General features: G+C 72.1%; 50 protein-coding genes and 1 other RNA gene (1 of these 51 running past the window's edge). 27 read left to right on the forward strand and 24 right to left on the reverse strand.

Annotation, left to right across the window (positions count from 1 at the left end; all coding sequences use genetic code 11):
• Window positions 1-544 precede the first annotated feature (544 nt).
• Complete coding sequence (locus ACIODU_RS22575) at window positions 545-733, reverse strand: hypothetical protein (protein WP_401769647.1); 189 nt, start codon at window positions 731-733, stop codon at window positions 545-547.
• A gap of 499 nt (window positions 734-1232) precedes the next feature.
• On the opposite strand from ACIODU_RS22575, the gene ACIODU_RS22580 reads away from it, so the two are divergent.
• Window positions 1233-2153, forward strand: coding sequence for a PhzF family phenazine biosynthesis protein (locus ACIODU_RS22580; protein WP_401769648.1), 921 nt, complete (start codon window positions 1233-1235; stop codon window positions 2151-2153).
• A gap of 2 nt (window positions 2154-2155) precedes the next feature.
• Here ACIODU_RS22580 and ACIODU_RS22585 read toward each other — a convergent pair whose 3' ends face one another.
• From ACIODU_RS22585 to ACIODU_RS22595, 3 genes are all read right to left on the reverse strand, one after another.
• Window positions 2156-3154, reverse strand: a complete 999-nt coding sequence (locus tag ACIODU_RS22585; protein WP_401769649.1) for an aldo/keto reductase — start codon at window positions 3152-3154, stop codon at window positions 2156-2158.
• 182 nt (window positions 3155-3336) lie between these two features.
• Window positions 3337-3783, reverse strand: a complete 447-nt coding sequence (locus ACIODU_RS22590; protein ID WP_356422711.1) for an SRPBCC family protein — start codon at window positions 3781-3783, stop codon at window positions 3337-3339.
• A gap of 318 nt (window positions 3784-4101) precedes the next feature.
• Window positions 4102-6000: an FHA domain-containing protein gene (locus ACIODU_RS22595; RefSeq protein WP_401769650.1), complete on the reverse strand. Its 1899-nt coding sequence runs from the start codon at window positions 5998-6000 to the stop codon at window positions 4102-4104.
• 626 nt (window positions 6001-6626) lie between these two features.
• Between ACIODU_RS22595 and ACIODU_RS22600 the strand changes: the two genes are divergently transcribed.
• Together ACIODU_RS22600 and ACIODU_RS22605 are read left to right on the forward strand one after the other, a co-directional pair.
• Window positions 6627-7298, forward strand: a complete 672-nt coding sequence (locus ACIODU_RS22600) for a FadR/GntR family transcriptional regulator (RefSeq protein WP_401769651.1) — start codon at window positions 6627-6629, stop codon at window positions 7296-7298.
• Window positions 7295-8167, forward strand: a complete 873-nt coding sequence (locus ACIODU_RS22605; protein WP_401769652.1) for an ABC transporter ATP-binding protein — start codon at window positions 7295-7297, stop codon at window positions 8165-8167. Before ACIODU_RS22600 ends, ACIODU_RS22605 begins: the two co-directional genes overlap by 4 nt.
• Here ACIODU_RS22605 and ACIODU_RS22610 read toward each other — a convergent pair.
• The gene (locus ACIODU_RS22610; RefSeq protein ID WP_401769653.1) at window positions 8106-8549 is read right to left on the reverse strand and encodes a MarR family winged helix-turn-helix transcriptional regulator; all 444 of its coding nucleotides are present in this window, start codon (window positions 8547-8549) and stop codon (window positions 8106-8108) included. The genes ACIODU_RS22605 and ACIODU_RS22610 overlap by 62 nt on opposite strands.
• Window positions 8550-8621: 72 nt before the next feature.
• Between ACIODU_RS22610 and ACIODU_RS22615 the strand changes: the two genes are divergently transcribed.
• Entirely contained in the window at window positions 8622-8996 is a 375-nt protein-coding gene (locus ACIODU_RS22615) for a cupin domain-containing protein (RefSeq protein ID WP_356422698.1), read from the forward strand.
• Window positions 8997-9036: 40 nt separating this feature from the next.
• Here the strand turns inward: ACIODU_RS22615 and ACIODU_RS22620 are convergent, their stop codons facing one another.
• The 3 genes from ACIODU_RS22620 to ACIODU_RS22630 all read right to left on the reverse strand — a co-directional run bounded on the left by ACIODU_RS22620 (window position 9037) and on the right by ACIODU_RS22630 (window position 12898).
• A complete protein-coding gene (locus tag ACIODU_RS22620; protein WP_401769654.1) occupies window positions 9037-9654 on the reverse strand; it encodes a TOPRIM nucleotidyl transferase/hydrolase domain-containing protein in 618 nt (205 codons plus the stop codon).
• A gap of 1514 nt (window positions 9655-11168) precedes the next feature.
• Window positions 11169-11555, reverse strand: a complete 387-nt coding sequence (locus ACIODU_RS22625) for a hypothetical protein (protein ID WP_401769655.1) — start codon at window positions 11553-11555, stop codon at window positions 11169-11171.
• Between the two features lie 1223 nt (window positions 11556-12778).
• On the reverse strand, window positions 12779-12898 hold the full coding sequence (locus tag ACIODU_RS22630; protein ID WP_401769656.1) for a Kazal-type serine protease inhibitor domain-containing protein: 120 nt from the start codon (window positions 12896-12898) through the stop codon (window positions 12779-12781).
• 541 nt (window positions 12899-13439) lie between these two features.
• Between ACIODU_RS22630 and ACIODU_RS22635 the strand changes: the two genes are divergently transcribed.
• Complete coding sequence (locus ACIODU_RS22635) at window positions 13440-13925, forward strand: hypothetical protein (protein ID WP_401769657.1); 486 nt, start codon at window positions 13440-13442, stop codon at window positions 13923-13925.
• 110 nt (window positions 13926-14035) lie between these two features.
• Window positions 14036-14299: a hypothetical protein gene (locus ACIODU_RS22640; protein WP_401769658.1), complete on the forward strand. Its 264-nt coding sequence runs from the start codon at window positions 14036-14038 to the stop codon at window positions 14297-14299.
• 233 nt (window positions 14300-14532) lie between these two features.
• Here the strand turns inward: ACIODU_RS22640 and rnpB are convergent.
• An RNA gene (gene rnpB, locus ACIODU_RS22645) (RNase P RNA component class A) lies at window positions 14533-14936 on the reverse strand.
• A gap of 193 nt (window positions 14937-15129) precedes the next feature.
• On the opposite strand from rnpB, the gene yaaA reads away from it, so the two are divergent.
• The gene (gene yaaA / locus ACIODU_RS22650; RefSeq protein ID WP_401769659.1) at window positions 15130-15936 is read left to right on the forward strand and encodes a peroxide stress protein YaaA; all 807 of its coding nucleotides are present in this window, start codon (window positions 15130-15132) and stop codon (window positions 15934-15936) included.
• Window positions 15937-16050: 114 nt separating this feature from the next.
• The gene (eda, locus tag ACIODU_RS22655; protein ID WP_356422686.1) at window positions 16051-16680 is read left to right on the forward strand and encodes a bifunctional 4-hydroxy-2-oxoglutarate aldolase/2-dehydro-3-deoxy-phosphogluconate aldolase; all 630 of its coding nucleotides are present in this window, start codon (window positions 16051-16053) and stop codon (window positions 16678-16680) included.
• A gap of 109 nt (window positions 16681-16789) precedes the next feature.
• On the opposite strand, the gene ACIODU_RS22660 is transcribed toward eda, so the two are convergent.
• The 6 genes from ACIODU_RS22660 to ACIODU_RS22685 all read right to left on the reverse strand — a co-directional run bounded on the left by ACIODU_RS22660 (window position 16790) and on the right by ACIODU_RS22685 (window position 22748).
• The gene (locus tag ACIODU_RS22660) at window positions 16790-17647 is read right to left on the reverse strand and encodes a GNAT family N-acetyltransferase (protein WP_401769660.1); all 858 of its coding nucleotides are present in this window, start codon (window positions 17645-17647) and stop codon (window positions 16790-16792) included.
• Window positions 17648-17736: 89 nt separating this feature from the next.
• On the reverse strand, window positions 17737-18477 hold the full coding sequence (locus ACIODU_RS22665) for an SDR family NAD(P)-dependent oxidoreductase (protein ID WP_401769661.1): 741 nt from the start codon (window positions 18475-18477) through the stop codon (window positions 17737-17739).
• A 91-nt stretch (window positions 18478-18568) separates the two neighbouring features.
• Entirely contained in the window at window positions 18569-19885 is a 1317-nt protein-coding gene (locus tag ACIODU_RS22670) for a bifunctional RNase H/acid phosphatase (protein ID WP_401769662.1), read from the reverse strand.
• Between the two features lie 3 nt (window positions 19886-19888).
• Window positions 19889-20632: a C4-type zinc ribbon domain-containing protein gene (locus ACIODU_RS22675; RefSeq protein ID WP_356422771.1), complete on the reverse strand. Its 744-nt coding sequence runs from the start codon at window positions 20630-20632 to the stop codon at window positions 19889-19891.
• Entirely contained in the window at window positions 20629-21465 is an 837-nt protein-coding gene (locus tag ACIODU_RS22680; protein ID WP_356422674.1) for a Nif3-like dinuclear metal center hexameric protein, read from the reverse strand. Before ACIODU_RS22680 ends, ACIODU_RS22675 begins: the two co-directional genes overlap by 4 nt.
• 212 nt (window positions 21466-21677) lie before the next feature.
• A complete protein-coding gene (locus tag ACIODU_RS22685) occupies window positions 21678-22748 on the reverse strand; it encodes an ABC transporter substrate-binding protein (protein ID WP_401769760.1) in 1071 nt (356 codons plus the stop codon).
• Between the two features lie 207 nt (window positions 22749-22955).
• On the opposite strand from ACIODU_RS22685, the gene ACIODU_RS22690 reads away from it, so the two are divergent.
• From ACIODU_RS22690 to ACIODU_RS22715, 6 genes are all read left to right on the forward strand, one after another.
• A complete protein-coding gene (locus tag ACIODU_RS22690) occupies window positions 22956-24227 on the forward strand; it encodes a hypothetical protein (RefSeq protein WP_401769761.1) in 1272 nt (423 codons plus the stop codon).
• Window positions 24228-24446: 219 nt separating this feature from the next.
• Window positions 24447-24626, forward strand: coding sequence for a hypothetical protein (locus ACIODU_RS22695; protein WP_356422671.1), 180 nt, complete (start codon window positions 24447-24449; stop codon window positions 24624-24626).
• A gap of 220 nt (window positions 24627-24846) precedes the next feature.
• A complete protein-coding gene (locus tag ACIODU_RS22700) occupies window positions 24847-25860 on the forward strand; it encodes an ATP-binding cassette domain-containing protein (protein ID WP_401769663.1) in 1014 nt (337 codons plus the stop codon).
• Entirely contained in the window at window positions 25860-26588 is a 729-nt protein-coding gene (locus ACIODU_RS22705; RefSeq protein ID WP_401769664.1) for an ABC transporter permease, read from the forward strand. Before ACIODU_RS22700 ends, ACIODU_RS22705 begins: the two co-directional genes overlap by 1 nt.
• Window positions 26585-28033, forward strand: coding sequence for a sensor histidine kinase (locus tag ACIODU_RS22710; RefSeq protein ID WP_401769665.1), 1449 nt, complete (start codon window positions 26585-26587; stop codon window positions 28031-28033). The genes ACIODU_RS22705 and ACIODU_RS22710 overlap by 4 nt, the downstream gene beginning before the upstream one ends.
• Before the next feature lie 63 nt (window positions 28034-28096).
• Entirely contained in the window at window positions 28097-28729 is a 633-nt protein-coding gene (locus tag ACIODU_RS22715) for a response regulator (protein ID WP_401769762.1), read from the forward strand.
• 13 nt (window positions 28730-28742) lie between these two features.
• Here ACIODU_RS22715 and ACIODU_RS22720 read toward each other — a convergent pair whose 3' ends face one another.
• Complete coding sequence (locus tag ACIODU_RS22720; RefSeq protein ID WP_401769666.1) at window positions 28743-30182, reverse strand: MFS transporter; 1440 nt, start codon at window positions 30180-30182, stop codon at window positions 28743-28745.
• Window positions 30183-30434: 252 nt separating this feature from the next.
• On the opposite strand from ACIODU_RS22720, the gene ACIODU_RS22725 reads away from it, so the two are divergent.
• The 5 genes from ACIODU_RS22725 (at window position 30435) to ACIODU_RS22745 (ending at window position 35484) form a co-directional block, all read left to right on the forward strand.
• Window positions 30435-32207: an MFS transporter gene (locus ACIODU_RS22725; protein WP_401769667.1), complete on the forward strand. Its 1773-nt coding sequence runs from the start codon at window positions 30435-30437 to the stop codon at window positions 32205-32207.
• A gap of 150 nt (window positions 32208-32357) precedes the next feature.
• A complete protein-coding gene (locus ACIODU_RS22730) occupies window positions 32358-33017 on the forward strand; it encodes a class I SAM-dependent methyltransferase (RefSeq protein WP_401769668.1) in 660 nt (219 codons plus the stop codon).
• 23 nt (window positions 33018-33040) lie between these two features.
• Complete coding sequence (locus ACIODU_RS22735) at window positions 33041-33973, forward strand: N-acetylmuramoyl-L-alanine amidase (RefSeq protein WP_401769669.1); 933 nt, start codon at window positions 33041-33043, stop codon at window positions 33971-33973.
• Window positions 33974-34155: 182 nt separating this feature from the next.
• Window positions 34156-35058 carry a hypothetical protein gene (locus tag ACIODU_RS22740; RefSeq protein WP_401769670.1) on the forward strand — a complete coding sequence of 301 codons (903 nt, stop codon included), beginning with the start codon at window positions 34156-34158 and terminating at the stop codon, window positions 35056-35058.
• Window positions 35059-35190: 132 nt separating this feature from the next.
• Window positions 35191-35484, forward strand: coding sequence for a hypothetical protein (locus ACIODU_RS22745; protein ID WP_356422651.1), 294 nt, complete (start codon window positions 35191-35193; stop codon window positions 35482-35484).
• Window positions 35485-35570: 86 nt separating this feature from the next.
• On the opposite strand, the gene ACIODU_RS22750 is transcribed toward ACIODU_RS22745, so the two are convergent.
• Genes ACIODU_RS22750 through ACIODU_RS22760 form a run of 3 tightly spaced genes read right to left on the reverse strand, consistent with a single transcriptional unit; the run spans window position 35571 to window position 38813 of the window.
• Window positions 35571-36659 carry a prenyltransferase/squalene oxidase repeat-containing protein gene (locus tag ACIODU_RS22750; protein ID WP_401769763.1) on the reverse strand — a complete coding sequence of 363 codons (1089 nt, stop codon included), beginning with the start codon at window positions 36657-36659 and terminating at the stop codon, window positions 35571-35573.
• Window positions 36660-36661: 2 nt separating this feature from the next.
• Complete coding sequence (locus ACIODU_RS22755) at window positions 36662-37411, reverse strand: class I SAM-dependent methyltransferase (RefSeq protein ID WP_401769671.1); 750 nt, start codon at window positions 37409-37411, stop codon at window positions 36662-36664.
• Between the two features lie 58 nt (window positions 37412-37469).
• Window positions 37470-38813, reverse strand: a complete 1344-nt coding sequence (locus ACIODU_RS22760) for a glycosyltransferase family 4 protein (protein WP_401769672.1) — start codon at window positions 38811-38813, stop codon at window positions 37470-37472.
• Window positions 38814-39173: 360 nt separating this feature from the next.
• Between ACIODU_RS22760 and ACIODU_RS22765 the strand changes: the two genes are divergently transcribed.
• On the forward strand, window positions 39174-39611 hold the full coding sequence (locus ACIODU_RS22765) for a carboxymuconolactone decarboxylase family protein (protein ID WP_356422640.1): 438 nt from the start codon (window positions 39174-39176) through the stop codon (window positions 39609-39611).
• A 496-nt stretch (window positions 39612-40107) separates the two neighbouring features.
• Here ACIODU_RS22765 and ACIODU_RS22770 read toward each other — a convergent pair whose 3' ends face one another.
• A complete protein-coding gene (locus tag ACIODU_RS22770; protein ID WP_401769764.1) occupies window positions 40108-42522 on the reverse strand; it encodes an endonuclease/exonuclease/phosphatase family protein in 2415 nt (804 codons plus the stop codon).
• A gap of 484 nt (window positions 42523-43006) precedes the next feature.
• Here ACIODU_RS22770 and ACIODU_RS22775 point away from each other — a divergent pair, with 484 nt between their 5' ends.
• Window positions 43007-44443, forward strand: a complete 1437-nt coding sequence (locus tag ACIODU_RS22775; protein ID WP_401769673.1) for a prenyltransferase/squalene oxidase repeat-containing protein — start codon at window positions 43007-43009, stop codon at window positions 44441-44443.
• Between the two features lie 47 nt (window positions 44444-44490).
• Here the strand turns inward: ACIODU_RS22775 and ACIODU_RS22780 are convergent, their stop codons facing one another.
• The 3 genes from ACIODU_RS22780 to ACIODU_RS22790 all read right to left on the reverse strand — a co-directional run bounded on the left by ACIODU_RS22780 (window position 44491) and on the right by ACIODU_RS22790 (window position 48342).
• Window positions 44491-46548: a bifunctional glycosyltransferase 87/phosphatase PAP2 family protein gene (locus ACIODU_RS22780; protein WP_401769765.1), complete on the reverse strand. Its 2058-nt coding sequence runs from the start codon at window positions 46546-46548 to the stop codon at window positions 44491-44493.
• A 418-nt stretch (window positions 46549-46966) separates the two neighbouring features.
• Window positions 46967-47722, reverse strand: coding sequence for a hypothetical protein (locus tag ACIODU_RS22785; RefSeq protein WP_401769674.1), 756 nt, complete (start codon window positions 47720-47722; stop codon window positions 46967-46969).
• A complete protein-coding gene (locus ACIODU_RS22790) occupies window positions 47722-48342 on the reverse strand; it encodes a hypothetical protein (RefSeq protein WP_356422631.1) in 621 nt (206 codons plus the stop codon). The genes ACIODU_RS22785 and ACIODU_RS22790 overlap by 1 nt, the downstream gene beginning before the upstream one ends.
• 120 nt (window positions 48343-48462) lie before the next feature.
• Between ACIODU_RS22790 and ACIODU_RS22795 the strand changes: the two genes are divergently transcribed.
• Window positions 48463-48960 carry a GNAT family N-acetyltransferase gene (locus ACIODU_RS22795; protein WP_401769675.1) on the forward strand — a complete coding sequence of 166 codons (498 nt, stop codon included), beginning with the start codon at window positions 48463-48465 and terminating at the stop codon, window positions 48958-48960.
• Between the two features lie 30 nt (window positions 48961-48990).
• On the opposite strand, the gene ACIODU_RS22800 is transcribed toward ACIODU_RS22795, so the two are convergent.
• On the reverse strand, window positions 48991-51042 hold the full coding sequence (locus tag ACIODU_RS22800) for a DHA2 family efflux MFS transporter permease subunit (protein WP_401769676.1): 2052 nt from the start codon (window positions 51040-51042) through the stop codon (window positions 48991-48993).
• 896 nt (window positions 51043-51938) lie between these two features.
• Between ACIODU_RS22800 and ACIODU_RS22805 the strand changes: the two genes are divergently transcribed.
• The 5 genes from ACIODU_RS22805 to ACIODU_RS22825 form a co-directional block, all read left to right on the forward strand.
• Window positions 51939-52907: a peptidoglycan-binding protein gene (locus tag ACIODU_RS22805; protein ID WP_401769677.1), complete on the forward strand. Its 969-nt coding sequence runs from the start codon at window positions 51939-51941 to the stop codon at window positions 52905-52907.
• Window positions 52908-53005: 98 nt separating this feature from the next.
• Window positions 53006-53686 carry an HAD-IA family hydrolase gene (locus tag ACIODU_RS22810; protein WP_401769678.1) on the forward strand — a complete coding sequence of 227 codons (681 nt, stop codon included), beginning with the start codon at window positions 53006-53008 and terminating at the stop codon, window positions 53684-53686.
• 346 nt (window positions 53687-54032) lie between these two features.
• Window positions 54033-54686 carry an HNH endonuclease family protein gene (locus ACIODU_RS22815; protein WP_327236822.1) on the forward strand — a complete coding sequence of 218 codons (654 nt, stop codon included), beginning with the start codon at window positions 54033-54035 and terminating at the stop codon, window positions 54684-54686.
• Window positions 54687-54850: 164 nt separating this feature from the next.
• Window positions 54851-56617 carry an alkaline phosphatase D family protein gene (locus ACIODU_RS22820; protein WP_401769679.1) on the forward strand — a complete coding sequence of 589 codons (1767 nt, stop codon included), beginning with the start codon at window positions 54851-54853 and terminating at the stop codon, window positions 56615-56617.
• A 174-nt stretch (window positions 56618-56791) separates the two neighbouring features.
• Window positions 56792-56951, forward strand: the beginning of a protein-coding gene (locus ACIODU_RS22825; protein WP_401769680.1) for an FAD/NAD(P)-binding protein. The gene runs 1946 nt beyond the window's last position; 160 of the gene's 2106 nt are visible here — the first part of the coding sequence; the start codon lies at window positions 56792-56794; its stop codon lies beyond the right edge, outside the window.

Here is a 56951-nt window from a genome sequence, read left to right on the forward strand (position 1 = left end):
TGTTTTGTGTCGCATGGCGAACGTCAATCAATACGACCGGTCGCACGCGACGTAAAACATGCAGTGCAGGACACGACCCCTGACCGGCCCCCGGCAACCGGCCCGCGGCAGAAAACGCGGCCCGCAGCGGGCACCACCAAGCCCGTCCGGCGATTGAGGACGCAGTAAGCCGCACCCGACACCGGGCGCACGGGCAAAATCAAGCCCGTCCGGCGATTGAGGACATCAGTAAGCCGCGCCCACCACATGGGCGCAGACGCCCGTCCGGCGCGAGGACATGCAAAGAGCCGCCCCGCCACCGCGCCGTCCTCCGCGCGATCGGCGCACTCCAAGGAACGCGTCGTGCCTCGCGCGCCGAGAGTTCACGCCCTCCGGCGGCAAAGGAATTGACGGACCATCAGAGATAACTCTCCGTGACCGCCGAACCGGCGGAACGCCGGCGTTCGTCGCCGGTACCCAGCCCGGCAGGGCGTCCGCGGATCCCGACCGTCCCCTCCGGCCCGGAAGGTGCCACGTGATCACGCCGCCCCAGTCCCGTACCCCCCTAGAACCCGAACGCATTCCCGCCGCCGTCGAAACGCTCCTCCACGAGTTCCTCGACGCGCAGATCGACAACGCCGCCGACCTCCCCGAACTGGACCTGTTCGCGCAGACGTTGCGAGACATGATCGCCGCCGGAGGCAAACGCATCCGGCCCGTCCTGTGCGTCGTCGGCTGGCAGGCGGTGAGCCACTGGCAGCCCCCTCCGAGGTCTGGGCGGGTGGCGGCCCCGCGCCCTCGCCGTACCGGCGGAACGAACGCTCTGCCTCCCCGGCCAGGAGACCACTCAGGACCGCGATGATCCTTCTCGCGCGGCGGCCGCTCCCCGTGGACAACTCCCCAAGCTCGACCCCAGCACCACACCCGGACCGTGGAGAGGTCCGGCACGGACCCGATCCGTGTACGACAGACCCGATCCGTGTACGACAGGCCGTCGACAGGCACCCGCACGAGGTGCAACCTCTCCCCCGCCGGTGACGATCACCCCTTTCCGGCGGGGCGCACGGCGTCACACAGGGCGTGCGCGAAGGCGCGGGGGGGAGTGGCTGCCGGAGGCGCGGTGTCGCGGTGTCGCGGTGTCGCGGTGGGAAGGTGGAACAGGTCGCGGTGGGGAGGTGGAGCAAGAGGGTGAGCGCAACGGACACCACCGGGACACCCGGAATGCCCGGACACCGCCACCGCGTTGAAGTGGCATGCCCGACCACACCACCGCCCCGCTCCGGTACACCGCCTTCTCCGCCGACCCCGCCGGAGGCAACCCCGCCGGCGTCGTCCTCGACGCCACCCGTCTCACCGACAGCGACATGCTCGCCCTCGCGAAAGACCTCGGCCACAGCGAGACCGCGTTCCTGACCGCCCCGCCCGAAGGCCTCGGCGAGGCCGGACGCGCCTACACCGTCCGGTACTTCAGCCCCCGCGCGGAAGTGCCGTTCTGCGGCCACGCCACCATCGCCACCGCCGTGGCCCTCGCCGACCGCGTCGGCCCCGGGGACCTCGTGTTCGCGACCCGGGCCGGCACCGTGCCGGTCACGGTCGCCCGCACCCCGGACGGGACGCTGCGCGCCACCCTGACCAGCGTCGAACCGTACGTCACGGACGTGGCCGACGCCGACGTCACGGAGGCCCTCGCCGCGCTCGACTGGCCGGCGGCCGACCTCGACCCCGCCCTGCCGCCCCGTATCGCCTTCGCCGGCGCCCGCCACCTCGTGCTCGCCGCCGCGACCCGTGCCCGTCTCGCGAATCTGGCGTACGACTTCGACCGCCTCGAAGCGTTCATGCGGCGCCTTGACCTAACGACCGTTCAGCTGGTCTGGCGCGAGTCGGCGGACGTGTTCCACGTGAGGGACCCGTTCCCCGTCGGCGGCGTCGTCGAGGACCCGGCGACCGGCGCGGCGGCGGCCGCGTTCGGCGCGTACGCCCGGGAGTTGGGCCTCGTACCGGACGCGGCGACCCTCACCCTGCACCAGGGCGCCGACATGGGCCGGCCCGGCGTGCTGACGGTGGAGCTGCGGGCGGGGGACGCGCGCGTACGGGTGGGCGGCACGGGCGCCCGCATCCCCGACGAAACCGGAGCCGACGACGGGAACGGGGGCGGAGGCGGGGACGCGCGGTAGCCCTACGCCGCCAGCAGCCGCGCGATCTCCGTCAACTGCCCCTCCTTCAGCGGGCCGTACGCCAGCGCCCCCGCGTTCTCCTCCGCCTGGGCCACCGACCGGAAGCCCGGAATCGGTACGGTGCGCGGGCTGCGCGCCCAGAGCCAGGCGAGCGCGCCCTGCGCGAGCGTGCGGCCCTCGCTGGTGAGGATCTCCCGTACGGCCTCCACCCGTGCCGACCACTCCGGCACCGGCACCCCGCCCGCGCCGAACCACTGGAGCCACGCCGGCGGCACCGCGCGGACGTCACCGGCGTCACCGCGGCCGCCGGTGCGGTACTTCTCGGTGAGCAGCCCCATCGCGAGGGGGCTGCGGTTGACGCTCGCGAGGCCGCGCTCCTCGCAGAGGGCGAGCATCGCGGGCGCGTCCAGGAGGACGTTGCACGCGTGCTGCACGGCCGCGCAGTGCTCCCCGTCCGCGAAGAGCGCGGCGCGCCCGGGATCGTCGGTGCTCCACGCGTACGCGCGGATCAGCCCTTCCCGTACGAACTCCTCGCAGGCGTCCCGCAGTTCGGCTGCCTCCGCCAACGGGACGTCGGACAGGTGCAGTTGGAACAGGTCGACGTGGTCCGTGCCGAGCCGCCGCAGCGAGGCGGTCAAGGCCTGGCGCGCGAAGACGGGTGAAGTGTCCGTGCCGGTCAGAGACTTGGTGGACTCGTCGAAGACGTTGCCCCACTTGGTCGCGATCACGACCTCGTCGCGCCGGCCCCGCAGCGCCCGGCCGAGGACACGTTCGCTGTGCCCGGCGCCGTACACGTCCGCGGTGTCGAAGAAGGTGATGCCGAGGTCGAGCGCCCGGTGGACCGCGGCGACGGACTCGTCGTCGTCCACCGCGCCCCAGCCGAGCGGATCGCCCCGGCCGTCCTGCCACTCCCCGCCGATGGCCCAGCAGCCGAAACCGAGTGCGCTGACGGTGATGCCGCCGCGCCCGAGTGGCCTGGTCCGTATCGCTGTCGCTTCCATGAGGGGGAGCGTACGAGTGTGAGCGCGGGCGAAGTCCAGTGCGTGGCGTGTACGGGGCGAGGCCCGGGTCGCCCGGCTGCCCACACGCACCGGGCCGAGGGCCGTCCGTTCGCGGCAGAAGCCTCGGCGGGGGTCTCGGCGGGCGTCTCGGCGCGCGCGTACCCGCCCCCCGCCGTCGCGGGTCAGGCCGCCTCGACCGCCGCCTTGATCCGCTGGGCGAAGGCCGGCGCGTCCTTGCGGGCGGCGCTCAGCGCGACACCGACGAGGAGCTTGCCGATGCCGTGGCCCTCCAGCACGTTGTAGATCCGCACCCGCGTCCTGCCGCCGTCGATGGACTCCAGGTCGTAGCCGCCCTCGGTGGCCGTGACGGTGTTCTTGGAGGTCTCCGTCCAGCGGATCCGGGTCGGCGCCACCAGCTCACTGATGCGGAATTCCCGCTTCGTCGTCATCCCTGCGTCCTTGACCGTGCTGAGGAAGACCGTGTCGACCCCGGTGGCGCCCTCCGGGGACTTCACGATCTGCTGCACCCGGGGGCTGAACTTCGGGTCGTTCGTACCGTCGGCAAGGAACGCGAAGACCTCCTCGATGGGGCGGTCGATCTCCGTGGTCGCCTCGAACTGTCCAGCCATGATCACTCCTAGTTCGCTCAAGCAACGTGGGGCGGAAAAGACCCCTGGCCCGGCGTGAACGGCAGCCCGCGGGAGCGGGCCGGTGCCGTACCCCCCATTCTCGCGGGTCCACACCCTCCCCCACCACCCGAAACGGCCGACACGCCGTCCGGGCCCCTTCCCGCAAGGGATCTCGGAGCCCGTACGGTACGGCCCGGCTGGGTGAACCGGGCCCCGTGCTTCCGTTTCTCGCTTCCGTCCCTTGCTCGCGCCCCTGCTTCCGTTCCCTGCTTCCGTCCCTTGCGTCCGCCTTTTAGCTTCCGTCCCGCCTTCCGCCCTCTACGGCAGGGTCTTCTTCGCCGCGACCGGGGAGTCCTCCCGGTAGAAGATGTCGATGTCGACCTCTTCGCCCCCGACGATCATCGTGTCCCAGGCCCCGCTCTCCAGCAGGGTCCGCAGCGTCGCGCTCTTCATCGTGCGCAGATGATCGCGCAGGACCGTGTCGTCGGGCATGCCGGGAATGCGCGGCGCCAAGCGGTCGCGGATCGCCCGCAGTTGGTCCATCAGCGCCTCGATGTCGGCCTCCTTGTCCAGGCCGTCCGCCGCTTCCGCGCTCTCCGCCGCCGCGATGCTCTGCGCGATCTTGTCCTTGATCGCGGAGGTGACCCCGTCCTCGTCGGTGGTCACCATCGCCTTCCAGGCACGGCTCTTGTGCCGGTACTGGAGCATCGACATCGCCGCTTCGTGGCGTACGAAGTCGGCGTCGCGGAAGGGCCTCCCCTTCCAGCTGTTCTTGAGCGAACGCGCCAGCGAAATGGCCGACGCCAGACCGCTGTTGAGCCCCCGCCCCGGCCAGAAGTGGATCGCGTTGGCCGCGTCGCCGAGGAGGAATCCGTACGTTCCCGGGGTGGTCGACGTCGCCGAGTACAGGTGGGCGGTGAAGCGCGGCCGCTGCACCATGTCCAGCCGGAACGCGGTGACGGCGCTGAGGTTCCCCTCGGAGATGCCGAAGAACGCCAGCCCCTCCGTCACCCGCTTCCACAGCGCCGAGCCCCTGACCAGCGCGGGCAGGAACAGCGTGCCGTGGGTGGAGCAGTGGAAGTCGCCGTCCTCGTCGCGTCCCATCACGCAGGGGCGCGAGGCGATGCAGTCCTCGAAGACGTGCCGGACGGGGTCGATGCCGACCACTTCCTTCGCCTCCGCGTCGGTGAGGCGCATGTTCAGGAAGCCCTCGCCGCGCAGGGCGTTCAGCAGGAAGCGGTTCTGGGCGACGGTCAGCAGGACGGTCATGGGGTCGGTCAGGTCGGACTTCACCCGCAGGCCCAGCACGACGTCCTGGACGTGGTGGCCGTCCAGCGAGTAGATCGAGGTGTCCGCGTTGCCGAACTTGGACGTGAAATGCTCACGCGTCCGGGACCGGCCGCCCTCGCAGATGGCGAGCACATGGTCCTTGACCAGGGTGTCGCGCTGCTCGGTCGGATCGAATTTCGACGGTACGAGGGTGATGCGCCCGGATTTCTCGTTCGCTATTTCGAGCAGTTTGTCCTCGACGTGCGCGATCCGGATGTTCCGGGGGTTGAATCCGCGAATCGTGTCCGGACCCGCGGGCCACATCTCGGAATACGCCTCGGGGGTGAAAAGGCGCGCCTGGATCTCTTCCGGGAGATTCAGGTACTGGCGGCTCTGGACCGTGACGACCTGCTGCCGCCGTACGTTCCCCTGGCCCTGGTTCTTCCAGACGATCCGCTCGTCCTCCTGGACCCAGCGGCCGTCGTACACCGTGATGGCCACCTGGGGCCCGAGGAAGTGTTCCAGCAGCAGGGCGAGGCTCAGCCCGACCGGTCCGCCGCCCGCGATCGTGACCTTGAGGACGGGGCCCGGTTCGACGGCCGGCGTGGAGGCGATGAGCGACTCGATCAGGGAGAGATCCATGATCGTCTCCATCGCGTCGGCGACCTCGAAACAGAACGTCTCGTCGCCGATCTTGATCAGGTCGCCGGGCCGCAGCACGTGGGAGGTCACGCGCTTCCCGTTGACCAGGGTGCCGTTGCTGCTCCCCCGGTCGTGCAGGACGTAGCCGTCGGCCTCGCGGATCACTTCAGCGTGGAAGCGGGAGGCGCTGCCACCCGTGATGACCACGCTGTTGTCGCCCTTGCGCCCGAAGGTGATCGGCTGTTCGCCGACCGGAAAGCGTCGTCCGGCGAGAGCACCCTCGCGCCCCACTATTTCGGGTGGCACAGGTGACTCCTTCCATGGTTCGTAGAGTACGTAGGGTTCGAAGGGGGTCGAAGGGTTCGTGAAGAGGGATGGTGGACTGCCGGGCTCGGTGCGACGAACCGCTGAGATCGGGGGCGCCCGCCGCCACCGAGCCGCCGGGCGGGGCGTCACGTACCGGTCCTGTGAGGTCCCCCCGCATGATCCATTTCCCCTTCGGAGCCGAATCGCCCCTGTTCAGCGCATGCGCGGGGGCCTCCGGCCAGTCGGCAGCATAGCCCGCGGCCCGGCCGGTCCTGAGGGCTTGTCAGCGCCCGCGCGTGGCGGCCCGCCGGGACCGCCGGACCGGTCCGGCCCGTGCGGGGTCGTACCGCCTACCGGACACACGAGATCCGCGCCCAACGCGTTCACCCGTCACTTCCCCCGCCTCCGCCTCACCGCTCACGGCCCAACCCCGCGCCGGGGAGGGCCCGCTGAGGGGCAATCGCACACAGGTCATTATTCCCCCAGGAGGGCGTGAATCGCTCCGTCCGTACGGAGGGGAGGAGGGGGTCGTACGGGGGGACGGGAGGGGGCGTACGGAGGGGAGGAGGGGGCCGGAGTCACAGGCCGCAATGGTATAACTCCTCAGACAAGCGGAGGAGCTGTCCATGCCGTCACCCATCCGCCGCCACCCCCTGGCGGCCCAGGTCGCCGACGTGCTGCTGGAGCGTCTCCGGGCCGGCGAGTGGCCGCTCGGGCACCGGCTGCCCGGCGAGACGACCCTCGCGGCGCAGCTCGGCGTCGGGCGCTCGACCCTGCGCGAGGCGGTCCGTGAGCTGTCCGGCAAGGGGGTCCTCGACTCCCGTCAGGGCGCCGGGGTGTACGTCACCGCGCTCGACGTGCCCGAGGACCGCGAGGCCGTCCTGCGGCACGCGTCGATCGTGTCGGTGATCGAGGCCAGGATCGCGATCGAGGCCGAGGCCGCCGGCCTCGCCGCCGCGCGTCGCACCCCGGCCGACCTGCGCGTGATGCGACGGGCGCTGCGGGAGCGCCGTACGGACGGCCAGAGCCTCGACGCCCATGTCGACGCCGACATGGCCTTCCACCGCACGGTGGTGCTGGCGGCCCACAACGACGTCCTGACCGGCCTCTTCGACGGGTTCGTCCCGCGTGTGCGCACCGCGATGACCGACATGCTCAGGCTGCGGCCTCTCGTCTCCGAGGAGGCCGATCACGCGCTGCACGAGGCGCTGGTACGGGCCGTCGCGGACCGCGATCCACGGGCGGCGGCGGAGTCGAGCCGCTCGCATCTGACTACTCTGAAGGAGGCGTTCGCGTGACGGAGGCGGCGGAGGCGGCGGCGAGGGCCGGGCATCTCCCGGTGGTGGAGCTGGACGACGTGACGTTCCGGCGTGAGGGCAAGGAGATCCTGCACGGCATCAGCTTCGCCGTGCGCGAGGGCGAGCACTGGGCCCTCCTCGGCCCGAACGGTGCCGGGAAGAGCACCGTGCTCGGCTTCTGCGGCGCGGTCACGCACCCGACGTCGGGGACGGTCCGCGTCCTGGGCGGCCGGCTGGGCCGGGTCGAGCTGCAAGCGCTCCGCCGTACGATCGGCCATGTGAACCCGCGCCACCCGCTGCGGTCCCCGCTGACCGTCCGCGAGGTGGTCCTGACGGGTCTCACGGGCTCGATCGAGAGCCCGCCGAGGTGGCGGCCCGCGCCCGGCGACCTCGCCGCGGCCGACTCCCTGATCGGCACCCTGGGCCTGGCGGGGAAGACGGACGAGAGGTGGCCCACGCTGTCGCAGGGGGAACGCGGCCGGGTCCTGATCGCCCGCGCGCTCGTGTGCGACCCGCGCCTGCTGCTCCTGGACGAACCGTCGACGGGCCTGGACGTGGCGGCCCGCGAGCAGCTCCTCGAAACGATCGACCTGCTCGACCGCACCCATCCCACCCTCGCGTCGATCCTGGTCACCCACCACCTCGAAGAGCTGCCGACCTCCACCACCCACGCCCTCCTCATCGACGACGGCCGGGTGGTCGCCTCCGGCGCGGTGGAGTCGGTCGTGACGACGGAGAACGTCTCGGCGGCCTTCCACCACCCCATCGACGTGCGGCACGAGGACGGCAGATGGTCCGCGAGGGCGGTCAGGTGGGGCGGATCGGTCCCCGGGGGGCGATCCGGGCCAGGTCGGCGACCAGCTCGCTGAAGCGCGCCTCGCCCAGGGCCTCCCGCCACGGCGCGACGGCCTCGCGGGCGGCCTGATCGGCGGCGCGGGTGGCGGCCCAGCCGGTCTCGGTCAGCTCCAGGAGGCGGGCGCGGGCGTCGTGGGGGTGGGGGCGCCGGACCACGTACCCCTTGCGGACCAGTTCCTCGACGGACTGGGCGGCGGCCTGCTTGGTCACCCCGAGGTGCTCGGCGAGATCGGCGGTGGTGGCGCCGCCCCGCGAAATGCGAACGAAGGCGAAGCCGTGCGCGGGCCGCAGATCCTCGAATCCCTGCTGGGTCACGCGCGCGTGGATCTCCCGTACCAGCTGACCGGAGAGTCCCAGTACGAGCGCGGAGAAGGCCAGGGGGCCGGGGTCGTCCATGGGCTTGACTATAACTCGTCAAGCGGCTTGTCTATATGGACAAGTTACTTGCCCATGAGGAGGAACACCCGCATGCCTTTCATCCGCGGCGACGAGGCCGTCGTGCACGAGATCCACGGCACCCGGTTCGTTTCGTACGTCCGTCCTGGCACGGGCAGTCACGACCTCGCCGCGTGGCGCGGCGAGGTCCCGGCGGGGACGGTGGCGCCGGCCCATGTGATCAGCGAGGAGGAGACGTTCTACGTCCTGTCGGGCCGCCTCCGCCTCACGATCGACGCCGAAACGGCCGAACTCGACGCGGGGGACGCGGCGGTGGCTCCGGCGGGCTCCGAGGTGGCGGTCGCCAACACCACGGACGAACCCACGCACATGTGGGTCACGACACGCACGGGCCTCACGGCCCGCCTGACGGACGGCAGCACGATCACACCGCCGTGGGCCCACTGACGGAGAACGCAGACCGGCAGGGGACGGTTCATCCCACCGGTCAGACGCTCGCGAGAAGCCCGTCGAGCGGGGCGGGTACGCGGTCGAGGTCCAGGGCGTCGACGAGGACGCGGCCGTACTGGATCTTGCGCCCCTTCTTCGTACCGAGGAAGCGCCGCAACTGCTGCTGTGCGGTACGGCCCTGCTGGGCGGGCTGGCGCAGGAAGGTCTGGAGGGCCCGCAGGTCGCCCTCGACCTCGACCAGTTCGGCCACCCGATCCGCCCCCAGGGCCCGGATCAACTCATCTTCCAGATCGGCCGCACAAACGAAGATCCCCTCCGGAGCCGCACCGGCCCGCTCCAACCCCCGGGCGTAGAACGAGACTTCCGCCTCGTCACACAACCCCACAAGCCGCAACCCAAGCCCGGGCGGCCCAAGGAGCCGCGCGAACCGCCCCACACTCATGGCACCCCCCATGGCCAGCACACAAACACCTTCGCCGCCCAGATCCCTCCCACGCCGCGCGGCCAGCGCACTCACCGCGGCGTCATCACTGGGCCCCTCCACCAGCACAACCCCCCGAACCCCCACGGCCCCCACCAACTCCCGCGCCAGCTCCCCGGAACCCCCCGCATCCCAAGCAAGAACCGCGTCCCGAAACACCCCCATGTCAGCCACACCCCGAGTCTCCGCTCTTGCGGCCCATCGCGGTAGGCAATTTCCACCGACATGCCCCGGGACAGGAAGGCATCACAGCACTGCAGCGTGGTTGGCGACCAAGTATTCAAAGTGACCCGCTCGGATTTTCCGCCGGACCGGCCGCCTCCGTTGAGAACTGGATTCAGACGGCCCGCGATGGCTTCAAGGATCCGGCCGGGGCACCGCCTTAGGGGGAGGTGAGTGCGTCCGCAGGTGGCACGCGATCTTAGACCAGGCCCGACGGAGTCGGGGTGCAACCCTGGGGTACGCGAAGGCTGGCACCGCCACGCCTTAGCAGCTCGGAAGTTGCCACGGTTCCGAGGTTGCCCGGGTCCTGCAACCGGGTGTTGGCACACTGTGCTCGTGGCAATCCCGGCGTTTGGGCGCACGCCTCATGCGCGCCGCCGTATCGTCGTCCTTGCGATGTCGGTCCGTCCGACGCGTGTAACTCCGTTCGTCGGCATACATGTTCGTGGCTAGCGCCACGCCCATCGATGCATCGGAGGAGATCATGAGCGACGGAACGTCTCGCGAAAGGAGAAAGGGGCCAGCCAAGGTCTTGATCGCCTTCGTTTCAGCGCTGGCCACTCGGATTCTTGCCGACTGGTTCAACGACTGGAGGAAGCGTCACGACCTGTAACTGACCCCTCATCACCAAATATTGGCCGCCTAGGCAGCCAGTCAGACGGGTCTACCGAACCCGTCCTAGCGGGGCCGCGCCGTGGCGGGCGCGGCCCTGCTTTCTCCTGCACACCACGCAACACCCACCTGACATTCAATGTTGAAAGGTCAAGTTTTATGTGTCGCTACACGCACACTGTAGCGGCGCTCCCCGCGCCAGCGGGGATGGTCCGTAAAACCTGTCACCTTTCATGTGCCAGGTTTCCCTCCGCGAGCGCCAGAAGATCATCGAGCTCGGCTGCTCCCGCACACGCGAGGTGCCCTCTGATCCGGTTGGTGGGCCCACGCTTCCGTAACTGCTCTCCGCATCTGCGGAGATAGTCATGACTGACCGCCCGTCGGGCCGACGGATGTTCCCAGCGCCCGAGCTGTTGCACCAGAGTGGGCTCGGTGATCTTTCCCCCCGGACCAGCATGACAGCGACAGTCTCCTTGAGAACCGTCAGCGGGATGGCCTTCATGGCAATGCCCTGCCGTCGCGACTTCGATCCTGCCTGCTCCGGCTCCGCCAGCTCCCGGGCAGGCGCCTGCGTCGCTACTTCCGCACCGGCCACCAGCTCGTCCACGTCGTCGGCCAGCTCCTCGTACGAGTTCTTCACTCCGTGGGCCCTCGCCGCCAGGGGCCCGCCCCTCCTGGTCGAAGGCGTCTGCCGGCTCGGCTGCCAGCTCTCCGAGTGGGCGGATGGACATGGAAGCGGTCGCCTCGCCCGCTGGCGTCCGCCGCCATGCGCAGCATGTGTGCCACGACGAGCGGCGGCAGGGCGGAGACGAGCGCTACCAGGACAGCCGAGGTGTGCATGTAGCTCTGCTCCATCAGGTGCGCCACGACCTGTGCTGACAGTGCCAGCCCAAGGGCGGCGCCGGCCCCAGGGCAGTGCAAGCATCGAGGCAGCGCGGCCAGTCTGTGCCGACCTGGCGACGGTCATCGCTGAAGGCATCTTCTTCCTCATCGGCGTGAGGCGCTGTCGGTGCCTTTTCGGCATTGGCCGCAGATTCAGGAAGGAGGTTCTTGCCTCGGTTCTTTTCCCTCCGGGGAAGATCACCGACGCTCCGCCGCCTCGGTGCATCGACCGCCGGGATGCGATCCATCAGCAGGTCAGAGACGTGCGTCTGCGTTCCCCAGAGTCCGGTCTCTGCGTCCTGGCCGCGCTCGCGGCGCAAGTAGCGCGTCTTCTCCAGAGCGGCGAACGCCTTGGCCACGGTCCACCCCTTCCCCCAACCTGGTCGGTCACGGTGTCGATGGGGGCGGGGTGCCATCCGGAAGCGACAGGAGAGCGAGGAGCAGTCTATGCACTCGCATCACGCTCGGCGCAGATGCCCCTCTCGGCCGATGACCCCGGCCAGGTGTTCGCGCACCGTCAGCCGGGGTCGTTTGCTTGATTGCCACTCACCGTTACGCAGGAGTGTGACAGATCGTAAAAGTTAAGCTTCCAGAGACGACTCGACGCACCGTAAGAGTGTGGCTCCACTTACAGCTGCCCGTACTCCAGGAACGCCGGTGGATTCCGTATACACGAGCAGAGGGTTGAGCTCCTGCGGTTTGAGAACTCCGCCAGTAAGCCCCCTCCAGGGAACTATTCCTGATGCCCTTCACAGATCCTCAAAGCCTCTTACCCGCAAACCAGGAGGCTTTGTGTCCAGGCGAGTTACGATCGCGGGCAGCTCCTACGGGCGAGTTGGCCCCAACTGAGTCTCCGCGTACCGCGACGTGACGGCCACCAGTGCACAGCCGCGGATCAGCACGGCGTGCAGTGTGCCGAGCCTGCTACCGAGGTGGACGTCCTGGCCTGCCCTAGTCGCGCAGAGTGCCGGGCCCCTCGGGCCCGTAGAGCCGCGCCGGCCCCGGAAGCATTTCCTTCGGGGCCTGGCTCTTCAGCGAAGGCGCTGGGTGAGATGCCCGGCCCCGTGCCCCACAGGGAGTCAGACCTCGCCCGCCCGCGAGAGCGCAAGGCCAACGCCGCCCAGCCCGTCACCAAGGGCACCATGCGCGAGGTCAAGGTACCGAACAGTGAGGGATGTGGCACCCCATCGCAAAGCGACTGTGGGATTCCCTCAAGGCCTCCGGCCGGTCCGACTTCTACCAGAAATCGGACCGGGCCTTCGCCTATTCGCTCTGTGCAAACCTGAGCTACTACAAGATGTCCGGAAAGCGGAGCGGTCAGATGCTTCAGATCATCTACTCGGCCTTCGAGCGGACTGCTCGTCGCCGAGGGCGACCGGCGCCGCGTTGCAGATCAAACTGCATGAACCCGTGCCCAAGGGGCAGTGAACGGCTGTCGTCGCCATCGCCGACTACAAGCATGAACTGAGGCTCGCCCAGTAGGTGCGCCCCGCCCAGCTCCATCCAGGGCCTGCGAGGACTCCATTTCGCAGCCCAGCACCGTTGCACCCAGCGGATGTCACCACGTACGGAGCGCACCAGCTCAGAGACCGAAGACGCTCTTGTCGTAGCGAGACTTGCACTTCGTGCACTGCAACTTGTTGGCACTCGTCCACTGGACTGTGTTCGTGCCGCACACCGGGCACTTGTGTCCCTTGGGCATCGACGTTCTCCCCCATCTCCATGCCAGCGCGCAACCTGGCGTCACGCATTAGCTCGGAGAGTAACTCCTGAGCTGCGAACGCGGGATGGAAATCAGCTAATGATTAATCAGCGCCGGTAGAATCGCGCGGTTGCAAGGGAGGCGAGTCCCAGTCCCAGCCCTCACAGCAGAACAGGTAGACGCTCTCGTACCGTCCTTCCTCGGACCAGCCTGGATGAGGGAACCTAGCGGTTCCTGGAAGCCCCCGGAGCACACGCTCGGCTGGCAAAATTGCCGGTTGGTGCGCGGAGTTCCTCCGCGCCGAGGACGCCTTGGCGCTTCACGCGCGAGCAGCTCCGCTTCATCTCTCACTGGTACACCGTTGACGAGTCCGGCCGGTTCACACGCCGGGAGGGCTTCTGTCAGGGGCTCAAGTGCTGGAGTTGCCCCGGCAAGAACCCTCTCCTCGCCGTCATCAGCCTCTTGGAGTTCGCCAGCTCCTCCCGCTTCTTCCACTGGGACGGCGGGCCGCCGTTCGGGGCCCGCACCCCCAGGTCCGAGGGTGCAGATCGCGGCCGTCAGGCGCGACCAGAGCCGCAACACCATGACCTTGATGCCGAGCCTGATGAGCGACAAGGTCTCCGAAACGTACGGCATCAAGGCCGGGGCCGAGCTGATCCGCGCCAACGGCGGCCGACAGCGCCTCAAAACGGTCACCAGCTCTTTCCGTGCCCTTGAGGGCGGCCGGGTCACCTTCACCGTGCTGAACGAGACGCACCACTGCACCAGCAACAACGGCGACCGCGTGGTACGAGACGATCGACGGCAACGCGCCGAAGAAGTACTTGTGGTATCTGGCGATCACGTAACGCGTACGACTCGATCGAGGTTCATCCGACAACTCTGCCGATGCCAGGAGCAATTCGAATCGTTCTGCCGAAGATCCACGGTGACGCGGTACCTGGCTCAGAACGTCGGCGACTCGGAGGCCGAATCGGCCCTGCGCACCGCAACGCTGGGCGAGCGGCGGTTTGCGCATCGTGGTTGAACAGACGATTCCGAGCGAGGCGGCCTACGTCTTCGCCAGCTCCGGCTTCATCTTCCTGTCAGGTGCCCCGTCCGTTCCGCAGTCCGTTGTACTTGCAGGATCGTCCTGTCGTGAACACCTACAATGGCTTCCCGTCCGTGACCGACATTCTCGTCGGCTGGGACGAGGCACACGAGAAGGAAGTCATCAGCTCACAGGAGCACTTCGTGCGAGGCATCGAGCTCCAGCTCGACGGTGCATCGAACTACCCGGCCGCGGCCTCTGAGCTTGCGAAGATCACCGGCGTATCCGATGCCAAGGTGTGGACCCCCGGTGGCTACAAGCCCGAAGGCGGACCCCACCAACGCCCAAAGCAATGGGATCAGCCCATATGACCGACCGCACCTAGTCACTGATCGATAGATCGCTCTTTAGTGCTGGTGTTGAATCCTCTTGGGACAGGCGGACCCCGAAACGCTTCGCTCACCGACACACGATCGCCACACAGCAGCCAGAAGTACCCAGAAAAGGTCACAAAGAGTGAGCAGGGAAACGATGCGTAGCGATCAACGAAAGCGCCCCTGACCTGGTGTTTTACCTGGTCAGGAGCACTTCTCCGTTACCCGACAGAGCGAGCCGGGCTATACGCCGGGTTCTGTCGCCCGGTTGCCTCGCGGCGGCCGGGGAGACGGCCATCCATCTAGGGCCGGCGTTGCCGCCGGCCTCGTGCGGTCTACCCGCGGACATCGGGCGGGCAGCCCTCTAGCGTCCGCGCAGGGTCTCGTTCTACGGAGGCCCCTCTTGACCTTGCTCCGGGTGGGGTTTACCTAGCTGCCCAGGTCACCCTGGGCACTGGTGGTCTCTTACACCACCGTTTCACCCTTACCGGGGGCCGAAGCTCCCGGCGGTTTGTTTTCTGTGGCACTGTCCCGCGGGTCACCCCGGGTGGCCGTTAGCCACCACCCTGCCCTGTGGAGCCCGGACGTTCCTCGGCAAGATCGGAGATCTTGACGCGGCCGTCCGCCCGGCTCGTCTGCCGTGTTGACCATGTTACCCGCCGTGCGGACACGTCCTCGCCGGGCGGATGCGTCGCGTCGGTACGGGTCTGGCGGGGCGCGCACGCCTGAGGACTGCGGGGCGGTGCGGCGCCGCGCCGCCCCCCGGACGTCGCCTACCCTGGCGCGCGGGGTACTCCCCCTCCCGTACGTCCCGAAGGAGAACCGCCGTGCTCGTGCTGCTCCCGCCGTCCGAAGGGAAGGCCGCCGCCGGGCGCGGTGCGCCGCTCAAGGCGGAGTCCCTGTCGCTGCCGGGGCTCGCCGGGGCCAGGGCCGCCGTGCTGGACGAGCTGGTGGAGCTGTGCGCGGCCGACGAGGACAAGGCGCGTGACGTGCTCGGCCTCACCGAGGGGCTGCGCGGCGAGATCGCGAAGAACGTCGTCCTGCGGACCGCCGGCGCGCGTCCGGCCGGGGAGCTGTACACCGGCGTGCTGTACGACGCCCTCGGCCTCGCCACCCTCGACACCGCCGCGAAGCGCCGCGCCGGGAAGTCGCTGCTGGTCTTCTCCGGGCTGTGGGGTGCCGTACGGATCGGCGACCGGATCCCCCCGTACCGCTGCGCGATGGGGGTCAGGCTGCCGGGCCTCGGCGCGCTCGGCCCGTACTGGCGGACGCCTATGCGCTCCGTCCTGCCCGAGGCGGCGGGCGACGGGATGGTGCTGGACCTGCGTTCGTCCGCGTACGCGGCGGCGTGGAAGCCGGAGGGCGCGCTCGCCGGGCGTACGGCGACGGTACGGGTGCTGCACGCGCAGACCGACGCGGCGACCGGGGTCGAGAAGAGGTCCGTGGTCAGCCACTTCAACAAGGCGACGAAGGGGCGGCTGGTCCGGGACCTGCTGACGGCCGGAGCCCGGCCCAGGACGCCCGCGAAGCTCGTGGAGACGCTGCGGGACCTGGGGTACGTGGTGGAGGCGACGGCTCCGGCGGGGGCGGGGCGGACGTGGGCGCTGGATGTGGTGGTCAGGGAGATCCACTGAATCCCGTGAGGGGTGACTCCCGCTGAGGGGAGGGTCTGCGGGGGTCTGATCGCGTGCGTTGCGTGGTGCGCAACGGGCATTGCGTGGGGTGCGTACGAGGGGCAGGATGACGCCATGACCTCCCTGCTCGACCTCGCCCCCGTCATCCCCGTGGTGGTCCTCCACGACGCCGCCGACGCCGTCCCGCTCGCCCGTGCGCTGGTCGCGGGCGGGCTGCCCGCGATCGAGGTGACGCTCAGGACACCGGCCGCGCTGGACGCGATCCGCGCGACAGCCGCGGAGGTGCCGGACGCGGTGATCGGGGCGGGCACGGTCCTCAACCCCGCCGGGGTGGCCGGAGCTGTGGCGGCGGGCGCGCGCTTCCTGGTGAGCCCCGGGTGGACGCCGACGCTGCTGGACGCGACGCGGGAGTTCGGTGTGCCGTTCCTGCCGGGGGTGTCGACGGCGTCGGAGGTGGTGGCGCTGCTGGAGTACGGGGTGACGGAGATGAAGTTCTTCCCGGCGGAGGCGGCGGGCGGCACGGCGTACCTCAAGTCCCTGAGCAGCCCGCTTCCGCAGGTCCGGTTCTGCCCGACGGGTGGCATCACGGCGGAGTCGGCGCCGGAGTATCTGGCGCTGCCGAACGTGGGGTGTGTCGGGGGGACGTGGATGGTTCCGCCGGACGCGCTGGCGGCGAAGGACTGGGGGCGGGTGGAGGGGTTGGCGCGGGAGGCCTCTACGTTGCGGTTGACGCGGCGCGTCTGAGTTGTGTGGTCCGGGTGCGGTCGGGTGGCCGGGCGGTCGGTGCGGGCTACTGATGTCCTCAATCGCCGGACGGGCTTGAAGTGCCCCCGGAGCGGCGGGGATTGGCGTCCTACTCGCCGGGATCGGCGAAGTGCAGTACGGCGAAGTCATCCAGGGCGCGGTAACCCAGGCGTTCGTACAGGGCGTTGCTCGTCGGGTTTGCCGTGTCCGTGAAGAGCAGGACCTCCCGTGCGCCCGCCTCGCGGGCCGCCGCGCTGACGGCGGCCGTCGCCGCCGCCGCGTATCCGTGGCCCCGGTGTGCCGGCGGGGTGTAGACGGGGCCGACCCGGACCTGGCCCGCCACGAGGGGGGCGGTCGACGCCAGGGACACCGGTTCGCCGCCGGCCTCCCAGAACAACAGGCGGCCGTCCGCGACGCGTTGGGCCGTCGCCGCCGAGTGGTCCGTCCCGGTGGGCTCCCCGATCTCGGCCGCGAACGCGTTCACCCACTCCACCGCGAGCGGGATGTCGTCGTCCGTGGCGTACCGCGCCCGGCCCTCGGGCGCGGGGCTGGGCGGCGTCAACTCCCCCAGCCGGAACAGCCGGAGGCCGGTCGCACCCGCCGCGGGGTCGGCCGCCCACTCCTCGGCGAACGCCCGCGCCGCGTCCGTACCGCCCTGGACACCGGAAACCGGGCCGCCGGTCGCACGCAACACGCGGGCCAGCGCCGACGCGGCGCCGGGGTTCATGGGTCCGAGGACCGGCGGACGCGGGGGTGTCCGCACGAACGCGCCCGTCACCTCCGCCCCCGCCCGCTCCCGCCACCACCCGAACCGGGCGGGTACGGTGCCCGCCGCGGCGGCCGTCGAGCCGTTCCGCAGCAACTCGCTCACCGTCAGCAACACGGTGTTACGCGCCGCGTCCCGCGCCAGATACGCGCCCGCCTCGCGCCGGAACGCCTCGACGTCGTCCGTCAGTTCCCAGGTCATCACCTCATGGTGGTACGCCCCCGGCCGCCCCGGCATCCGGTTTTCACTCCGGCCGGCAGCGGCAGCGGGCCCGAGATGTTCGTCAACTCCTAGATGGCGAAGCCTCCGTCGACGCTGATCGTGGTTCCGGTGATGTAGCGGGCGTCGGCGCCGGTCAGGTAGGTGACGGTGGCGGCGATGTCGTCCGGCTCCGCGTAGTGCCCCAGTGCGGTCAGCCCGCGGATCATGCCGGCGTTGGGTCCGTCGGCGGGGTTGGCGTCCGTATCGGTCGGCCCCGGGTGAACGAGGTTGACGGTGATGCCTCGCGGCCCCAGATCGCGCGCCAGGCCCTTGGTCATGCCGATGAGCGCGGTCTTGCTCGTCGCGTACAGGCTGAACCCGGGAAACACCGTCCGCTCGGCCACGTTGCTGCCGATACTGACGATGCGTCCCCCGTCGCCCATGTGCCGCGCCGCGGCCCGCGAGGCCACGTACGGCGCCCGCACGTTCACCGCCATGGTCCGGTCGAACTCCGACGGCCCGAGATCGTCCGCGGGCCCGACCAGGAACACGCCCGCGTTGTTGACGAGTACATCGAGGCCACCGAACGTCGCCGCTGCCTCGTCCACGGCTCCTATCACCGCGGCGACGTCGGCACTGTCGGCCAGGATCGCGAGGCCCCGACGGCCCTCCGCCTCGATCCGACCGACCACCTTGGCCGCGCTCTCCGCGTCCCGCTCATAGGTCAGCACTACATCGGCGCCCTCCCGCGCCAGCCGCAACGCGACCGCCGCGCCGATGCCACGGCTGCCGCCGGTGACCAGGGCTACTTTTCCTCTGCTCTTGTCCATGGCTCCAGCGTGATCGCCGGAAGGCAACCTGTCTGGCGGTAAACCGTCATGACGTTCGATCACCTGCCGTCCCGCTCCCGACGGGCCGCCCTCAGCGCAGGTGCGAGGTGTCGTTCAGGAGTCTCAACGACGCGTTGCCGTCCGCGTAGTACGCCACCACCGACACCGACGCCGCCGAGAGTTCCATCCGGAACAGCGACTCGGGCGGGGCGCCGAGGGCCAGGCGTACCAGTTCCTTCACCGGTGTCACGTGCGTGACGACCAGGACCGTGCGGCCCGCGTACCGGGTGAGCAGGCGGTCGCGGGCGGCCGCGACCCGGCGGCCCACCGTCGCGAAGCTCTCGCCGCCGCCCGTGGGGGCGACCTTCGGTGAGCTGAGCCAGGCGGCGAGGTCGTCGGGGTACCGCTCCCGTACCTCCGCGAACGACATCCCCTCCCACGCCCCGAAGTCCGTCTCGCGCAGGTCGTCCTCGATCACGACGTCCAGGCCCAGCCTGTCCGCCGCCGCCTGCGCGGTCTCGCGGCAGCGCAGCAGGGGCGAGGAGACGATGTCCTGGACCGTGCCGCGTGCGGCGAACGCCGCGGCCGCGGCCTCCGCCTGCCGGCGGCCGGCCGGCGACAGCTCCGGGTCCGTGCCCCCGCTCCCGGAGAAACGCTTGCTCGGCGTGAGCGCCGTCTCGCCGTGGCGGAGGAGGACGAAGGTGGCGGGCGGCCCCAGGTCCGCGGACCCGCCCCATCCCGTCGATGTGTCGTCCTGCTCCGACGGGGTGGACTCCGCGGACCCGTCGGACTCGTCGACGTCCACCGGCGCCGTTACGCCCGGCGCCGTCACGCCCGGGTCCGTCACGCCCGGGTCCGTCACGCCCGGCGCCGTCACGCCCGGACCCGTCCCCAGTCCCGCCGCCGACCGCGCCGCCCCCGCGTCCAGCGCCGCCGTGGACGCCGACGCGTCCCACTGCCTGCCCTGCCTGCCCGCGTCCATCGCCTCGTTCGCCAGCCGGTCCGCGTGTTGGTTCCGCTCGCGGGGGATCCACTCGTACGTCACCCGGTCCGCCGGCAGGATCCGCGCCGCCTCCGCCGCCAGCGGCCTCATGTCCGGGTGCTTGATCTTCCAGCGGCCCGTCATCTGCTCGACGACCAGCTTGGAGTCCATCCGGACATGCACCCGGGCCTCCGGGTCGAGCGCCTTCGCCGCCGTGAGCCCGGCGATCAGACCCTTGTACTCGGCGACGTTGTTCGTCGCGACGCCGACGTACGCGGCCGCCTCCGCCAGCGCCTCGCCGGTCCGGGGGTCGAGGACGACCGCACCGTACCCGGCGGGCCCCGGGTTGCCCCGGGAGCCGCCGTCCGCCTCCACGTAGAAGGTGGGCGTGACCGACGGGCCCGTTCCCGCCGTGGGCACTGTCATCGTCTACAGGCCCGAATCAGCGGTACGGACCAGGATCCGGCGGCAGTTCTCGCAGCGCCACACCGCGTCGCGCGGGGCCGCCTTCACCTCGTTGACCTCGGTGATGTTGAGCTCCAGCTGGCAGCCCTCGCAGCGCCGCCGGTAGAGGCGGGCCGCGCCCACCCCGCCCTGCTGGGTGCGCAGCTTCTCGTACAGCTTGAGGAGGTCGGCGGGGAGCGTCCCGGCGATGACCTCGCGCTCCTTGGTGACCGTCGCAGCCTCGGCGTCCAGGCCCTCCGTGGCCGCGTCGCGGCGCACGATCGCGTCGTCGGTCTTCGCCTGGACGGAGGAGACACGTTCCGTCAGCTCGGCGACCCGCTCCTGCGCGGACTCGCGGCGCTCCATCACTTCGAGGACGACGTCCTCCAGGTCTCCCTGCCGCTTGGCGAGCGAGACGATCTCGCGCTGGAGGCTCTCCAGGTCCTTGGACGAGCTGACCGTGCCGGAGTCGAGGCGCTGCTGGTCGCGTACGGCGCGCTGGCGCACCTGGTCGACGTCCTGCTCGGCCTTGGTCTGCTCGCGGGCGGTGTCGCTCTCCTCGGTCTGGGAGGCGACGAGCAGGTCCTTCAGCTGCGCGAGGTCCTTGGTGAGCGACTCGATCTCGGCGTGCTCGGGCAGCGAGGCACGCTTGTGGTCGAGCTGCGACAGCCGCAGGTCGAGGGCCTGGACGTCGAGGAGGCGGATCTGGTCGGCGGGGTCGGCGTTCAGTTGGGGGCTCCTGAGGAGAGGTGGGCGGACCAGGGGTCGGTGACCGTCGTCGAGACGTGGACCCGCAGGTCCCAGCCGTGGCGGTCGGAGATCTCGTCGAGCTGGGCGGCGGCCTGCTCGCACCAGGGCCATTCGGTGGCCCAGTGGGCGGCGTCGACCAGTCCCAGCGGTGAGTGGTGGGTGGCCTCGGAGACCGGGTGGTGGCGCAGGTCGGCGGTGAGGAAGACGTCCACGCCCGCGGCTCTGACCTGGTCGAAGAGGCTGTCGCCCGAGCCGCCGCTGACGGCGACGGTACGGACGAGGGCGTCCGGGTCGCCGGCGATCCTGATGCCCTGCGCGGTGGCGGGCAGCCGGTGGGCGACGCGCGCGGCGAAGTCGCGCAGGGTGGCGGGCCGGTCGAGTTCGCAGACACGGCCGAGGCCCCGGCGGCCCGCCGGGTCGGTCGGGTCCGGTACGAGGGGTCGTACGATCCGCAGGTCCAGCGCGCCCGCGAGGGCGTCGGAGACACCGGGGTCGGCGCTGTCGGCGTTGGTGTGCGCGACGTGCAGGGCGATGTCGTGCCGGATGAGGGTGTGCACGACCCGGCCCTTGAAGGTGGACGCCGCGACCGTCGTCGTACCGCGCAGGTAGAGCGGGTGGTGCGTGACGATCAGCTCGGCGCCGAGCCGCACGGCCTCTTCCACGATGTCCTGGACGGGGTCGACCGCGAACAGGACCCGGGTCACGGACGCGTCGGGATCACCGCAGACCGTGCCGACGGCATCCCACTGCTCGGCACGCTCGGGGGGCCAGAGGGCGTCGAGCGAGGCGAGGACTTCGGACAGTCGGGGCACGGGGAAAGGCTACCTGCCCGCCGTGCCCCGCCGACCATGCCGTGGGAGGGCCCACCGGTCACGCTGTGGGGCGCCCCGCGGAGTCGTACCGCACGAGTCGTACCGAGCGAGCCGCCCGGGGAGCCGTACCGTACGAGTCGTACCGCGGAGTCAGCCTGCGGAGCCGTACCGCGGAGTCGCCCTGCGGAGCCGTACCGCGGAGTCGCCCGCGCTCACTTCGCGAGGTAGCCCCGCAGGTCGTCCAGGACCAGGTCCGCCGCCGTGACGCCGAGGCCCAGGTACCACGTCTCGTCGTCCACGTTCTCGACGTGCCCGCTCTTGACCGCGGCGAGGTTCTTCCACAGCGGGCTGGAGGTGGCCGCCGCCTCGTCGGTCTTCGACGGGTCGCCGAAGGTGGCCCAGAAGATCCAGTCGGCGTCGGCGTCGTCGATCTTCTCGGGGCTGATCTCCACCGCGAGGTCCTGGATCTGCTGGTTCTTGGGCCTGGGCAGCCCGGCGTCCTTGAGGATCGTGCCGATGAACGAGCTCTCCGCGTACAGCCGCAGCTGTCCCGGGCGGAAGCGGACCATCGAGATGGTGGGCCTGTCGGTGCCGAGGGCCGTGTCGAGCGCCGCGACCCGCTTCTGATAATCGGCGAGCTTGGCCTGGGCCTCCGCCAGTCTGTCGAGTGCCTTGGCGTTGAGGAGGTAGTTCTCCTTCCAGGTGAAGCCGGGGCGGATGGAGAAGACCGTGGGGGCGATCTTGGCCAGTTCGTTGTACTTGTCGGCCGCGCGCAGCTGGCTGCCCAGGATGAGATCGGGCTTGAGGGCCGCGATGGCCTCCAGGTTGAGGCCGCTGATCGTGCCGACGCTCTTGGGGTCGCCCGCCTGCTTCGCGAGGTACGCGGGCACCTTGTCGCCGGGCTGGGTGGCCGCCCAGCCGACCGGCTTGACGCCGAGTGAGACAACGTTGTCGAATTCGCCCACGTCCAGCACGACCACCCGCTGGGGGCGCGCCTCGATCACGGTCTTGCCCATGGCGTGGGTGATCGTGCGCGGGAACTCGCCCGGCTTCGCGTCCGTCCCGAAGGCCGCGGTCTTCTTCGCCGCGCCGGCGAAGTCCTCGCCGCCGGTGGCGACGGCGGCCTTCCCGGCGGCGTCGGCCTTGGCCCCGCCTCCGGCGCCGGAGCCGGAGCCGGAGCCGTTGCCCGAGGACGTGTCGGAGGAACTGCCGCCGCACGCCGCGAGGGTGAGGGCGGCGGCGAGGGCGACCACGGCGGCCGCGCCACGGCGTCGCACGGACAGTCGTACGGACATCTGTGTGCTCCAGGGGGAGAGAAAACGATTCACTAAGGCGAGCCTTACCTTATCCACGGCGACCGCGGACAGCACAACCACCCCCTCGATCTCAGGCGAATCGCCCCATCGCCACCCTTATGTATGAAGAGGCTGTTCTCGCGTTGTTCGGCAGGAAGTGCGATGACTAGCTTCGTCGCCGGAGGTGACCAACCGATGACGGTCTGTGCCATCGAGAAGGCGACGGAGGACGGAGCGGTACGGCGCAACCCGTTCGCGATCACGGCGGACGGCACCTACGCCGCCCGGCTGGCGCTCGCGCGGGGCGGCGCCGACGCGTGGTTCGCGGAGCGCTGGACGCTGGACGGGCACGAGCCCTACGCCGTCCCGCTCCCCCTCGACCAGCCGGAGGAGCCGGACACGGACGTGGTCCCGCTGGCCGACGGCCGGGTGCTCGTACGGCGGCGGGTGGCGGACCGGCACGACTTCTCGCTGCTGTACCCGACGGGCCCCGGAACGGGTCAACTGCCCCTGGGCTCCCTCGCGTACGGCGAGGGTCAGGACGCCGGGGAGCTGACGGTCCTGCCGCCGTCGCCGGACGGCCGCCGTGTCCACGCCCTGCGGGCGGGGGTCCGTACGACCACGGTCTGGCAGGTGGCGGGCGGCACATCCGGCCCCGAGCGGGTCGCGGAGGTGGCGGGCCACTGCTCGGGGGGCGTCTGGCTGGACCGTACGGGACGGTTCCTCGCCCTCGACCGGGAGCGGGACGGCGTGGTGAAGGCCGTGGCCGTCGACCTCGAACGGGGCGGTGAGGTCACGGAGTTGCTCCGGATCACGGAGGAGAGCAACGACCGGCTGGTGCTGGCGGACCCCGACAGCGGGCTGCTGCTGATCCGGTCGGACGCGGCGGGACACGACCGGCTGGGCTGGGGGGTGTGGGGCAGCGAGCGGCCGGTGCGCTTCCCCGACTGCCTGCGGCTGGCGGACTGCGCGGTGACGCCGTTCGCCGTACAGCCGGGGCAGGTGCTGATGCCCGAGAGCTGCGCGGTGGCGCTGCGGATCGACGGGGCGGCGGGCAGTTGGCTGGGCGTGTGGCGCCCGGCGGGCCGCCGGCTGCACCAACGGGCCGCCCCTGAGGGGTGGTTGGCGGGGGCCGGGGTGTGGACCCCGGACGGCGGGCTGCGGCTGCCGTACGCGACGGCGGCGGTGCCGTGCGGGGTGGCGCGGCTGACGGCGCCGGCGGACGTGCCCCGGGCGCCCGGGTCGGGGCCGCGGCCGGGGTCGGCGTCCGGGTCGGGTCCGTGGTCGGGTCCGGGGACGGGGCCGCGGTCAGGGCAGCTGTCGGGTCCGCCGTCGGCGCCGGTCACAGAACCGGCACAAGCGGAACGCTCCGACGGGGAACCATCCGGCGCCTCCGGCACTCCTGTGATGTGCAGGCCGGTGCCGTTGCAACAGGCACCGCTCACCGGCCGCGGGGCACCTGGCTGAGTCCGGTCCTGAGGGCGGGCCTAGACTTTCGCCGGGGCTACGCAGCCGTATCGACCGCACACGGTCGGTGACCGTGGTGTGCGCGCGTGGTGGGGAAAGTGACCGCGTGGTGTGGACAGTGACCACGACTCCGCCGGGGGCGGTGCGGGGGCGGCCGGTCCCTGCGCGTACCAGCGGAACGACCTGACCAGCAGCGATCACGACGGGGTGACTTCCCACATGTCTGAAGCCCGAACCGACACGACCCAGGGACGGCCGGTCCCGCACGGAGCGGACGACCACCGGGGCGACGACGGCGGCATCGGAAAACACCGAGGGGGCGCGGCTCCGGCGGAGGACTCGGCGTCTCCGGCGTACGGGCGGCACCGCCGCCCGGAGGAGAACAGCAGGGCGGCCTGAACGGGCGTCCCGGCAGGGGCCGTCGCACACCGGCAGCGGTGAGCGGCGGCCCCTTCGTGTGTGCGACCGGTGTGCGCCGGGTCCGCCGGGTGCCATGTGCGTGGCCGGGTCCGCCGAGTGCCATGTGCGTGGGCCGGACCCGCCCAGTGACATATGTACTGCCCGAGTCCGTACATGCGCCTCTGCCGGGGCCGTGCCCGTGCTCCGTAGCGTCGTGGCCATGACGCGGACAGCAGACCGAGCGGCTCCGGGGACCGTGCCCGACTCGCCCTCCCTCCCCCACTCTCCTTCCCTTTCCCTCCCCGACTCGCCCTCCCCCGCCGTGAGTTTCAGCGGCGTGGTCAAGAGCTTCGGTACGGTACGGGCCGTCGACGCGGCCGATCTCACCATTCCGCGCGGCGAGACCGTCGCGCTCCTCGGCCGCAACGGCGCGGGCAAGTCCACCGCCATCGCGCTGCTCCTCGGCCTGGACGAGCCGAACGCGGGGACCGTACGGCTCTTCGGGGAGACGCCCGCGCGGGCCGTCGCCGCCGGGCGGGTCGGGGCGATGCTCCAGGACGGCCGGCCCATCCGCCGGGTGACCGTACGGGAGTTGGTGGCGTTCGTCGCGAGCACCTTCCCCCGCCCTCTCCCGGTGGACGAGGTGCTCGCCCTCGCCGGGCTCACCGGCCTCGCGGGGCGCCGCGTCGACAAGCTGTCGGGCGGCCAGGCGCAGCGGGTACGGTTCGCCGTCGCGCTGGCCGGAGGGCCCGAGTTGATCGTCCTGGACGAGCCGACCGCCGCTCTCGACGTGGAGGCCAGGCGGGCGTTCTGGGACTCCATGCGGGCCTACGCCGACCGGGGCAACACGGTTCTCTTCTCCACGCACTACCTGGAGGAGGCCGACCGGAACGCGGACCGGATCGTCGTGATCGACCACGGCAGGGTGGTCGCGGACGGGACCGGCGAGCGGATCAGGAGCGCGGCCGGCGGTCACCTGGTGTCGTTCGACCTGGTGGACGGGGGTTCTCAACACGCCGACGAGCTGGGGCGGTTGCCCGGTGTGGTGTCCGCCGGGGTACGCGCGGGCCGGGCCCTGCTCCGTACCCGCGACTCGGACGCGACGGTGGTCGCCCTCGCCGGACGGGGGTGGATCCGCCGGCTCGAAGTGACCCCGGCCACGCTCGAAGAGGCCTTTGTCGCCCTGACGGACAGCGCTCCGGCCGACCCCGACCCCACGAAGGAGACCGTGTGATGCGCGCCTACATCGCCCTCGAAGTGCGCAGGACCCTGCGCGATCCCGGCTTCCTGATATTCGGCACCGGCGGTCCCGTCCTGATGTACCTGCTGTTCACCAACATCGGGGTGGACAACGACGCGGCCGCCATGGAGTGGAAGATCTCCTCGATGGTCGGCATGGCGGCGTACGGCGCGCTCGGCGCGGCGGTGTCGACCGGCACGGGGATCGCCGAGGACAAGTCCCAGGGCTGGCTGCGGCAGTTGCGTGTCACGCCGATGTCCCCGCGCGGTGTGGTGACCGGCCGGGCGATGAGCGCGTCGGTGACCGTCCTGCCCACGCTGCTGGCCGTGCTCGCGGCGGGCGGTCTGGTCAACGGCGTACGCCTGGACCCGTGGCAGTGGGCCGCGCTGGTGGTGCTGCTGTGGGCGGGCGCGCTGCCCTTCACGCTGCTCGGCATCGGCAACGGCTACCGCCTGACGGCCCAGACCACGGGGGCGGTGAGCATGGGCTCGCTGATGCTGTTGGCCGTGGTCGGCGGGCTCTGGTTCCCGATCGACGCGTTCCCTGACTGGCTGCGGTCGGTCGCCGCGTACACCCCGGCCAACCGTTTCGCCGACCTGGGCTGGTCCACCACGGCGGGCCACGCCCCGGGCGCTGTCACGATCGTGGTGCTGCTCGGGTGGCTGGCCGTGTTCGGTTCGTACGCTGTGCTCTCGTACCGCAGGTCAGCGAGGACAGCATGACACCGACGCACACGCGGCCGGCCCGGGCCGCCGACGAGCCGCGCCACGATCAGGGCAGGCCCGGCCCGCCCAGCGGGTACACCCTGCTGCCCTGGCTGCTGCTCGGCCTCGGCTCGTTCTCCAACCTCGTCCGGGGAGAGACCTCCAACGCCTGGGTCGCCGGCGCGGGGCTGCTGGTCTTCAACTCCCTCTACATCTCGGTGGTGTTCCGCTCCTTCGTCCCGTCCAGGCGGAACACGCCCACCACCTGGTGGCTGCTCGGCGCGATGGCGGTGCCGACGTTCGGCCTCGCCGCCGGGTACGGCGACAACTGGCTGATGTTCTTCCCGCTCTTCGGCCTGGCCTGCGGGAGTGTGCTGCGCGGCCGGCTCCTCGGCGTGGTGGGTTTCCCGCTGACAGCGGCGGCGGCGGTCGTCTCGGCCTATTACGAGGGCTGGGACGCGATCACCATCGCGTACGGCACGTTCATCTCGATGATGGTGACCGCCGCGATCCTCACCCTCGCCGAGACGGTGAGCGAACTGCGCGCCACCCGGCAGGAGTTGGCCCGCTCGGCGGTGGAGCAGGAGCGGCTGCGGTTCTCCCGCGACCTGCACGACCTGCTGGGCCACACGCTCTCCGTGATCGTGGTGAAGGCGGAGGCCGCGCGGCGGCTCGCGCCGCGCGACCTGGACGCGGCGCTGACGCAGGTCTCCGACATCGAGTCGGTGGGCCGACAGGCCCTGACGGAGATCCGCGAGGCCGTCAGCGGCTACCGCGAGGGCAGCCTCTCCGCCGACCTGGACCGGGCGCGCTCCGCGCTGACGGCGGCGGGGATCGAACCGCTCGTACGGCTGTCGGGCCCGCCGCTGGAGCCGCAGACCGAGGCGCTGCTGGGGTGGGTGGTACGGGAGGCGGTGACCAACGCGGTACGGCACAGCTCCGCGACCCACTGCGTGATCACGCTCGACGGCTCGGCGGACCAGGTCCGCCTGGAGATCACGGACGACGGGGTGGGCCCCCTGACGGACGACACGGCGGGAGCCCTGGCCACCGACGGGGCGGAAGCCCTCACCTCCGACGGGACGGAAGCCCTGACCACCGTCGGGGCGAGCCCCCCGGCCGCCGACAGGGCGGGACCCCTCGCCGCCGACCCCGCCCTCGACTTCGGGCGGCCGGAGGGCGGCCCGGCGTCCCCCGGTGGTACGGGCATCCGCGGCCTGACCGAACGCCTCGCGGCGGCCGGCGGCTTCCTGGAGACCGGGCCCGCGGGCGCCCGGGACGCCCCGGCGCGCGGGTTTCGCGTCACGGCCGTCCTCCCGGTGGACGCCTCGGCAACAACCACCGCCCCGACCGGGTCAGGGCCGGCCGCAGGGGACGCGGACCGGCGCGGCGGCCGGCGGAAGACGGCGTGCGGACGCCTCGCGTCCCCCGGCGGACCGGCCGCCCGGTCCCGGGACCGCTGACGGAGTCGGGCACGGAAGGCGGGTCGACTCCGCCTTCGCCCTACCCTGTTGGCCGTGACGGACATCCCGCAGGACCACACCCCGGCCCCGAAGGTACGGCTCCTCCTCGCCGAGGACCAGGGGATGATGCGCGGCGCCCTCGCGCTGCTGCTCGGGATGGAGGAGGACATGGAGGTCGTCGCCCAGGTGGCCACCGGGGACGCCATCCTGGAGGCCGCGCTCACGGCACACCCCGACGTGGCCCTGCTCGACATCGAACTGCCCGGCCTCAGCGGCCTGGACGCCGCCGCCGAGCTGCGGGACCGGGTGCCCGGCTGCCGCGTACTGATCCTGACCACCTTCGGCCGGCCCGGGTATCTGCGCCGGGCCATGGAGGCGGGGGCGGCGGGTTTCCTGGTCAAGGACGGCCCGGTGGAGGAGCTGGCGGGCGCGGTCCGCCGGGTGCTCGCGGGCGAGACCGTCATCGATCCGGCGCTGGCCGCCGCCGCCCTGAGCGCCGGGCCCAGCCCGCTCACCGCGCGCGAGCGGGACGCGCTGAACGCGTCGGCCGACGGCGCGACCGTCGCCGACATCGCGGCGAAACTGCATCTGTCCGAGTCGACCGTACGGAACTACCTGTCGTCGGCCATCGGCAAGACGAGCACCCGCAACCGCATGGAGGCGGTACGGGCGGCCCGCCGCCAGGGCTGGCTCTGAGACAGCGAGCGGTCTACGTCTCCGTACGCCTCGGCAGCCACACCAGCATCAGAACCACCCCCACGAGCAGCACCCCCGTACCCGTCCTGAACGCCAGCGCGTACCCCGCCGTCAGCGCCTCCGGCGTCGTCCCGCCCGCCGTCCGCGCCGCCGCCACCGTCGACAGGACGGCGAGACCCAGCGCGCCGCCCATCGTGCGCGACGTGTTGATCAGGCCGGAGACCAGGCCCGCCTCCCCCGGCGCGGCGCCCGCCGTGGCCAGCGCCGCCAGCGGGGTCGCGGCCAGGCCCATGCCCACCATCATCAGGATGCCGGGGCCGAGGACGACGGTGAGGTACGTCCCGTCGGCCGTCATCGTCGACTGCCAGCCGAACCCGGCCGCCGCGATCAGCGCCCCCAGCACCGCCAGGTCGCGCGCGTCGATCCGGGCCATCAGCCGGGGCGCCAGCTTGGAGCCGAGGACGATGCTCAACGAGCTGGGTATCAGGGCCAGTCCGGCGTCCAGGGGCGTGTAGCCGAGGACGTTCTGGATGTACACCGTCATGAAGAACCACGTGCTGAACGAGGCCGCGCCACAGACGAACATCGCCGTGTTGGCCGCCGACACGGCCCGTACCCGGAACAGCCCGAGCGGCATCAGCGGCGCCTTCGTCCGCGCCTCCACCCCCACGAACAGCCCGAGCAGCAGGGCCCCGGCGGCGAGCGGCAGCAGGGTCGGCGCCGCGCCCCACCCCTCCTCCTCGGTCTGCACGATCCCGTACGCGACCAGGGCGAGGCCGGCCGTCACCAGGACCGCGCCGGGCAGGTCGAGCCGCCTGCGCTGTTCCGTACGGCTCTCCGCCAGCCACACCACGGCGCCGACCAGGACCAGCGCGCCGATCGGCACGTTGATCAGCAGCACCCAGCGCCAGGACAGCAGATCGGTGAGGACCCCGCCGACCAGTCCGCCGGCCGCCCCGCCGCCCGCGCCGACGGCCGACCAGGTGCCTATCGCCCGGGTCCGCGCGACACCCGACGGCACGGCGGCGGTCAGGATCGTCAGCGTCGCGGGCGCCAGGACGGCCGCGCCGAGCCCCTGCACCGCGCGGGCGGCGAGCAGTTGCCAGCCCTCCTGGGCCAGCCCGCCCGCGAGGGAGGCCAGGGTGAAGACCGTGAGGCCGGTCAGGAACATCAGCTTGCGGCCGAAGAGGTCCGCCGCCCGGCCGCCGAGCAGCATGAACCCGGCGAAGGCGATCGCGTACGCGTTGAGGACCCATTGCAGACCCGCGGCGGACAGCCCCAGGTCGGCGCGCATCGAGGGGAGCGCCACATTGACCACGGACACGTCGAGGACGACGAGGAACTGGCCGGCGCAGGCGGCGAGGACCACCGGCCAGGTGCGGGGGGACGCGGGGGTGCGGACGGATGTCGGGGCGCTGTCGGTGTCCGTTGAGGGTCGGGGCATGGCGGTCATGGTCCCAGGCGCCCGGCGGTCCGTACATCGGGATTTCGACGGACGACCTCCGGACCGCGCGGGGGGCGCTGACCTCACGTCAGGAACACCCGCCCGACGAGGGCGACATTCAGGGGCATTTGCTCAGCAATTCCCCCACCCGGACCTCACCGGGGGCCGGCCCGGAATAACCGGGCCCGAGAGAAGGTTCACAGGGCATCCACTTCGCCGGCACACCCATGCCCGCGTTCTTCCCTGCCGGAGGCCGCCCGAATGCCGCAGACGACGCACGATCAGTTCGCCGGGACTCCCCCGGTCACCCGGGAGCGCGGAACCGGCGCCATCGTCCCCGTCCTCGCCTTCGCGGGCATCACCGTCGCGGTGATGCAGACACTCCTCGTCCCGGTCATCAAGGACCTGCCGACCCTGCTGCACACGGCACCGGCCAACGCCACCTGGGTCCTGACCGCCACCCTCCTCGCCGGTGCCATCTCCACCCCGATCATGGGCCGCCTCGGCGATCTCTTCGGCAAGCGGCGCATGCTCCTCGCGAGCCTCGCCGTCATGGTCGTCGGCTCGCTGGTCTGCGGCTTCACCGACGACCTCATCGTGATGATCGCCGGCCGGGCCCTCCAGGGCTTCGCCATGGGCGCCATCCCGCTCGGCATCGGCATCATGCGCGACGAGCTGCCGCGCGAGAAGCTCGGCTCGGCGATGGCGCTGATGAGCTCCTCCATCGGCGTGGGCGGCGGACTCGCCCTGCCCGCCGCCGCGGTGGTGGCCCAGAACGCCGACTGGCACACCCTGTTCTTCGGCTCGGCCGGGCTCGGCGTCCTGTCGATGGGCCTGGCCCTCTTCCTCGTACCGGAGTCGTCGGTACGGGCCCAGGGCACGTTCGACTGGCTCGGCGCGATCGGGCTCTCCGCCGGCCTGGTCGCCCTGCTGCTGCCCATCACCAAGGGCAGCGACTGGGGCTGGGGTTCCGGCACCACGCTCGGGCTCTTCGCGCTGGCCGCCGTGATCCTGCTGCTCTGGGGCGTGATGGAGCTGCGGGTGGCCGCGCCGCTGGTCGACCTGCGCACCACGGCCCGCCGTGAGGTGCTGCTCACCAACCTCACCTCGATCATGGTCGGGGTGGCCTTCTACGCCATCACGCTCGTCCTGCCGCAACTGCTCCAGCTGCCCACGTCCAACGGATACGGCCTCGGCCAGTCCATGGTCGTAGCCGGCCTGTGCGTGGCGCCGCTCGGCCTGACGATGATGCTGACCGCTCCCCTCTACGCCCGGATCTCCGCGCAGTACGGGCCCAAGGTGTCCCTGATGCTCGGCATGCTGGTCATCGGTGTCGGGTACGGCGCCGGGCTCGGCCTGATGAGCGCCGTCTGGCAGACCGTGGTCATCTCCGTCGTCGTGGGCGCCGGGATCGGACTGGCCTACTCCTCGCTGCCCGCGCTGATCATCGGCGCGGTCGACCCGTCGGAGACGGGCGCCGCCAACGGGCTCAACACCCTGATGCGGTCCGTCGGTACGTCCCTGTCGAGCGCCGTCATCGGGATGGTCCTCGCGCACACGTCCGTCCAGGCGGGCGGGGCGGCGGTGCCGACCCTGCACGGCTTCCGGATCTCGTTCGTCATCGCGACGGGCGCGGTGGTCGGCGGGCTGGTGCTGGCGTCGTTCCTGCCGTCCCAGGCGGCGGGGCGCCGGGCGGCGAAGGACGCGGCGGACGGCGGCGAACCGCTCGGGTCCGCCACGCTGGTCGCCGGGTCCGGCGGCTTCCGGGGGCGGGTGCTGGACGCGTACGGCGCTCCCGTCGCGCGGGCGAACGTCACCCTGATCGACCGGGGCGGGCGGCAGGCGGGGCTGACCGTCGCGGACGAGGACGGCGGCTACACGCTGCTGCCGCCCGCCGAGGGTCACTTCGTCCTCGCGGGGACGGCCACGGGGTACGCGCCGTTCGCGTGCCCGGCCGTGTACCCCGGGGGCGGGGTGCCGGTGGAGGTCGACCTGGTACTGGCGGAGGGGGCGCAGGAGCGGGTGCCGTCCTAGGACGTGGGCGGGTACGGGGCCGGGGTGCGGGCGGCGAGTTCGGGACCGTACGGCACCATGGACGCCCGCACCCCGTCCGTACCGCACCAGCCGCATCAGCGACACCCAGCCGTACCCGCCGCACCAACCGCACCACCGCGAGGAGAGCCCATGCCCGCCGGGACCCAGGCGACCGCCCCGGAGCCGGAGGTCCTCGCGGCCTTCGAGTCCGCCAAGGGGTTCATGCCCGTCCACGAAGGGCTCGCCCTCCACGCGGCGGCGGTCGGGGCGGGCGCGCTCGGTCTGCCGCTGCTGGAGGTCGGCACGTACTGCGGGCGTTCGGCGATCCTGCTGGCCGCCGCGGCCCGCGCGGCCGGCACGGTGGCCGTCACCGTCGACCACCACCGCGGCAGCGAGGAGCAGCAGCCGGGGTGGGAGTACCACGACCCGTCGGTGGTCGACCCCGATCTCGGTCTGATGGACACCCTGCCCACCTTCCGCCGTACGCTCCACCGCGCCGGCCTGGAGGACCACGTGATCGCGGTCGTCGGCCGCTCCCCGCAGGTGGCGGCGGTGTGGGGCCGGCCGCTCGGGCTGGTCTTCGTCGACGGCGGTCACACCGACGCACACGCGAACGGTGACTACGAGGGCTGGGCCCCGCACCTCGCCGAGGGCGGCCTGCTGGTGATCCACGACGTGTTCCCCGACCCGGCGGACGGCGGGCAGGCCCCGTACCGCGTCTACCGGCGTGCCCTGGCCTCCGGCGCCTTCACCGAGGTGTCGGTGACGGACTCGCTGCGTGTCCTACGGCGTACGGCGGCGGGACTCTGAGCCCGAGGTCTACGATCACGGGCGTGTCGTACGACGAGAGCCAGCCCGCCCCCCGCCGCCGTTTCGGCCGGAACCCTCTCCTCCTCACGGTCGCCGTGGCGGTGCCGGCCGCCGTGGTGGGCGTGCTGGTCTGGCAGGGTGCGGGGGGATCCGGCAGCGACGGTGGCGACGCCGCGGCGGTGACCTCCAGCGCCTCGCCCACGGGCCGCTCCGGCACCCTGCTGGACGACGGCGTCCCCGGTGATGCGGAACCCACCGCGCCCGCCCCCGGCTCCGGCTCCGGCCCGCTCACGGGCAGGGTCGTCGTCATCGACCCGGGGCACAACACCCGTAACCACCTGCACACGAGCGAGATCAACCAGCAGGTGCAGATCGGCCCGACCCGCAAGGAGTGCGACACCACCGGCACCGCCACCAACGACGGTTACGCCGAAGCCCGGTTCACGCTCGACGTGTCGCACCGGCTGCGCGACCTCCTGAAGAAGGAGGGCGCGACGGTGAGCCTCACCCAGGACGACGACCGCCCGTTCGGCCCGTGTGTGGACGAGCGCGCCCGGATCGGCAACAGGGCGAAGGCCGACGCGGTCGTCTCGGTCCACGCCGACGGCTCGGCGGTGGGCAACCGCGGCTTCCACGTGATCCTGCCCGGCCTGGTGAAGGGCGGCGGCGCGGACACCACCCCCATCGTCGGCCCCTCGCGCGATCTCGGCGAGCACATCGCCGGCCGGTTCGCGGCCGTGACGGGCAGTGCTCCCTCCAACTACATCGGTGACGGTACGGGGTTGGACGTACGCAAGGATCTCGGCGGACTCAACCTCTCGACCGTGCCGAAGGTCTTCGTGGAGTGCGGCAACATGCGCGATCCGAAGGACGCGGCCCTCCTCACCAGCGCGGAGTGGCGGCAGAAGGCGGCACGCGGGCTCGCCGAGGGCATCAGCGGCTATCTGGTGCGCTGAGCCGCGTCTCGGCCGGTGCCGCCAACGGGCCCCGGGCGTCCGGGCACCGGGCGGACGCCCCCCTCGGGCAGGCGATAGATTCATCCGTACGATGGGGAGCCGCCCCCGAGCTTCACACCGCGCACCGCCTGACGGCGGCCCACGAGACCGCCCCGACGAGACGACTGACGAAGGATTTTCACGTGAACTTCCGCTCCCTCACACGAGGCGACGGCGTGGTGATCGGAGCAGCGGTGTTGCTGTTCATCGCCTCGTTCCTCAACACGATCGGCTGCGACGGCAGTGGGTGCGACAACGCGCCGACCGCCTGGGACAACGGCGTCCTGATCCTGGGGATCTACCTGGCGGGCCTCATCGGCGCGGCCCTGATCGTCGTGTCCCGCGCGCTGCCCCGGCCGCTCAAGGTCGCGGGGATCGAACTGGCCCCGTTCGGCGTCGCGTTCACGGTGTTCGCGGCGTGGACGGCGCTCGGCGCCCTCTTCGACCCGGCGGGTTCCGCGATCCTTCCCGACGGGTTCAGCGTCGACGCGGGGGCCGGGCTCATCCTCGGTTTCATCGCGGCGCTGCTCCTGGCGGGCGCCGCGGTGGCGACCCCGCTCGTACCGCCGCTCAAGGCCCCGCTCCTCGGCGCCCCGAGGCCGCCGGCCCCGCAGCCGTACGCCGGACAGCCCGGCGGTCCGGGTGCTCCCGGCCAGGGGTACGGCTACCCGGGCGGCCAGCAGCCGTACGGCGCGCAGCCGGGTCAGTCCCAGCCGTACGGCGCGCAGTCCGGCCAGTCCGGGGCGGGCCAGCCCTTCGGCGGGCAGCCGCAGGGCCAGCCCGCGGGCGGCCGGCCGCAGGGCCAGCAGTCCCCGGCGCAGGGCGGCGCGGCCGGTCCCGGCGCGGGTGACTTCGCGCCGTTCTGGTTCGCGGTCCCGGTGGCCCGGCCCCTCTACGGGGAGGACGGTTCGCCGAGCCCGATCGCCGAACTGGCGCCCGGCACCTGGTACCTCGCGGTGGAACAGCGCGGTCCGGGCCTGGTGGCCCAGACGCAGGACGGCCGCCGTGGCGTCCTCCAGGACACCAGCGGCATCCAGCGCGGCTGACCAGTCCGGTCCGAGCCTGTTTGTACGTGTGTGGCCCCTCGCCCGGTCAGGGCGGGGGGCCACCCGTGTGTACGGGGGTTTCCGGGGCGGTCCCGCGGGTTTCACCCCCGAACAATCGGCAACACGTTCGACATGTCCTCAACGACGCGCAGTGGAAGCGGCTCCGCGGCGACGATCATCATCGTCATCGCGGACATCATGGCCTTCATCCTGGGCCTCTGGATCCTGATGTACCTGCTGGACGCCAACCGTGCCAACGAACTGGTCAACTTCATCCAGGACGCGGCACGCTGGCTGGCCGGCTGGTCCTACGACCTGTTCACCTTCGACGAGGCATGGGCCCGCGTCGTGTGTGGCTACGGTCTTGCCGCCGTCGTCTACCTGTTCATCGGCCACGGGCTGGCCAGCCGGCTGCGCCGCCACTGACCCGGCACCCCGGCCGGCGCCCACCGGCCGCCACATGTCCCACAAGTGGCTTCTTATTACCCACGCCGGTTCAGCGGCAGTCCGGTTCAGCAGCAGTCCGGTTCCAGTCCGGACGGCAGCCGTTCGCCGCTGAACACCGCGGTGGTCGCCTCGTCCCCACCGAGCGCGGCCGCCGCGAGCAGCAGCGCCCCCGCCGTCCAGGTGGTCCGTTCCTCGGGCCAGACGGCGCGGTTGCCCTCGAAGACGTACCCCGTCCAGTACATGCCGTCCCCGGCCCGCAGGTGCTGGATCGACTGGAGGATCTCCAGCGCCCGGTCGGACTCCCCCACCACCCAGAGCGCCAGGGCGAGTTCACAGCTCTCGCCGCCGGTCACCCACGGGTTGGGCAGGACACAGCGCACCCCCAGGCCCGGGACGACGAAGCGGTCCCAGCCGTCCTCGATCCGGGCCTTGGCCCGCGTCCCGGTCATCGCGCCGCCGAGGACCGGGTAGTACCAGTCCATCGAGTAGCGGCTCTTGTCGAGGAAACGCTCCGGGTGCTCGCGGATCGCGTGCCCGAGCGCCCCGGCCGCCAACTCCCAGTCCGGCTGCGGCTCCTCGCGTTCCCCGGCGATCGCGAGCGCGCAGCGCAACGCCTGGTAGACGGACGAACTGCCGGTCAGCAGGGCGTCGTTGACGGGCGTGCCGTCGGCCTCGCGCTTCCAGCCGATCTCGCCGCCCGGCTGCTGGAGCGCCAGGACGAACTCGACAGCCGCGTGCACGACGGGCCACATGCCGTCGAGGAAGCCGTCGTCGCCGGTGGCGAGGTAGTGGTGCCAGACGCCGACGGCCGCGTAGGCGCAGAAGTTGGTCTCGCGGCTCAGGTCGTCGTGACCCCCCGTCCGTCCGGTCCCGTCGGTGTCGGCGTAGGCCGCGTACCAGGACCCGTCCTCGTTCTGGTGGGCCGCCAGCCACGCGTAGGCCCGGCCCGCCGCCTCGGGTTCACCCGCCGCGTCCAGCGCCATGGCCGCCTCGACGTGGTCCCAGGGGTCGAGGTGGTGGCCCCGGAACCACGGGATCGACCCGTCGGGCCGCTGGACGGCGAGGATTCCGGCGACGGTCTCGGCGGCCTGCTCGTCGGTGAGGACTCCGGGCAGGACGAGGTGTTCCGTACGGCCGGGTCCGGCTCCGGGCAGGGTCACGCGGCGTCCGTCGCGGACAGGGCGGACACGGGCAGGTGCGGCTTGGTCGCGTAGGCCACGAAGCTCTTGCCGACCACGGGGTTGAGGAGCCGCTCGGTGAACCGGGTGGCGAAGGGCTTCTTCATGATGTCCCAGACGAGCAGCTGGTGGTACGCGCGGACGGGCAGCGCCTTGTCGTTGTCCACGCCGAAGGCGCACTTGAGCCACCAGTACGGCGCGTGGAGCGCGTGCGCGTGGTGGGTGCCGTACGGCCTGAGCCCCGACTCCCGCATCTTGCCGAGGAGTTCGTCGGCCTTGTAGATGCGGATGTGCCCGCCCTCGACCTCGTGGTACGCGTCGGACAGCGCCCAGCACACCTTCTCGGGGCCGTACCTCGGCACGGTCACGGCGATCCGGCCGCCGGGGCGCAGGACCCGGACCATCTCCGCGAGGACGCCCTTGTCGTCGGGTATGTGCTCCATCACCTCGGAGATGATGACCACGTCGAACGACCCGTCGGGGAAAGGCAGGTGGAGCGCGTCGCCCTCCATGGCGGTGGCGGTGGCGCCCTCCGGCGCCTCCCCCTCCTGCTTCATCGCGGCGAACCACTTGGCGACCTCGCGGATCTCCTCGCCGTTCCGGTCGAGCGCCACGACCCGGGCGCCGCGCCGGTAGCACTCGAAGGCGTGCCGGCCCGCGCCGCACCCCAGGTCGAGCACGCGGTCGCCCGGGGCGAGCGGGAAACGGGTGAAGTCCACGGTCAGCACAGGGTCCTGCTTTCGCGGTCGGGAAGAGGGGGATGACAGGGGGAGTCCGGGCGTGGCATCAGCGGGAGACGCCCCCGGCCGCCGCGGCGGCTCCCCCGCGGGTACGGTCGCGCCGCTCGGCGATCGCCGAGCGGTACAGCTCGGCGGTGCCCTGCGCGGCCCTGGCCCAGGTGAACCGGGCCAGCACCCGCTCCCGGCCCGCCGCGCCGAGCCGTACCCTCAACTCCCGGTCCTCCAGCAGCCGTCCGAGCGCGGCGGCCAGCGCACCCGCGTCGCCGGGCGGTACGGCCAGGCACGTCTCGCCGTCGGCGCCCGCGACCTCGGGGATGGCGCCGCCGGTGGTGGCGACGAGCGGGGTGCCGGTGGCCATGGCCTCGGCGGCCGGCAGGGAGAAACCCTCGTACAGGGACGGTACGCAGGCGATCTGGGCGCCCCGGACCAGGTCGACGAGTTCGGCGTCGGAGATGCCCTTGACGAACTCGACGGCGTCTTCGAGACCGTACCGCTCCAGGGCCCGCGCGACAGGACCGTCCTCGGCCCGGCGGCCGACCACGACCAGGTGGGCGGCGGGGTGTTCGGTCCTGAGCTTGGCCAGTGCCTCGACCAGGTGCACGAGGCCCTTGAGCGGGACGTCGGCGCTGGAGGTGGTGACGATGCGGCCCGGGATCTCGGGCACGGAGGGGTCGGGCGAGAACAACTGCGCGTCCGCGCCGATGGGGACCACGTGGATACGGTCGGCCCGCACCCCGAGGTCGTCGCCTATCTCCTGCTTGGACGAACCGGACACGGTCACGACGGACGGCAGCCGGCGCGCGACCCGCTTCTGCATGCGCGTGAAGCCGTACCAGCGGCGTACGGAGGCCCGGCGCTGCCAGCTCGCCGCCGCGGCCAGGTCCAACCGCCGGTCCACGGTGATGGGGTGGTGGACGGTCGTGACGAGCGGCGCGCCCAGGTCGCCCAAGAGCCCGTATCCCAGGGTCTGGTTGTCGTGGACGACGTCGAACTCGCCCCGGCGGGCGAGGAGATGGCGCCGGGCCCGGAGCGAGAAGGTGAGCGGCTCGGGAAACCCACCGGTCCACATGGTGGCGACCTCCAAGGCGTCGACCCAGTCCCGGAACTCGTCGCGCCTCGGCGTACGGAACGGGTCGGGCTGCCGGTACAGGTCGAGGCTGGGCAGCTCGGTGAGGGTCACCCCGGCGTCGAGGACGGGGTAGGGCTGGGCGCCGATCACCTCGACGGTGTGCCCGAGGAGGGCGAGTTCGCGGGAGAGGTGGCGGACGTAGACGCCCTGGCCGCCGCAGAAGGGGTTGCCCTTGTAACTGAGCAGGGCGATCCGCAGGGGGCCGCTTTTTCTGTCGGACGCTGCGGCCCCGGTGTCCGCCGCGATGGCCTCAGCGGTCACACTCGGCCCCCTTCTCACTGCGCTTGCGGACGTGATCGTCCGCAGGGTCCGAATCTACCGGCAAGTAGCGGGGGTGGAGTGGCCGGATCGGGTGATTCGCACCACGGTGCTCGCGCGGGCGGGCGGGTCGTGCTTGGTGTTGTGCCTTGGGGTCGTGCTTGGTGCCGTGCCTTGGGGTCGTGCCTTGGGGTCGCGCCTCGGTGTCGTGCCTTGGGGTCGCGCCTCGGCGTCGTGCCTCGGTGCCGTGCCTCGGTGCCGTGCCTCGGCGTCGTGCTTGACCTGGAGCGCGCTCGAAGTTCTACGGTTCGTGCTGGACCGGCGCGCACGTCGACGTGCCGGCAGACCGTATCCGGAGGGCGTATGACCACCGACCACACCGGCGGCGAGAGTGAGCCCGCCGAGACCCGTCAGGACCGGTTCGACCGGGGCATGGACGTGCTCGGGAGGGTCGACGGCGAGAGCGGCCGGAAGGTGATCGACTCCCTCGCCGACGTGTCCCCGGAGCTGGGCCACCAGGTCGTCGCCTGGGCCTTCGGCGAAATCTACGACCGCCCCGGGCTGGCGCCGCGCGACCGTCAACTGGTCACGCTCGGCATCCTGACGGCGCTGGGGGGTTGTGAACCCCAACTTGACGTGCACGTCAACGCGGCGCTGAATGTGGGGCTGACGCCGGAGGAGATCGTGGAGGCGTTGTTGCACGCGGCGGTGTATTGCGGGATGCCGCGGGCGCTGAACGCGACGTTTGCCGCGAAGCGGGTCTTTGCGGCGAGGGGGGTGCTTCCGGTGCCTTCCGCGTAGGCGCCGCGGTCGCGCTTTTGTCCTCGCGCCGGACGGGCGCCTGCGCCCAGGTGGGGGGCGCGGCTTCCTGCTTGTCCTCAATCGCCGGACGGGCTTGATTTTGCCCGCTGCGGGCCGCATTTTCCGGCGCGGGTCGTTGCCGGGGGCCGGGCAGGGGTCGTGTCCTGCACTGCATGTTTTACGTCGCGTGCGACCGGTCGTATTGATCGACGATCGCCATGCGACACAAAACACGCTTTACGTTCCGGACACGACCCCTGCCCGTCCCCCTTCCAGGCCCGCGTCAAAAAACAACCCCGGCCCGCCCCGGGTCTTTAAGCCCGTCCGGCGCTTGAGGACATCCGTAACCCGCACCCGTGCACCGGGCGGAGGCCAAAACTAGCCCGTCCGGCGCTTGAGGACATCCGTAAGCGCAACCGAACGCCGGGCAGACGCCGAGACCGAGCCCGTCCGGCGCTTGAGGACAGCGTGGGGCGGGCCCGGTACCGGGGGGGCGTCAGCCGATGCGGACCACCTGGGGGTCGTGGTCGCTCGCCTGGTCCGCGAACTCCGCGTTCACGTGCACCACGTCGTACGAAAGCTTCCGCACACCCGGACTCACCAGAATGTGGTCCAGCGTCTGCGAGTTGCCGTCGTACACATAGCTGTACCGCTCGTCACGAGGCAGCGTCGACATCAGATCCGTCAGCACCCGCCCCCGCGTCAGCGCCTCGACCGGCGGCGAGAACGGGAAGTCGTTCAGGTCGCCGAGGACGACCACCTTCGCCTTGCGGTCCTTCGCCAGCAGGCCGGACACGAAGGTGTTGACCTCCTTCGCCTGGGCCAGGCGCTGCGTCTCCGAGCTGAGCACCGGCGGCTGGAAACGGCCGTACGTCGGCTGGTCCCCGCCCTTGGAGTTGAAGTGGTTGCCGATGACGAAGTACTGGTCGCCGCGGAAGGTGAACTCCCCGACCAGCGGCTTCCGGCTGCTCTTCCACGCGTCCGACGTCGGGTTGATCCGGCCCGGCGACACCGACAGCGTGATGTCCTTGCCGTGCTTGCCCGCCGGGACGACCTTCACGGCCGTCGTCGCGTCGCCGCCCGGGTGGTCGACGAAGCCGACGCGCTTGGGGTTGAAGAGGAAGACGTTGCGGATGTTGCCGCCGGGCTCCCCGCCGTCCGTCTTGTCCTGCGGGTCGACGGAGCGCCAGGAGTACGCGGGACCGCCCGCGGCCCGGATCGCCGCCGTGAACTGCGCGAGCGTCTTGTCCGCGCTGAGCGTCCCGTCGTCCGTCGCGCCGTTGTCGTCCTGGATCTCCTCCAGGCTGACGATGTCGGGCGTCGCGAGGTTCTTGACGATGCCCTCGGCCAGCCGGTCGAACTTGGCCTGCGGGTCGCTCGGGTCGAGGTTCTCGACGTTGTACGTGGCCACGGCCAGCTCGTCGGACTTCGCCTTCTTCGCGACCTCCGGGCGGAGCCCGCCGGACTTCAGCGTGCCGAGCGTGGTCGCCTGGAGGGAGTACCCGCCGAAGCTGCCGTAGTCGAGCGGCCCCGAGGTGACGCCCTTGAGCGTGTCCCCGACGTTGGCCGTGACGGTGGCGCCGGTCAGCGAGGCGACGAGCAGGCGGCCCGAGTTCTGCTGGTCGTACGCGCCGTACAGCGTGCCGCCGCGCTCGGTCGGGTTCTGGCGGGGCTTGGTGGTGATCCAGGTCTCGCCGTACTGGTTGGACGCGCCCACGACGCGGCTGTCGCCGACCCGGACGAGCATGCCCTCGCGGGACTCCAGCCAGTCCAGCGCGTACGTCCGGGGAAGCAGGGTGAGCGGCTCGATGTTGCCGCCCTTCGCGTCCGGGGCGTACCGCTCGGGCACGGTGCGCGAGCCGATGACCTCGGCGGCGGGCAGCGGGTTGCCCGAGGAGAGGACGACGGTCGTGGCGGCGGTCAGCTCGGTGACGGACTGGCCGCCGGCGGCCGCGCCGCCCGGGTAGTACTCGCTGACCTTGCCGCTGACCAGGACCGAGTCACCGGGCTTCACCTGCGGGGTGACGGAGCCGGTGAAGACGAAGACGGCCTCGCTGGTCGCCGCGTCGTGGTCGGGCTGCGGGTCCTGGAACCAGAAGCCGCGCGACGAGCCGGTGGCGCGCACGGCGGTGACCACACCGGGGACGTTGCCGACGCTCGCCCCGGACTGCGGGGAGATCCGGGTGGCGCCCTGGATGTCGTGGATCCGGAGGTCGCCCGGGGTGGTGTTGGTGGGCTCGGGGGTCGGCGTCGGGGTGGGCTCGCCACCGCCGCCGGTGCCCGTGCTGTTACGGGGGGCCGGGGTGGTCGCGGTCAGGTCTGCCGCGTTGTCGTCCGTGTCGGTCAGCGTGGCGTTCCTGCTGACCGAGGTGGTGTTGCCGGCGCCGGTGACCGGGGAGGTCTCCCGTACGGTCGCCGTACCGAAGCCCACGAGGTCCTTGATGCCGGCGTCGGCCGCGCAGTCGGCGGCGGTCAGGCAGGTCAGCGGAGTGGTGGAGTGCACCAGGGCGACCGTGCCGCTCGTCGCGGACAGCGGGATCGTGCCGGTCGCGTCGGGGGCGGGCAGGGCGGTGTCGCCGCCGGTGCCCTTGGCCTCCTGGATCAGGTAGCTGCCACCGGCGGGGACGGCCCCGGTCAGCGGGGTGGCCTGCCACTTGGAGGTGGGGCTCGGCGCGCCGCTGAGGTACTGGACGGACCAGCCGGTCAGGTCGAAGGGACCGTCGCCGGCGTTGCCCAGCTCGATGAAGTCGTGGGTCAGGCTGGCGCCGCTGTTCCCGCCGCCGCCGAACACCTCGGCGATCACGGCGTCCGGTGAAGGGCTCGCCTCGGCGGTGAACGGGAGCGCGATGAGCGAGCCGACCAGGCCGACGGGGACCGTCAGGGCGACCAGTCTGGCCCGCCTGCCGCGCAGGGCCGGGGGTATGGATGAGGGCACGAGGAGCCCTTTCTCTGCTGTGAGAAGGCCGAAAGTCGGCTCAAGATACGCGCGTAGATACGGTCCCAACAAGCCCCCTTTGCGCCCAAAGGCCAAGTGTTTCCCGAGTGTTCGCCGGATTTAACCTGGTTGTCGGGTGGGGCGACGGGGCGCGTCCGTGGCGGACCCGCCTGATCCGCCGCGCCCGCGCGGGGTGCGAACCGCTCCACGGGACCGCGCCGGGAGGCCCCTCCGCTCGGGGGGAGTTGGGCCGGGGCCGGTACAGTGTGCGAGTCGTCATCTGTCCGTACGGGGAGAAGCCGGGGCAATACCGGCGGTAGCCGGAATGTCCCGCCTACGGTCGTGACCGGCTCGCGCCACCGGAAACCGCCGGTGGACGGCATCGTCGAGGTTTACGGGGCCGGAGCCTGGTGCCTGAGTGTGCCTGAGCCCGGCTCCCGCAGGAGAGGCCCAGCCCGCCATGACCACCGTTCGCCGCAGTGCGGCCGTACTCGCCGCATCCGCCGTGCTGTGCGTGACTCTCGCTCAGACGGCCGTCGCGGGCGGCGATGTACGGGCCCCGTCCCCGGACGCGCCCTCGTCGACACCGGCCCCCTCGTCCGCGAACCCCTCCACGCCGGCCCCCTCCTCCCCGGCCCCCGCGTCCCCTCCCGCGGGCACCTCCCCGACCACGTCCTCCACCTCGACGCCCGCCACGCCCGCCGGCCTGACCGCGCCCAGGCGCGCCGCGCTGCCGCCCGGCCTGTACGGCACGGCGGACCCGACGCGGGACGGGGTGTGGCGCCAGTCGCTGGCGATGCTGGGGCAGTACGCGGCCGGCCAGCGCCCCGCCAACAGCGCCATCCTGTGGTTGAAGGGCCAGCAGTGCGCGAGCGGCGCGTTCCCCACGTACCGCGCCGATCCCACCGCCCCGTGCGACGCGGACACGGTCACCGACCCCAACGCCACGGCGGCGGCGGTGCAGGCGCTCTCCACCCTCGGCGGCCAGCGGCCCGTCATGCTCAGCGCCCTGAACTGGCTGCGGAGCGTGCAGAACCCGGACGGCGGCTGGGGCCACCGGCCCGGCGGCCCCAGCGACGCGAACTCCACCTCGCTGGTGATCGGCGCCCTGAGCGCCACCGGCATCCGGCCCAGCTCGTTCCGCTCGTCGGAGGACCACCACGCCTACGACGCCCTGCTCGGCCTCGCGCTGCCGTGCGGCAAGGGGACGGGCCGTACGGGCGGATTCGCCTACCAGCGGGGCGCCGGTACCGGTACGGAGCAGCTGGTCGCCGACAACGACGCCACGGCCGCGGCCGTGCTCGCCGGGGTCGGCAAGCGCATGGTGGTCGCGCCGGTGAAGGCGGGCCCCGCGCCGGTCTGCCGGGGCACGTCCGGCCTCACCCCGGAACGCGCGGCGCGCAACGGCGCCGCCTACCTCGCGTCCGCGCTGGCCAGGACCGGCCACCTCGACCGGCCCCCGCTGCCGGGCACGTCGGACAGCACCCCGCTGGCCGACCCGGGGAGCACCGCCGACGCGGTCGCCGCCCTGGCCTCGTCCGGTTACGCGAACCAGGCGGCGGGCGCCCTGGAGTGGCTCAAGAAGAACGCCGGCCCCTGGGCCGCCGAGAACGGTCCGGCCGCCTACGCCCAGCTGATCTTCGCCGCCCACACGACGGGCACGGACCCGAGGAACTTCGGCGGCCTCAACCTGGTAAAACTCCTGAACGCCACCGGTCCCGCGCCCACCCCCGTACCGAGCATCACCGCCCAGCCGGTGGCCGAGATCCAGAGCGGCGGCCTCGGCGGCACCGGCTTCGGCATCCTGTGGGTCATCGGCATCGGCCTGGCGGCGGGGGTCGCGATCGGCTATCTGCTGAGCAACCGCGGCAGGGCGGGACAGCACCAGCAGCTCTGAGCGGTTGGTCTCAGGCGTCAGGGGTAAGGCGCGTCAGGCGTCAGGCGTCAGGACGACGGTTCGCGCGCCGAGTCGGCCGTATCCGCCGTCCCTCCCGTACCCACGATCCCGCCCGCCGTCCCGGCCGGCCTCGCCGGCTTCCCCGCCGGGAACGGGTCCGGCTTCACCGGCGAGGCCGCCTTCGGCAGCAGCTCGCGCCGGCCCGACAGCAGATACGTCAGCCCGAACCCGACACCGACCACCGTCGCGCCGCCCACCGCGTCCAGCACCCAGTGGTTCGCGGTGCCGACGATCGCGGAGACCGTGAACAGCGGATGCAGCAGCCCCAGCGGCTTCATCCACTTCGGGGCCAGGATCAGGATGATCAGCCCGCACCACAGCGACCAGCCGAAGTGCAGCGACGGCATCGCGGCGTACTGGTTGGTGAGCTGTGTCAGCGCGCCGTAGTCGGGGCTCGCGAGGTCCTGCGGGCCGTGCACGGTGTCGATGAAGCCCATGCCCGGCATCAGCCGCGGCGGGGCCAGCGGGTAGAACCAGAAGCCGACCAGCGCGAGGATCGTCGCGAATCCGAGGGCGGAGCGCGCCCAGCGGTACTGCGCGGGGCGGCGCACGTACAGGATGCCGAGGATCGTGAGCGGCACGATGAAGTGGAAGGTCGAGTAGTAGAAGTTGAAGAAGTCCTCGGCCCACCCGGCCCGCACCGTCGCGCGGTTGGCCCAGTGCTCGATGTCGATGCCGAGCGCCTGCTCGACGGAGTGGACCTGCCGGCCGTGCTCCTCGGCCTCCGCCCGCCCCCCGGCCGCGGCGAGCCGGATCTTCGCGTACACCGAGTAGCCGACCCGGATGACCAGCAGTTCGAGCAGCAGGTTCGGGCGGCTGACGACCCGCCGCCAGAACGGCGCGAAGGGGATACGGCTCCAGCGCGACGGCACGGGCCGCGCGTACTCGGTCGGCACGGGCCGGTAGAAGTACGGAGACGTACGGGACAGGAAGGGCACCCCGCACGCCGCCGCGAGCGCCGCGACGAGCAGCACGTTGTCCCGTACCGGATGGAGCACCGCCATGTTCGGCAGCAGCATCTTCCCCGGCAGGGTCATCACCAGGACCACCACCGCCGGCCACACCAGCCGGTCCCTGGCCTTCTTGCCGACCCGGCCGACCACGGCCAGCAGCACCCACAGCAGCTGGTGCTGCCACGCGGTCGGGGAGACCGCGACGGCCACACAGCCCGTCAGCGCGACGGCGAGCAGCAGTTGTCCGTCGCGGGCGTAGCGCACCGCGCGCCGCAGGCCCAGGAAGACGACACCGGCGGCCAGGAGGAGGAAGAGGACGATCTCCAGGGGCCCTTCGAGGCCCGCGCGCAGGAGCGCGCCGTGCAGGGACTGGTTGGCGAGGCTGTCGGCGCGCTCGCCGAGTCCCACGCCGCCCACATGGTGTATCCAGTACGTCCGGGAGTCGGCCGGCATGGCGGCCCAGGCCAGGGCCGTGAAGAGCGCGAAGGTCGACACCGACGTGACGGCGGCCTTCTTGCGGCCGGTGAACCAGAGCAGCGGCGCGAACAGCAGCACGGCCGGCTGGAGGGCGGCTCCGACACCGATGAGGATCCCGGAGCCCCGCTCGCCGCGTACGACGAAGCAGCCGAGCAGGACGAGCAGCACGGGAAGGATGCTGGTCTGGCCGAGACTGAAACTGTTGCGCACGGGCAGGGACAGCATGAGCAGACTGATCGCCAGCGGCGCGGCCAGCAGAACCCTGCGGCGCGAGGCGCGGCCGGGCAGGGCGCGGGCGACGACGAGGCCGAGCGCGACGACGAGCAGCAGCGTGCCGAACGTCCAGGCGATTCCCAGGCTCTCCTGCGCCGCGCGGGTCAGCGGCTTGAGCACCAGACCGGAGAACGGGGTGCCGGTGAAGGCCTTGGTGTCGTACAGCGAACCCGTCACGTGCAGGACGCCGTTGTCGCCGACCCAGGTCTCCAGGTCGGTCAGCCGTTCACCGGGCGGCCGTCTCAGGACCACCGCCGCCTGTCTCACCGCCAGCACGGCGGCCACGAGCCAGAGCACGACGCGTACGGTGCCGAGCCTCGCCCCCGCCGAGCCCGCCGCCATGCCGCCGTTCACGCTGTGCTCCGCATTCGCCACGCCGCGCCGACCCTCCGTCCGAAAACGCCATCCCTGGGGCATAGAGCCTCGCACCACCCTTCCGGGAAGACTCAGGCAACCCCCTCTTCGCCTGACTGTCATCCCTGTTTTGTCTCGATGCCCATGTCGTCGGCATGCACGTCGGCGGAGACGGGCCCGGCCGGACCGGGATCACTCCAGAAGGGAATCCTGCACCCCGGCGCGCTCCGGCCCGAACCACGACGCGCCCGCGAGCGGTACGCGGGGTCGCGGATGTGCGGACGTACGGACCCGCGGAAGGAAGGCGATGTGCGGACATGCGGAAGGGAGGCGGCGGGCCGTCCCTTGCCCGCCGCCTCCTGGTCTGTCGGGCCGCGCCCGTGAGGGCGCGTGCCTCAGCCGCGCGTCAGATGCGCAACAGCCGTTCCGTCACCTCGCGGTAGCTCTGGAGAGCGAGCCGGAGGTCCTCGGTGTCCTTGCCGCCGTTGTCGCCCTGACCGGAGGTGTCCCAGTCGGCGCGCAGCGAACGGGGGCGCTCGGCGAGCACCTTGCTCAGCCGCTCGGCCGTCTCCTCCAGCACGCCCGCGGCTTCCTCGACGGAGCGCCTGGGCCCGTCGACGAAGGAGCTGAGCGCGTCCTGGAGACGCTGGTTGAGCTTGTCGCTCTCGTCCTGCGGGAAGAACCGGGCCTTGGCGTGGTCGGCCTGGCCGGGGGTGGGGGCCTTGCCGGTGGTGGTGCCGGTGGTGGTGCCGGCCGACGGGCGGGTAGCGGTGCCGGTCGCCGTACGGTCCGAGCCGGTCCCCGTACGGTCTGTGCCGGTCGCCGTACGGTCGGAGTCCGTTGCCGTGCGGTCCGAGCCGGTCGCCGTACGGTCCGCGGCGTCCTTGTCCGTGTCCGCGGTGGCGCCGCGGGACGGGGCCTCCGGCGTACGGACGGGGCGCTTCACCTCGCGGCCGTCCCGCGCCTCGGGGGTGGCGGGAGGCCCGGTCGGCAGGTCCGCGGCGGTGGTGCGGGGGGTGCCGGCGTCGGTCGTACGGTCCGGAGTGCCCGTACGGTCCGGGGTGCTCGTACGGTCCGCCCTGTCGGTGCCGCGGTCGCCGTTCGCGCTGTTCATACCGTCGTTGGTGTCGGTCTTATCGGTGCTGTTCGGGTCGTACGTCATCACGCACCACTCCCTTTGGGTCGCAGTGAAAGGTTCCGGTTCCGGCCGGCGTTCCCGTGGCGGATGCCACCGCTCTCGTCGGGACGGGCCAGGATCAGCTGTTCGAAGAGCCGGCGCGCGCCGACCATGGCCTCGCGCAGCTCTTCCGTGCTCGCGCCGCTCCCGGCGTCGGAGGCCACGTGGTGAACCGTCCGGTAGCCGTCCACCTCGTGCGCGTGGTGGACGGAGAGGGCGTCGAGCTGGTCGTCGTACGCCGTGTCGGGGTAGCCGCGCTCCGCCGCGAGCCGGGCCAACAGTTGGTCGGCCTGGGCGACGGCCTCCTGGGGCGCGTCGACAAAGCGCTCCTGGAGTCCGGCCCAGGCGGCCACGTACTGCTCGCGCTGCTCGGCGGAGAGGGGCTGGGTGTGCAGGTCGCCGTGGCGGCTGACCCGCTCGGCCAGTTCGTGCTCGGCGGCCTTGGTGTCACCGTCGTGCCGCGCCACGGCGCGGTCGTACTCCGGGCCGAAGCGGCGCTTGAGCCCGCCCCGCCCGTTTCCCTTGCCGGGTCCGGCGTACAGGACGGCACCGACAATGATCACGAAGACCACGATCAGACCGATGACGATCAGGACTGTGGACATGGTTGCCTTCCTGTTTCTCTACTCGTCCCGGCTCGTAAGCTCGTAAGTAAGTGCTTCTGGCATCCGGGTTGCCCGTAATCCGCTGGCCAAACAGTCCGGGCCGCCGGTAGGGAAAGGACCATGAACTGGTCCGTACGTCCCGAGCCGTTCGCCACCCCGGAGGCGACCCGTCTGCGCCGCGCCTACTACGCCGAGGTGGCGGGCCGTTACTGGCACCGGCCGGCGACGGAGGCGGAGATCGACGCGGGCCTCGCCGACGACCCGCCGGACGGGCTGGTGCCGCCGGCCGGGGAGTTCGTGGTGGGGCGGTACGGCGGCGAGGCGGCGGCCTGCGGCGGAGTGCGGCTGCTGGCGGGGCAGACCGGTCTCCCGACGGCCGAACTGACCCGCGTGTACGTGGTCCCTGCCGCTCGCGGCACCGGCGGGGGCGGCGCGCTGCTCGCGGCCCTGGAGGCCGCCGCGCGGCGGTTGGGGGCACGGCGGATCGTGCTCGACACGCGGCTCGACCTGGTGGAGGCGCGGGGGCTGTACGGGAAACACGGATACGGGGAGATCCCGGCGTACGGGGAGCCGGGACCGTACAGCGAGATCTGGTACGGCAAGCGGCTGGCGGACTGACCCGGCAACGCCCGCCACCGGCCGGTCCGTTCAGGCGGCGTGGTCCCTCGGCGCGTCCGGGCCGCGCGGGCGTTCGCCGTCGGAGCCGCACAGCTCCGCCGTGAGTTCCCGTACCAACTGCACCAGGTCTGTGGGCCGTTCGGGGGTCCACCAGTCCCCCAGCAGTTCCGCCAGGGACTCCGAGCGGGCGTCCGCGAGCACGTCGCCCGCCTCGACTCCCCTGGCGCTCAGGGTCAGTTGCACGCCCTCGCGGCGGACGAGCGCGCGTTCCTCCAGCTGGCGGGCGGCGTCGGTGACGACCGTGACCGGGAGGGGGACGGAGTCGGCGAGCAGGCCGGGCTCGACCGCGCCCTGGCGGCGGATCCGCAGCAGCAGCCAACTCGCGGCGGGGAGCAGGTCGTACCCCGCTTTCGCGGTGATGTCCTCGTAGATCCGGCGGCGGCCCTCCCGGGTCCCGAGGACGGACAGGGCGCGGGCCACCTCGTCGTGGGAGGAGCGTTCGACGGGGTTGGCGGAGAGGGTCTGGCTGGCCTCCGGCGCGGTCACCGAGCCGCGCAGCGTGTCCTCCTTGAGGAACCACGCGACGGCGAAGGCGAGCAGGACGACCGGCACGGCGTACAGGAAGACGTCGGTGATGGAGGAGGCGTACGCGTGCAGGACGTCGGGGCGCAGCGCGGCGGGCAGCCGGCTGACGGCGCGCGGGTCCTCGGCGAGGCTGTCGGGGCTGACGCCGGGGGGCAGCGGGCGGCGGGCGAGGGTGTCGGCGAGCTTGCTGTGGAGGAGGTTGCTGAAGATCGTGCCGAAGATGGCGACGCCGAAGGAGGAGCCGATGGACCGGAAGAAGGTGGCGCCGGAGGTGGCAACGCCGAGGTCCTGGTAACTGACCGAGTTCTGCACGACCACGACGAGGACCTGCATGACCAGCCCGAGGCCCGCGCCGAAGACGAAGAAGTAGGCGCTCATCTCCGCGGTGCCGCTGGTCTCCTTGAGCTGGTGGAGCAGGAGGAGTCCGACGGCGGTGACGCCGGTGCCGAGGATCGGGAAGACCTTCCAGCGGCCGGTACGGCTGACGATCTGGCCGGATGCGGTGGAGGTGAGGAGCAGCCCGGCGACGAGCGGCAGCATGTGCACGCCGGAGAGGGTGGGGGTGACGCCCTGCACGACCTGGAGGAACGTGGGGAGGAAGGTCAGCGCGCCGAACATGGCGAAGCCGACGACGAAGCTGATGACCGCGACGAGCGTGAACGTCCGGATGCGGAAGAGGCGCAGCGGCAGGACGGGCTCGGCGGCGCGCCGCTCGACGCGGAGGAAGACGGCGAGCAGGACGAGGCCGACGGCGGCGAGCGTGATGATCTGCGGGGAGCCCCAGGCCCAGGTGGAGCCGCCGAGGGAGGCGACGAGGACGAGGCTGGTGGCGACGGAGGCGATGAGGAGCGTGCCGAGGTAGTCGATCGTGTGCTTGGTCCTGCGTACGGGGATGTGCAGGACGGCGGAGATGACGAGCAGCGCGACGATCCCGATGGGGAGGTTGATGTAGAAGACCCAGCGCCAGCTGAGGTGCTGGGTGAAGAACCCGCCGAGGAGCGGGCCGAGGACGCTGGTCGTACCGAAGACGGCGCCGAAGAGGCCCTGGTACTTGCCGCGTTCGCGGGGCGAGACGATGTCGCCGACGATCGCCATGGAGAGCACGATCAGGCCGCCGCCCCCGAGGCCCTGGAGGGCGCGGAAGGCGATGAGCTGGGGCAGGTTCTGGGAGATCCCGCACAGGACGGACCCGACGAGAAAGATGACGATGGCGGTCTGGAAGAGCTTCTTGCGGCCGTACTGGTCGCCGAGCTTGCCCCAGAGGGGGGTGGCGGCGGTGGAGGCGAGCAGGTAGGCGGTGACGACCCAGGAGAGGTGGTCGAGGCCGCCCAGCTCGCTGACGATGGTGGGGAGGGCGGTGGAGACGATGGTCTGGTCGAGCGCGGCGAGGAGGAGGCCCATGAGGAGGGCGCTGATGGCGGCGAGTACGGCGCGCGGACTCTGCCCCTCACCGGGCACGGGACTGGTGGCCCGCTCCCCCGCGTCCTGAGCTGCCATGCCCCGCCTCCTCCACGACCCCCGCACCACCCGGCCCCGCCGGCCCTCCGTCCGGCCCCGGCCCGCCCACCCATCCTGCCCTTTTTGACCGTCGCGTCCCGTTACGGCCCGCCAAACCCCCGCCAGGTCACCCGGCCGCCGACACGGGCCGGAGGGAGGGCCTGCATAATCGCCGGTTCAAGGGGAGGGGACCCACTGTGAACAACAAACGGAACGGCTACGGGCCGGGGCCCGGCGGCGCCGGACGGGGGCCGGGCACGGGGCCGGGGGGCACCGGGCCGGTCGAGGAGCCCGCCGCGAGCCGGGGGCCCGAGCCGGAACCGGCCACGGACACGGACACCGGGCCGGCCACCGCACCGGAGACGGCGTCCGGTCCCGGCCGGGGGTCTGCCACGGGGCCGGCCACCGGACCGGCGCCGACCGCCGAGCCGAACGCACAGCCGAACGCCGGACCGGCCGCGGGCCCGGGCGCGGCGCCATCCGCAGGGGCGAACGCGAGGCCGGCCGCCGGGCGGAACGCACCATCGGGCGCGGCGGCCCGCAGGGAGCCGGACGCCCCCGGGGCGACCGGCGCCCCTGGCGCGGGGGCAGTCGCCGGGCCCGGCGCGCGGTCCGGCGCGACAGCGCACGCGACGTCAGTTGCCGGAACGCCCGGCAGGGCAGGGGGCGGACCGGCCCAAGGGCCGACTGCGGGGGCACACGCCGGACCCGGCGTGATGACGGCAGGGGCGGCGTACGCGGCGGCGGGCGCCGGACCGGGCGCGGGCGCGGACCCGGGGGCCGGTGGCGGATTGGGCGTCGGATCCGGCGAGGGGGCGAACGCCGGGGGTGGCGTTGGTGGCGAGACGTGGGGCGGTGGCGTGGTCGGTGGGGGTGCGGGGTATCAGGTGGCGGGCGTGAGGGGGGAGGTCGGCGGGCGGGTGTGTCCTGAGTGCGGGACCGTCACCGGTGTCGGTGGCGGGCCCGGGTGCTTCTGTGCCGGGCGGGTCGCCCGGGCCCACCGGGCCGGGCGGAGCCAGGAGATCGCCGCCGCCGAGGTCTTCGACGAGCGGCGCGTCCGGCCGTACGTGTCCCTGCCCACGGGGAACGACGAGACCCGCGCCCCGTTCGTCACGGCCGGCCCGCTGCCGCCCCTGGCGGCGCCCGTCCCGTACGGCACCCCGCGGCCCGCCGCGCCGCCGCGCGCCACCCCGGCGCCGCATCGCCGGCGCCCCCTCAAGGCCGTGGCGCTCGGCGCGGCGGCGGTCGCGGTGCTCGGGACGGCGGCATTCGCCGGCGGACTGTTCTCCGGCGACGACTCCGACCCCACGCAGGTGGACGAGAGCCTCGCGGGCTCCCGGCCCACCGCGTCCGCCCCCGACGCCCCGCCGTCGGAGCGGCCGAGCGCGACCCCGCCGCGCTCCGCGACCCCGGACGCGGCGGACGGCGCCGCCTCCGCGCCCACCGCGTCCGCGTCGGAGCCGCCGGCGGCCTCCGCGCCGCCGAAGGCCGTACCGTCAAAACGGCCTTCGGACACGAGCACCCCCACCGACCGCCCGGCCGACGCGGCGCCCAGCACGTCCACGCCTCCCCCCGCTCTCGCGGGCGGTGCGCTGCGTCTCGGCGACTCCGGTCCCGAGGTCGCCGAGCTCCAGCAGCGGCTGGCGGGGATACTGCTCTACCAGGGCGCCCCGGACGGCCAGTTCGACCAGCGCGTACAGGTGGCGGTCGCGGCGTACCAGATCTACCGGAAGATCGGCGGCGACCCGCGCGGCGTCTACGGCCCGGACACGCGCAGAGCCCTGGAAGCGGAGGGGACGGGCAATGGGCCGGGGCAGGGAGCCGGGCCCGGGCGGGATCACCAGGGCCCCGGCCGACGCCACTGACCCACTTTGTACAATCACTGAACAAAGCGGCTCCGGACGTACTCCCTGACCGGCGGTCGGGGCCGCTTGCCTCTTCCCGCACCCCCTGGAGCCCCCCGATGCCGGCCAGCCCCACGCCCGCCACGACCGTCCTGACGACCCGTGGCCTCCTCCTGGACATGGACGGCACCCTCGTCAACTCCGACGCCGTGGTGGAGCGCTGGTGGCGCCGCTGGGCGGTCGAGCACGGCCTGGACCCGGACGAGGCCCTCAAGGTCGTCCACGGACGCCAGGGGCACGCCACCATGGCCGTCCTGCTCCCGGACCGGCCGGTGGAGCAGAACCTCGCCGACAACCGCGTGATGCTCGCCCAGGAGACCGCCGACACGGACGGCGTGATCCCCGTCGCCGGCGCCCCCGCCTTCCTGGCGTCCCTCGCCGGTCTGCCCCACGCGCTGGTCACCTCGGCGGACGAGACCCTGGCCACGACCCGCATGAAGGCCGCCGCCCTCCCCCTCCCCGCCCTCCGCGTCACGGCGGAGTCGGTCACCTCCAGCAAGCCCCACCCGGAGGGCTTCCTCCAGGGCGCGGCGGCCCTCGGCCTGGCCCCGGCGGACTGCGTGGCGTTCGAGGACTCGGAGGCGGGCATCACGGCGGCCCGCGCGGCCGGCATGCGCGTGGTCGGCGTCGGCCCCCGCGCCCTGCCCCACGCCCCCACCGCCCACGTGGAAGACCTCACCCACGTCCGCGTGGAAGCCCTCCCGGACGGCGGCGGGATCCGCCTCCACCTCACGGCCTGACGGTACGGGGGGTCGGGAGCGCCCCGCCGAACTCCCGGCCCCCCGGCCGACGGTGACCACCACCGCACCACCACCGCACCACCACCGCACCACCACCGCACCACCAGCACCTCCGCCACCCCCTCCACCGCGGCCCCCAACTGGGCGCCCCGCGCCCCCCGTACGCCCCCCACCACACGCAACAACCCCCACACCACCCCGAATCAACGCGCGTCCACCTCTTGATATGACGTGCACATGTCGTCACGCTGTTACCTGACGCCCACCCCCACGAAACCCGCCACCGCGACGATTGCGGGCGGTCGTCGTACAGCTCTCTCCACACCCCCACCACAAGGGAGTCCGCATGTCTGGTGTCTACGCGCGTGGAATTCGCCGCACCGCCGTCCTCGCCGTCTCCGCCGCCCTCGCCGCGGCAGCCACGCTGCTCACCGCCCCCACCGCCCAGGCCGCGCTCCCCACGCCGGTCAGCGCCGCCACCGCCCGTACGTACCTCACGCAGCTGACGGTGAAGGCGGAAGGTTCCTCCAGCGGTTACAGCCGCGACCTGTTCCCGCACTGGATCACCCAGTCCGGCGCCTGCAACACCCGCGAGGTCGTGCTCAAGCGCGACGGTACGAACGTCGTCCAGGACTCCAGCTGCGCCGCCACCAGCGGCCGGTGGTTCTCGGTCTACGACGGCGCCACCTGGTCCGCCGCCGCCGACGTGGACATCGACCACATGGTGCCGCTCGCCGAGGCCTGGCGTTCCGGCGCGAGCAGCTGGACCACCTCCCAGCGGCAGTCCTTCGCCAACGACCTCACGCGGCCGCAGCTCATCGCGGTCACGGACAACGTCAACCAGGCCAAGGGCGACCAGGACCCGGCCACCTGGCTGCCGTCCGTCACCTCGTACCGCTGCACCTACGTCCGCGCCTGGGTGCAGGTGAAGTACTACTGGAAGCTGTCGGTCGACTCGGCGGAGAAGAGCGCGCTCCAGTCGATCCTGAACGGCTGCTGACCGGCCGCCGACCGGCCGCCGACCGACGGCGAACGGGCCACGAACAGGCCACGGACCGGAGAACGTTTCCCGATCCGCGCCCCGATCCGCGCTCTGATCACCCGCCCCACTCGCCACGTCCCTCCGTCGTTCCGTACCGTACGGAACGACGGAGGAGGGCAAACATGACCGGGCTGCGCCTGGGACCACTGCTGCGGTACGTCGACTGGGACGGCCGCGGCACCGCGACCGTCTGGGTCGAGAGCGACCGGCCGTGCACCGCCGAAGTACGGTGCGAGGACGGGGCGTACGGCACCTCCCGTACGTTCACCGTCGCCGGCCACCACTACGCCCTGATCCCGGTGACCGGGCTGACCCCCGGCACCGCCACCCCCTACGAGGTGGTGCTCGACGGCCACCGCGTCTGGCCGCCCGAGGAGTCCCGCTTCCCGCCGAGCGTGATCCGCAGCCCCACCGCGGACACGACCGACCTGCGGGTCTCCTTCGGCTCCTGCCGCTGGGCGTCCCCGCCGCACGGCGAGCCCGACCCGGTCGGCCCCGACGCCCTCGACACCCTCGCGCTGCGCATCGCCGCCGAGACCACCGCGACCGGCGGGACCCGCGCGACGGGCCCGGACGGCCAGGGGCACGAACGCCCCGACGTCCTCCTGCTCATCGGCGACCAGGTCTACGCGGACGAGACCTCGAAGGCGACCCAGAGCTGGCTCGCGAAACGCCGTGACCTCAGCGAGCCGCCCGGCGAACAGGTCGCCGACTATCAGGAGTACAGCCATCTGTACGACGAGTCGTGGGGCGACCCGGACGTCCGCTGGCTGCTCTCCACCGTCCCCAGCTGCATGATCTTCGACGACCACGACCTGATCGACGACTGGAACACCAGCGACGCCTGGGTCGCCGACATGCGCGAGACGCCCTGGTGGCAGGAGCGCGTCCTCAGCGGGCTGATGTCGTACTGGGTCTACCAGCACCTCGGCAACCTCTCCCCCGCCGAACTGGAGACCGACGAGGTGTACGCGGAGGTCCGCGCCGCGTCCGACGGCACGGAGCGGCTCAGGGAGTTCGCCTCCGAGGCCGACCGCGATCCGGCGGGGGTGCGGTGGAGCTACCGGCGCGACTTCGGCCGTACGCGACTGGTCATGGTCGACTCCCGGGCCGCGCGCGTCCTGAAGGAGAGCGAGCGCGCGATGCTCGACGAGGGCGAGGAGCGGTGGGTCCGCGAACAGGCCCTCGACGGGCGGGAGCCGTCCGGCGCGCAGGGGTCGCACGGCGGGCAGGGTTCGGGCGACGGGCAGGGTTCGGGCGACGGGCGGGGATCGTACGACCATCTCCTCGTCGGTACGTCCCTGCCCTGGCTGCTCCCGCCCTTCATCCACGACGTCGAGTCCTGGGACTCCGCCCTCTGCGGCGGTGAACGCGGCCCGCGCTGGGCCCGGTTCGGCGAGTGGCTGCGCCGGGGGGCCGACCTGGAGCACTGGGCGGCCTTCCCCAAGTCCTTCGAGAAACTGGCCGCGTTGATAGCGGAGGCCGGCAGCGGCCCGGGGGCGCCGGCGACCGTGTGCGTACTGTCGGGAGACGTGCATCACGCGTACATCGCCGAACCGCGTTGGACGGACGGCTCGGGCGGACCGGACGCGCGGGTCCTCCAGTTGACCTGTTCGCCGGTGCACAACTCCATCCCCGCCTCGATGAAGATCGGTTTCCGGTTCGGCTGGAGCCGGCTGGGCCGGGGCCTGGGCCGCGCGCTCAGGCGGCACGGCCGGGTGGGCCATTCGTCGGTCTCGTGGCGCAGGACGGGCGGCCCGTGGTTCGGCAACCAGCTGATGACGCTGACGCTGCGTGGCCGGTCCGCCGACCTGAGGCTGGATCACGCGCTCGCGAAGGAGGGCGGCGCGGAGTTGGTGACCGTACAGGAGCGGTCCCTGACTCCGTGACAAGCCGCCCGGGGCGGTCGGACCACTCCGACCGCCCCGGGGGCGCCGAATGCGCGATCCGCACAAACTCTTTCCCGAACCCCCTTGATTTCCTTGCCCCCACCCCTCCGTGATCCTTCCCACAGAGGGTGATCCCCCGCCCAAGGGTTCGACTCCCGGCGGACCAACGGCATGATGAGCGGACGATCCGCTTCCAGTGGCGGCCTTCCCTTCCTCCACCCCCCATGTCCCGGGAGCCACAGCTTGTCCGATGTACGGCAGCCTCTGCCCCACTCCCTCGCCGTCGTCGGCGCCGGCCCCCGCGGCACCTCGGTTCTCGAAAGACTCTGCGCGT

The organism is Streptomyces sp. NPDC088261, from assembly GCF_044740805.1.
In the GTDB taxonomy this organism is placed as follows: Bacteria; Actinomycetota; Actinomycetes; order Streptomycetales; family Streptomycetaceae; genus Streptomyces.

Bases quoted from the DNA above. Each gene is read 5' to 3' on its own strand.
- eda (WP_356422686.1), top strand. From the start codon at position 16,051: ATGACCTCCCTGCTCGACCTCGCCCCCGTCATCCCCGTGGTGGTCCTC.
- ACIODU_RS22670 (WP_401769662.1), bottom strand. From the start codon at position 19,885: ATGACAGTGCCCACGGCGGGAACGGGCCCGTCGGTCACGCCCACCTTC.
- ACIODU_RS22700 (WP_401769663.1), top strand. From the start codon at position 24,847: ATGACGCGGACAGCAGACCGAGCGGCTCCGGGGACCGTGCCCGACTCG.
- ACIODU_RS22745 (WP_356422651.1), top strand. From the start codon at position 35,191: ATGTCCTCAACGACGCGCAGTGGAAGCGGCTCCGCGGCGACGATCATC.
- ACIODU_RS22810 (WP_401769678.1), top strand. From the start codon at position 53,006: ATGCCGGCCAGCCCCACGCCCGCCACGACCGTCCTGACGACCCGTGGC.
- ACIODU_RS22815 (WP_327236822.1), top strand. From the start codon at position 54,033: ATGTCTGGTGTCTACGCGCGTGGAATTCGCCGCACCGCCGTCCTCGCC.
- ACIODU_RS22775 (WP_401769673.1), top strand. From the start codon at position 43,007: ATGACCACCGTTCGCCGCAGTGCGGCCGTACTCGCCGCATCCGCCGTG.
- ACIODU_RS22705 (WP_401769664.1), top strand. From the start codon at position 25,860: ATGCGCGCCTACATCGCCCTCGAAGTGCGCAGGACCCTGCGCGATCCC.
- ACIODU_RS22660 (WP_401769660.1), bottom strand. From the start codon at position 17,647: ATGACCTGGGAACTGACGGACGACGTCGAGGCGTTCCGGCGCGAGGCG.
- ACIODU_RS22765 (WP_356422640.1), top strand. From the start codon at position 39,174: ATGACCACCGACCACACCGGCGGCGAGAGTGAGCCCGCCGAGACCCGT.
- ACIODU_RS22665 (WP_401769661.1), bottom strand. From the start codon at position 18,477: ATGGACAAGAGCAGAGGAAAAGTAGCCCTGGTCACCGGCGGCAGCCGT.
- ACIODU_RS22780 (WP_401769765.1), bottom strand. From the start codon at position 46,548: ATGGCGGCGGGCTCGGCGGGGGCGAGGCTCGGCACCGTACGCGTCGTG.
- ACIODU_RS22690 (WP_401769761.1), top strand. From the start codon at position 22,956: ATGACGGTCTGTGCCATCGAGAAGGCGACGGAGGACGGAGCGGTACGG.
- ACIODU_RS22615 (WP_356422698.1), top strand. From the start codon at position 8,622: ATGCCTTTCATCCGCGGCGACGAGGCCGTCGTGCACGAGATCCACGGC.
- ACIODU_RS22580 (WP_401769648.1), top strand. From the start codon at position 1,233: ATGCCCGACCACACCACCGCCCCGCTCCGGTACACCGCCTTCTCCGCC.
- ACIODU_RS22590 (WP_356422711.1), bottom strand. From the start codon at position 3,783: ATGGCTGGACAGTTCGAGGCGACCACGGAGATCGACCGCCCCATCGAG.
- ACIODU_RS22785 (WP_401769674.1), bottom strand. From the start codon at position 47,722: ATGACGTACGACCCGAACAGCACCGATAAGACCGACACCAACGACGGT.
- ACIODU_RS22710 (WP_401769665.1), top strand. From the start codon at position 26,585: ATGACACCGACGCACACGCGGCCGGCCCGGGCCGCCGACGAGCCGCGC.
- ACIODU_RS22630 (WP_401769656.1), bottom strand. From the start codon at position 12,898: ATGCCCAAGGGACACAAGTGCCCGGTGTGCGGCACGAACACAGTCCAG.
- ACIODU_RS22790 (WP_356422631.1), bottom strand. From the start codon at position 48,342: ATGTCCACAGTCCTGATCGTCATCGGTCTGATCGTGGTCTTCGTGATC.
- ACIODU_RS22585 (WP_401769649.1), bottom strand. From the start codon at position 3,154: ATGGAAGCGACAGCGATACGGACCAGGCCACTCGGGCGCGGCGGCATC.
- ACIODU_RS22795 (WP_401769675.1), top strand. From the start codon at position 48,463: ATGAACTGGTCCGTACGTCCCGAGCCGTTCGCCACCCCGGAGGCGACC.
- ACIODU_RS22610 (WP_401769653.1), bottom strand. From the start codon at position 8,549: ATGGACGACCCCGGCCCCCTGGCCTTCTCCGCGCTCGTACTGGGACTC.
- ACIODU_RS22820 (WP_401769679.1), top strand. From the start codon at position 54,851: ATGACCGGGCTGCGCCTGGGACCACTGCTGCGGTACGTCGACTGGGAC.
- ACIODU_RS22720 (WP_401769666.1), bottom strand. From the start codon at position 30,182: ATGACCGCCATGCCCCGACCCTCAACGGACACCGACAGCGCCCCGACA.
- ACIODU_RS22800 (WP_401769676.1), bottom strand. From the start codon at position 51,042: ATGGCAGCTCAGGACGCGGGGGAGCGGGCCACCAGTCCCGTGCCCGGT.
- ACIODU_RS22730 (WP_401769668.1), top strand. From the start codon at position 32,358: ATGCCCGCCGGGACCCAGGCGACCGCCCCGGAGCCGGAGGTCCTCGCG.
- ACIODU_RS22725 (WP_401769667.1), top strand. From the start codon at position 30,435: ATGCCGCAGACGACGCACGATCAGTTCGCCGGGACTCCCCCGGTCACC.
- ACIODU_RS22695 (WP_356422671.1), top strand. From the start codon at position 24,447: ATGTCTGAAGCCCGAACCGACACGACCCAGGGACGGCCGGTCCCGCAC.
- ACIODU_RS22600 (WP_401769651.1), top strand. From the start codon at position 6,627: ATGCCGTCACCCATCCGCCGCCACCCCCTGGCGGCCCAGGTCGCCGAC.